57 protein-coding genes and 1 pseudogene are annotated in these 54,245 nt (G+C 58.7%); 27 read left to right on the top strand and 31 right to left on the bottom strand.

The window, feature by feature from the left end; all coding sequences use genetic code 11:
- Nucleotides 1-406: 406 nt before the first annotated feature.
- Both msrQ and msrP read right to left on the bottom strand, forming a co-directional pair.
- Nucleotides 407-1,003 carry a protein-methionine-sulfoxide reductase heme-binding subunit MsrQ gene (gene msrQ / locus AKU79_RS02720; RefSeq protein ID WP_050522047.1) on the bottom strand — a complete coding sequence of 199 codons (597 nt, stop codon included), beginning with the start codon at nucleotides 1,001-1,003 and terminating at the stop codon, nucleotides 407-409.
- 3 nt (nucleotides 1,004-1,006) lie between these two features.
- Nucleotides 1,007-1,927, bottom strand: a complete 921-nt coding sequence (gene msrP / locus AKU79_RS02715; RefSeq protein ID WP_050522046.1) for a protein-methionine-sulfoxide reductase catalytic subunit MsrP — start codon at nucleotides 1,925-1,927, stop codon at nucleotides 1,007-1,009.
- Between the two features lie 179 nt (nucleotides 1,928-2,106).
- Between msrP and AKU79_RS02710 the strand changes: the two genes are divergently transcribed.
- From AKU79_RS02710 to AKU79_RS02700, 3 genes are all read left to right on the top strand, one after another.
- A complete protein-coding gene (locus tag AKU79_RS02710; protein WP_050522045.1) occupies nucleotides 2,107-2,544 on the top strand; it encodes a DUF302 domain-containing protein in 438 nt (145 codons plus the stop codon).
- 177 nt (nucleotides 2,545-2,721) lie between these two features.
- On the top strand, nucleotides 2,722-3,201 hold the full coding sequence (locus AKU79_RS02705; protein WP_050522044.1) for a fasciclin domain-containing protein: 480 nt from the start codon (nucleotides 2,722-2,724) through the stop codon (nucleotides 3,199-3,201).
- A 112-nt stretch (nucleotides 3,202-3,313) separates the two neighbouring features.
- On the top strand, nucleotides 3,314-4,270 hold the full coding sequence (locus AKU79_RS02700; RefSeq protein WP_050522043.1) for a D-2-hydroxyacid dehydrogenase family protein: 957 nt from the start codon (nucleotides 3,314-3,316) through the stop codon (nucleotides 4,268-4,270).
- 25 nt (nucleotides 4,271-4,295) lie between these two features.
- Here the strand turns inward: AKU79_RS02700 and AKU79_RS02695 are convergent, their stop codons facing one another.
- Entirely contained in the window at nucleotides 4,296-5,564 is a 1,269-nt protein-coding gene (locus tag AKU79_RS02695) for a DNA polymerase IV (RefSeq protein ID WP_050522042.1), read from the bottom strand.
- A 250-nt stretch (nucleotides 5,565-5,814) separates the two neighbouring features.
- On the opposite strand from AKU79_RS02695, the gene AKU79_RS19165 reads away from it, so the two are divergent.
- From AKU79_RS19165 to AKU79_RS02680, 3 genes are read left to right on the top strand one after another with little or no spacing between them, the layout of a single operon-like run.
- Nucleotides 5,815-6,906, top strand: a complete 1,092-nt coding sequence (locus AKU79_RS19165; RefSeq protein ID WP_156209410.1) for a hypothetical protein — start codon at nucleotides 5,815-5,817, stop codon at nucleotides 6,904-6,906.
- A complete protein-coding gene (locus tag AKU79_RS02685; RefSeq protein WP_082223900.1) occupies nucleotides 6,903-7,241 on the top strand; it encodes an STAS-like domain-containing protein in 339 nt (112 codons plus the stop codon). The genes AKU79_RS19165 and AKU79_RS02685 overlap by 4 nt, the downstream gene beginning before the upstream one ends.
- 3 nt (nucleotides 7,242-7,244) lie before the next feature.
- Nucleotides 7,245-7,724, top strand: a complete 480-nt coding sequence (locus AKU79_RS02680) for a hypothetical protein (RefSeq protein ID WP_050522040.1) — start codon at nucleotides 7,245-7,247, stop codon at nucleotides 7,722-7,724.
- Between the two features lie 11 nt (nucleotides 7,725-7,735).
- On the opposite strand, the gene AKU79_RS02675 is transcribed toward AKU79_RS02680, so the two are convergent.
- A complete protein-coding gene (locus AKU79_RS02675) occupies nucleotides 7,736-8,554 on the bottom strand; it encodes a ParB/RepB/Spo0J family partition protein (protein ID WP_197087197.1) in 819 nt (272 codons plus the stop codon).
- A 71-nt stretch (nucleotides 8,555-8,625) separates the two neighbouring features.
- Between AKU79_RS02675 and AKU79_RS02670 the strand changes: the two genes are divergently transcribed.
- Nucleotides 8,626-9,507, top strand: a complete 882-nt coding sequence (locus tag AKU79_RS02670) for an SPFH domain-containing protein (protein WP_050522058.1) — start codon at nucleotides 8,626-8,628, stop codon at nucleotides 9,505-9,507.
- The gene (locus AKU79_RS02665) at nucleotides 9,504-9,779 is read left to right on the top strand and encodes an NfeD family protein (RefSeq protein WP_050522038.1); all 276 of its coding nucleotides are present in this window, start codon (nucleotides 9,504-9,506) and stop codon (nucleotides 9,777-9,779) included. The genes AKU79_RS02670 and AKU79_RS02665 overlap by 4 nt, the downstream gene beginning before the upstream one ends.
- Nucleotides 9,780-9,791: 12 nt before the next feature.
- Here the strand turns inward: AKU79_RS02665 and AKU79_RS02660 are convergent, their stop codons facing one another.
- The 4 genes from AKU79_RS02660 to trxA form a co-directional block, all read right to left on the bottom strand.
- Nucleotides 9,792-10,235, bottom strand: a complete 444-nt coding sequence (locus tag AKU79_RS02660; RefSeq protein WP_050522037.1) for a TspO/MBR family protein — start codon at nucleotides 10,233-10,235, stop codon at nucleotides 9,792-9,794.
- Nucleotides 10,236-10,309: 74 nt separating this feature from the next.
- Entirely contained in the window at nucleotides 10,310-10,501 is a 192-nt protein-coding gene (locus AKU79_RS02655; RefSeq protein ID WP_050522036.1) for a Trm112 family protein, read from the bottom strand.
- Nucleotides 10,498-11,151 carry an LON peptidase substrate-binding domain-containing protein gene (locus AKU79_RS02650; RefSeq protein WP_050522035.1) on the bottom strand — a complete coding sequence of 218 codons (654 nt, stop codon included), beginning with the start codon at nucleotides 11,149-11,151 and terminating at the stop codon, nucleotides 10,498-10,500. Before AKU79_RS02650 ends, AKU79_RS02655 begins: the two co-directional genes overlap by 4 nt.
- Nucleotides 11,152-11,177: 26 nt before the next feature.
- A complete protein-coding gene (gene trxA / locus AKU79_RS02645) occupies nucleotides 11,178-12,089 on the bottom strand; it encodes a thioredoxin (protein WP_082223899.1) in 912 nt (303 codons plus the stop codon).
- A 143-nt stretch (nucleotides 12,090-12,232) separates the two neighbouring features.
- Here trxA and AKU79_RS02640 point away from each other — a divergent pair, with 143 nt between their 5' ends.
- Nucleotides 12,233-12,868, top strand: a complete 636-nt coding sequence (locus tag AKU79_RS02640) for an SGNH/GDSL hydrolase family protein (protein WP_050522056.1) — start codon at nucleotides 12,233-12,235, stop codon at nucleotides 12,866-12,868.
- A 12-nt stretch (nucleotides 12,869-12,880) separates the two neighbouring features.
- Here the strand turns inward: AKU79_RS02640 and AKU79_RS02635 are convergent, their stop codons facing one another.
- From AKU79_RS02635 to AKU79_RS02625, 3 genes are all read right to left on the bottom strand, one after another.
- On the bottom strand, nucleotides 12,881-13,684 hold the full coding sequence (locus tag AKU79_RS02635; RefSeq protein ID WP_231580084.1) for a 3'(2'),5'-bisphosphate nucleotidase CysQ: 804 nt from the start codon (nucleotides 13,682-13,684) through the stop codon (nucleotides 12,881-12,883).
- Nucleotides 13,671-15,014, bottom strand: a complete 1,344-nt coding sequence (locus tag AKU79_RS02630) for a TldD/PmbA family protein (RefSeq protein ID WP_050522034.1) — start codon at nucleotides 15,012-15,014, stop codon at nucleotides 13,671-13,673. Before AKU79_RS02630 ends, AKU79_RS02635 begins: the two co-directional genes overlap by 14 nt.
- Nucleotides 15,015-15,184: 170 nt before the next feature.
- Entirely contained in the window at nucleotides 15,185-16,696 is a 1,512-nt protein-coding gene (locus AKU79_RS02625) for a DUF2125 domain-containing protein (RefSeq protein WP_050522033.1), read from the bottom strand.
- 180 nt (nucleotides 16,697-16,876) lie between these two features.
- Here AKU79_RS02625 and AKU79_RS02620 point away from each other — a divergent pair, with 180 nt between their 5' ends.
- The 3 genes from AKU79_RS02620 (at nucleotide 16,877) to AKU79_RS02610 (ending at nucleotide 18,536) form a co-directional block, all read left to right on the top strand.
- Nucleotides 16,877-17,623, top strand: a complete 747-nt coding sequence (locus tag AKU79_RS02620; protein ID WP_050522054.1) for an SDR family oxidoreductase — start codon at nucleotides 16,877-16,879, stop codon at nucleotides 17,621-17,623.
- Nucleotides 17,620-18,237 carry an enoyl-CoA hydratase/isomerase family protein gene (locus AKU79_RS02615; RefSeq protein ID WP_050522032.1) on the top strand — a complete coding sequence of 206 codons (618 nt, stop codon included), beginning with the start codon at nucleotides 17,620-17,622 and terminating at the stop codon, nucleotides 18,235-18,237. The genes AKU79_RS02620 and AKU79_RS02615 overlap by 4 nt, the downstream gene beginning before the upstream one ends.
- A gap of 119 nt (nucleotides 18,238-18,356) precedes the next feature.
- Nucleotides 18,357-18,536: a hypothetical protein gene (locus AKU79_RS02610; protein ID WP_050522031.1), complete on the top strand. Its 180-nt coding sequence runs from the start codon at nucleotides 18,357-18,359 to the stop codon at nucleotides 18,534-18,536.
- Between the two features lie 3 nt (nucleotides 18,537-18,539).
- On the opposite strand, the gene AKU79_RS02605 is transcribed toward AKU79_RS02610, so the two are convergent.
- A complete protein-coding gene (locus AKU79_RS02605) occupies nucleotides 18,540-19,766 on the bottom strand; it encodes a UbiH/UbiF/VisC/COQ6 family ubiquinone biosynthesis hydroxylase (protein WP_050522030.1) in 1,227 nt (408 codons plus the stop codon).
- Between the two features lie 133 nt (nucleotides 19,767-19,899).
- Here AKU79_RS02605 and AKU79_RS02600 point away from each other — a divergent pair, with 133 nt between their 5' ends.
- The 4 genes from AKU79_RS02600 to AKU79_RS02585 all read left to right on the top strand — a co-directional run bounded on the left by AKU79_RS02600 (nucleotide 19,900) and on the right by AKU79_RS02585 (nucleotide 26,661).
- Entirely contained in the window at nucleotides 19,900-21,210 is a 1,311-nt protein-coding gene (locus tag AKU79_RS02600; RefSeq protein ID WP_231580083.1) for an amidase, read from the top strand.
- 177 nt (nucleotides 21,211-21,387) lie between these two features.
- A complete protein-coding gene (locus tag AKU79_RS02595; protein ID WP_050522028.1) occupies nucleotides 21,388-22,575 on the top strand; it encodes an aminotransferase class I/II-fold pyridoxal phosphate-dependent enzyme in 1,188 nt (395 codons plus the stop codon).
- Nucleotides 22,576-22,578: 3 nt separating this feature from the next.
- The gene (locus AKU79_RS02590; protein WP_050522027.1) at nucleotides 22,579-25,848 is read left to right on the top strand and encodes a DNA translocase FtsK; all 3,270 of its coding nucleotides are present in this window, start codon (nucleotides 22,579-22,581) and stop codon (nucleotides 25,846-25,848) included.
- Between the two features lie 240 nt (nucleotides 25,849-26,088).
- Complete coding sequence (locus tag AKU79_RS02585; protein ID WP_231580086.1) at nucleotides 26,089-26,661, top strand: LolA family protein; 573 nt, start codon at nucleotides 26,089-26,091, stop codon at nucleotides 26,659-26,661.
- A 91-nt stretch (nucleotides 26,662-26,752) separates the two neighbouring features.
- Here the strand turns inward: AKU79_RS02585 and AKU79_RS02580 are convergent, their stop codons facing one another.
- Together AKU79_RS02580 and AKU79_RS02575 are read right to left on the bottom strand one after the other, a co-directional pair.
- On the bottom strand, nucleotides 26,753-27,334 hold the full coding sequence (locus AKU79_RS02580) for a transglycosylase SLT domain-containing protein (protein WP_050522025.1): 582 nt from the start codon (nucleotides 27,332-27,334) through the stop codon (nucleotides 26,753-26,755).
- Between the two features lie 76 nt (nucleotides 27,335-27,410).
- Nucleotides 27,411-28,292, bottom strand: coding sequence for an AEC family transporter (locus tag AKU79_RS02575; protein WP_050522024.1), 882 nt, complete (start codon nucleotides 28,290-28,292; stop codon nucleotides 27,411-27,413).
- An 83-nt stretch (nucleotides 28,293-28,375) separates the two neighbouring features.
- Between AKU79_RS02575 and hspQ the strand changes: the two genes are divergently transcribed.
- Nucleotides 28,376-28,702, top strand: coding sequence for a heat shock protein HspQ (gene hspQ / locus AKU79_RS02570; RefSeq protein ID WP_050522023.1), 327 nt, complete (start codon nucleotides 28,376-28,378; stop codon nucleotides 28,700-28,702).
- 6 nt (nucleotides 28,703-28,708) lie between these two features.
- On the opposite strand, the gene AKU79_RS02565 is transcribed toward hspQ, so the two are convergent.
- A complete protein-coding gene (locus tag AKU79_RS02565) occupies nucleotides 28,709-29,434 on the bottom strand; it encodes a helix-turn-helix transcriptional regulator (protein ID WP_050522022.1) in 726 nt (241 codons plus the stop codon).
- 70 nt (nucleotides 29,435-29,504) lie between these two features.
- On the opposite strand from AKU79_RS02565, the gene AKU79_RS02560 reads away from it, so the two are divergent.
- Nucleotides 29,505-30,098 (top strand): glutathione S-transferase family protein, encoded by a 594-nt coding sequence (locus AKU79_RS02560; RefSeq protein ID WP_050522021.1) that lies wholly within the window; start codon nucleotides 29,505-29,507, stop codon nucleotides 30,096-30,098.
- Here AKU79_RS02560 and AKU79_RS02555 read toward each other — a convergent pair.
- From AKU79_RS02555 to AKU79_RS02540, 4 genes are all read right to left on the bottom strand, one after another.
- Nucleotides 30,095-30,973, bottom strand: coding sequence for a DMT family transporter (locus AKU79_RS02555; protein ID WP_050522020.1), 879 nt, complete (start codon nucleotides 30,971-30,973; stop codon nucleotides 30,095-30,097). The two genes, AKU79_RS02560 and AKU79_RS02555, sit on opposite strands and share 4 nt — an antisense overlap.
- 6 nt (nucleotides 30,974-30,979) lie before the next feature.
- A complete protein-coding gene (locus tag AKU79_RS02550) occupies nucleotides 30,980-31,498 on the bottom strand; it encodes a DinB family protein (protein WP_050522053.1) in 519 nt (172 codons plus the stop codon).
- A 99-nt stretch (nucleotides 31,499-31,597) separates the two neighbouring features.
- Nucleotides 31,598-31,885, bottom strand: coding sequence for an HU family DNA-binding protein (locus AKU79_RS02545; protein ID WP_050522019.1), 288 nt, complete (start codon nucleotides 31,883-31,885; stop codon nucleotides 31,598-31,600).
- Nucleotides 31,886-32,052: 167 nt separating this feature from the next.
- On the bottom strand, nucleotides 32,053-33,534 hold the full coding sequence (locus tag AKU79_RS02540) for an AMP nucleosidase (RefSeq protein WP_050522018.1): 1,482 nt from the start codon (nucleotides 33,532-33,534) through the stop codon (nucleotides 32,053-32,055).
- Between the two features lie 151 nt (nucleotides 33,535-33,685).
- Between AKU79_RS02540 and AKU79_RS02535 the strand changes: the two genes are divergently transcribed.
- The gene (locus AKU79_RS02535; RefSeq protein ID WP_050522017.1) at nucleotides 33,686-34,528 is read left to right on the top strand and encodes an SDR family oxidoreductase; all 843 of its coding nucleotides are present in this window, start codon (nucleotides 33,686-33,688) and stop codon (nucleotides 34,526-34,528) included.
- A gap of 116 nt (nucleotides 34,529-34,644) precedes the next feature.
- Here the strand turns inward: AKU79_RS02535 and yaaA are convergent.
- The 3 genes and pseudogenes from yaaA to AKU79_RS02520 form a co-directional block, all read right to left on the bottom strand.
- Nucleotides 34,645-35,405: pseudogene (gene yaaA / locus AKU79_RS02530) on the bottom strand (peroxide stress protein YaaA).
- A 24-nt stretch (nucleotides 35,406-35,429) separates the two neighbouring features.
- Nucleotides 35,430-37,487: a DNA helicase RecQ gene (gene recQ / locus AKU79_RS02525; RefSeq protein ID WP_050522016.1), complete on the bottom strand. Its 2,058-nt coding sequence runs from the start codon at nucleotides 37,485-37,487 to the stop codon at nucleotides 35,430-35,432.
- 5 nt (nucleotides 37,488-37,492) lie between these two features.
- Nucleotides 37,493-37,780, bottom strand: coding sequence for a YggT family protein (locus tag AKU79_RS02520; protein WP_050522015.1), 288 nt, complete (start codon nucleotides 37,778-37,780; stop codon nucleotides 37,493-37,495).
- Between the two features lie 129 nt (nucleotides 37,781-37,909).
- On the opposite strand from AKU79_RS02520, the gene AKU79_RS02515 reads away from it, so the two are divergent.
- The 5 genes from AKU79_RS02515 (at nucleotide 37,910) to AKU79_RS02495 (ending at nucleotide 42,394) form a co-directional block, all read left to right on the top strand.
- Nucleotides 37,910-38,443 (top strand): acyl-CoA thioesterase, encoded by a 534-nt coding sequence (locus AKU79_RS02515; RefSeq protein WP_050522052.1) that lies wholly within the window; start codon nucleotides 37,910-37,912, stop codon nucleotides 38,441-38,443.
- A 118-nt stretch (nucleotides 38,444-38,561) separates the two neighbouring features.
- Entirely contained in the window at nucleotides 38,562-39,893 is a 1,332-nt protein-coding gene (locus AKU79_RS02510; RefSeq protein ID WP_050522051.1) for an MFS transporter, read from the top strand.
- A gap of 36 nt (nucleotides 39,894-39,929) precedes the next feature.
- Nucleotides 39,930-40,811: a penicillin-insensitive murein endopeptidase gene (mepA, locus tag AKU79_RS02505; RefSeq protein WP_050522050.1), complete on the top strand. Its 882-nt coding sequence runs from the start codon at nucleotides 39,930-39,932 to the stop codon at nucleotides 40,809-40,811.
- Nucleotides 40,784-41,683, top strand: coding sequence for an esterase-like activity of phytase family protein (locus tag AKU79_RS02500; RefSeq protein ID WP_050522014.1), 900 nt, complete (start codon nucleotides 40,784-40,786; stop codon nucleotides 41,681-41,683). The genes mepA and AKU79_RS02500 overlap by 28 nt, the downstream gene beginning before the upstream one ends.
- A gap of 87 nt (nucleotides 41,684-41,770) precedes the next feature.
- On the top strand, nucleotides 41,771-42,394 hold the full coding sequence (locus tag AKU79_RS02495; protein WP_050522049.1) for a queuosine precursor transporter: 624 nt from the start codon (nucleotides 41,771-41,773) through the stop codon (nucleotides 42,392-42,394).
- Nucleotides 42,395-42,652: 258 nt separating this feature from the next.
- Here the strand turns inward: AKU79_RS02495 and AKU79_RS02490 are convergent, their stop codons facing one another.
- The 4 genes from AKU79_RS02490 to AKU79_RS02475 form a co-directional block, all read right to left on the bottom strand.
- Nucleotides 42,653-43,693: a DUF475 domain-containing protein gene (locus AKU79_RS02490; protein WP_050522013.1), complete on the bottom strand. Its 1,041-nt coding sequence runs from the start codon at nucleotides 43,691-43,693 to the stop codon at nucleotides 42,653-42,655.
- Nucleotides 43,694-43,769: 76 nt separating this feature from the next.
- Entirely contained in the window at nucleotides 43,770-44,525 is a 756-nt protein-coding gene (locus AKU79_RS02485) for a metallophosphoesterase (RefSeq protein WP_050522048.1), read from the bottom strand.
- Nucleotides 44,526-44,649: 124 nt separating this feature from the next.
- Nucleotides 44,650-46,245, bottom strand: coding sequence for a phosphoglycerate dehydrogenase (serA, locus tag AKU79_RS02480; protein ID WP_050522012.1), 1,596 nt, complete (start codon nucleotides 46,243-46,245; stop codon nucleotides 44,650-44,652).
- A gap of 65 nt (nucleotides 46,246-46,310) precedes the next feature.
- On the bottom strand, nucleotides 46,311-47,453 hold the full coding sequence (locus AKU79_RS02475) for a phosphoserine transaminase (protein WP_050522011.1): 1,143 nt from the start codon (nucleotides 47,451-47,453) through the stop codon (nucleotides 46,311-46,313).
- A gap of 153 nt (nucleotides 47,454-47,606) precedes the next feature.
- On the opposite strand from AKU79_RS02475, the gene serB reads away from it, so the two are divergent.
- Nucleotides 47,607-48,485 (top strand): phosphoserine phosphatase SerB, encoded by an 879-nt coding sequence (gene serB, locus AKU79_RS02470; protein WP_050522010.1) that lies wholly within the window; start codon nucleotides 47,607-47,609, stop codon nucleotides 48,483-48,485.
- A 62-nt stretch (nucleotides 48,486-48,547) separates the two neighbouring features.
- On the opposite strand, the gene zapE is transcribed toward serB, so the two are convergent.
- The 5 genes from zapE to AKU79_RS02445 are packed head-to-tail and all read right to left on the bottom strand — an operon-like array spanning nucleotide 48,548 to nucleotide 52,368.
- Nucleotides 48,548-49,624 (bottom strand): cell division protein ZapE, encoded by a 1,077-nt coding sequence (zapE, locus tag AKU79_RS02465; protein ID WP_050522009.1) that lies wholly within the window; start codon nucleotides 49,622-49,624, stop codon nucleotides 48,548-48,550.
- Nucleotides 49,625-49,634: 10 nt separating this feature from the next.
- Nucleotides 49,635-49,910, bottom strand: a complete 276-nt coding sequence (locus tag AKU79_RS02460; RefSeq protein WP_050522008.1) for a hypothetical protein — start codon at nucleotides 49,908-49,910, stop codon at nucleotides 49,635-49,637.
- A complete protein-coding gene (gene fahA / locus AKU79_RS02455) occupies nucleotides 49,907-51,169 on the bottom strand; it encodes a fumarylacetoacetase (protein ID WP_050522007.1) in 1,263 nt (420 codons plus the stop codon). The genes AKU79_RS02460 and fahA overlap by 4 nt, the downstream gene beginning before the upstream one ends.
- A complete protein-coding gene (locus AKU79_RS02450) occupies nucleotides 51,166-52,008 on the bottom strand; it encodes an MBL fold metallo-hydrolase (RefSeq protein ID WP_050522006.1) in 843 nt (280 codons plus the stop codon). Before AKU79_RS02450 ends, fahA begins: the two co-directional genes overlap by 4 nt.
- Before the next feature lie 6 nt (nucleotides 52,009-52,014).
- Nucleotides 52,015-52,368 (bottom strand): DUF1428 domain-containing protein, encoded by a 354-nt coding sequence (locus AKU79_RS02445; RefSeq protein ID WP_050522005.1) that lies wholly within the window; start codon nucleotides 52,366-52,368, stop codon nucleotides 52,015-52,017.
- Between the two features lie 228 nt (nucleotides 52,369-52,596).
- On the opposite strand from AKU79_RS02445, the gene AKU79_RS19160 reads away from it, so the two are divergent.
- Together AKU79_RS19160 and AKU79_RS02440 are read left to right on the top strand one after the other, a co-directional pair.
- A complete protein-coding gene (locus AKU79_RS19160) occupies nucleotides 52,597-52,761 on the top strand; it encodes a hypothetical protein (protein ID WP_156209408.1) in 165 nt (54 codons plus the stop codon).
- 253 nt (nucleotides 52,762-53,014) lie between these two features.
- Complete coding sequence (locus tag AKU79_RS02440) at nucleotides 53,015-54,190, top strand: acetyl-CoA C-acyltransferase family protein (RefSeq protein WP_050522004.1); 1,176 nt, start codon at nucleotides 53,015-53,017, stop codon at nucleotides 54,188-54,190.
- The last annotated feature ends 55 nt before the right edge of the window (nucleotides 54,191-54,245 follow it).

The following is a 54,245-nucleotide window of genomic DNA, read 5'->3' as shown; positions in this document are numbered from 1 at the left end:
CTACTAGGCCGATATGCGTCGGTTAAACATCGAAACGTCCAAACCGCCCACATATCTCTTCAGATACTATCAATTTCAAAGAGCAGAAGACAAAAACAACTGACCGCGCTAAATCTTAGCGCAACCAACCGCCGTATCTCCAAGTATTTCCTGAACCCTTCCAGCCCATCGCCGCTACGTCCCGATCGTTTCCAACCGTCTTCGTTTCGGTAAGCCAGCTTTTAGGTACATCAATCAAAACCCGCAAGAGGAAAAAGACAGAAAGATGACACTTTCTTTTCCCTTACCAAATATTGCGAAACTTCATCGTACTTGCGCAATTTATGGTACGATTTTGGACGCATGCTTGGCAAAAGTAACCTTCGACTTTGATGGGCCTCCGAATCCTGGCCGGAATAACGGTGAATCACCGCGCCGAACGGGGAATCAATCGGGTCATGACAAGGAAAATCATCAAAATCAGGTAGATAATCGGCTCCGGCGGCCAGGCTTTGACCAACCAAAGGTAATGAACAGCCCCCGCAATCGCCGCAAAATAGGTTAGCCGATGTAGGTTTTGCCATGTTTTCGGGCCAAGTTTCCGGATTGAGGCGTTGTTCGATGTCACTGCCAAGGGGATCATCACGGCAAAACCCGCCATCCCCGCCATAATATAGGGACGCTTGATGAGATCGGCCCAAATCTCGGCCCATCGGAACTGCAAGTCGAGGGTAACCCATACAACCAGATGCAACACTATATAGAAGAAGGCCAACAGCCCGAGTGCACGGCGATAGCGGATCAGGTTGATCGCCGTTAACCGCCGCAACGGCGTTACCAGCATAACGGCAACCATCAGCTGCAACCCCCACTTGCCCAGCTGATGCTCCAAGGCCTTAACAGGGTCGGCCCCCAGCCCACCGTTCACTGCCAGCCAAACCAGCCATAATAAGGGCAACGCCCCCACTATATATATAGCAAGGGGCGGCACCCGACGCAGGGCATTGTTCAAGGTTTGCACCACGGCTTAATAATCCTTGGCCAAATCCTGGCCCGAATATAGCTGGGCCACCTGATCACCATAGCCGTTGAACATCTGGGTATCGACGCGGCTGTCAAACAAGCCACCACCTATCCGCCGCTCGGATGCCTGTGACCAGCGCGGGTGATCGACCTGCGGATTCACGTTGCTGTAAAATCCGTATTCGCGCGGGTTGATCATGTTCCAACTGGTCGCGGGCATCGTGTCGGTCAGCGTGATCCGTACAACCGACTTGATCGACTTGAAGCCGTATTTCCACGGTACGACCAATCGAATGGGCGCGCCGCTTTGGTTTGGCAGCGCCTCGCCATAAATCCCGGTCGCCAAAATCGTCAGCGGGTGCATTGCCTCATCCAGCCGCAAGCCTTCGCGGTATGGCCAGTCAATAATACTGCTTTGCTGCCCCGGCATCTGTTCGGGACGGACCACGGTTTCAAAAGCCACAAACTTGGCGCCCGATTGCACGCCCACGCGGTTCAGCAATGTCGCCAGCTCAAACCCGTTCCAAGGGATCACCATCGACCAAGCCTCGACACAACGGAACCGGTAAATCCGTTCTTCCAACGTCACCCCAGCCAGAATATCGGCAAGGTCATAGTCGCCGGGTTTATCGACCATCCCGTCGATCTTGATTGACCAAGGCTGTGGCTTAAATGCGGCCGAGTTGTTTGCCGGATCTTCCTTGCCTGTGCCAAATTCATAAAAGTTATTGTAAGTCGTAATCTCTTTTAGCGTGTTCGGCTTGGCATCAGTCGAGAATGCGCTTGGCACGGTCTCAATCGACGCCCGCGCCGCGCCAGCCACCATCACAGCGCCAGCACCCGCCAACAAACTGCGCCGGTTGATCCACTGCGCCTTTGGCGTCACATCCGACCATTTCAGATTGCCATAAAACCCATTCTTCATGTTGCGTGCCCTTGTTTCCTGATCTCGTGTCAAGATAGCCGAACTTTTTAAGAAATCACCTAAACTTGTCTCACATTCCCGACACAGGGTTGAAACATGGCCGCGCCACCCGCGCCCTTGCAATATACATATTCAATCGACAGAATGCGAAAGACTGCAAACCACACCGGAGGATGACAATGTATAGATATATAGCCCTCGCCTTTGCCCTTGTTGCTACCAACGCCACAGCGCAAGAGTTTACAAACCACACCACAGACGAACCATTCGAGGATGTGAGCTTTGCGATTGAAAGCGCGATCCTTGCCAAAGGGCTGGTGATCGACCACGTTTCCCATACCGGCGATATGCTGGAACGCACCCGCGCTGATGTTGGCAGCGATAAAGTGCTGTTCCTTGGCGCCGATGTTTACGAATTCTGCTCGGCCACTGTCAGCCGTCAGGTGATGGAGGCCGATCCCCTGAACTTTAACTACTGCCCCTATGCCATCCGCATCTATGAACAACCGGAAACCGCAGGCACCGTCACTGTCAGCCATCAAACCTATACTGGCACGATGGAACCCGTGAACGAATTGCTGGAAAGCATTGTAAGTGACGCTTTGGGCCTGAATTAATACTTTTTCTAGTCACATTGAGTTTACTGGAAATCCTAAGCCGCCCTTGCTTAGCGCAGGCGGCTTTGTCGTCGAGCCCGGCCCACGCGATTTTGACCCTGATCCAATCAGTGCGCCCAACCGTTTCCCCTATGCCAAGCCATTTTGGCATTGAACCAAATCTAAGGGAGACGACCAATGATCCGCAGAACTTTTATCGCCCTCACCGCTGCTGCCTCGCTGATGTCTACGGCTGCCTTTGCCGCCGACAAGGATATCGTTGATACCGCAGTAGGCGCGGGCAGCTTTACCACGCTTGTCGCAGCCGTGCAGGCCGCAGGCCTTGTTGACACGCTGAAAGGCCCAGGCCCCTTCACAGTGTTCGCACCAACGGATGAGGCATTTGCCGCCTTGCCCGCAGGCACAGTCGAGGACCTGCTCAAGCCCGAGAACAAGGACAAGCTTGTCTCGATTCTGACCTATCATGTTGTCTCTGGCAAAGTGATGTCGACAGATTTGACCGAAGGCATGATGGCCCCGACTGTCCAAGGCGGTGAAATCACCATCACGCTGGATGGCGGCGCAAAGGTAAACGGCGCGAACATCACCACCGCCGATATCGAGGCCTCGAATGGCGTGATCCATGTGATCGACAAGGTTCTGATGCCATCCATGTAAGTGCCGGCTTGGCACCAAATTCGGCCCGCCATTTGTTTGGCGGGCCGTTTGCATATGCTTGACAGACTGCCTTACCGCCCGCCACATACCCGCAACAATCGGGGGGCCGCTTATGAAAATCGCTATACTTGACGACTATACCAATTCTGCGGCGGCTTTGGCAGATTGGTCAGGGCTTGGCGAAATCACGGTATACAATGATACTCTTGCCGATCCCGCTGCCTTGATCGCGCGTTTGCAACCCTATGAGGCGATTTGCGTGATGCGTGAACGCACCCCCCTTCCCGCGGCGTTGTTGCACGCCTTGCCCAATTTGCGGCTGGTCGTCACCACCGGCCCCCGCAACGCAAGCATTGATCTTGCTGCCGCCAAAGCGTGCGGCATTACTGTTTGCGGCACCGAGTCCCGCAAAACCACCACGTCCGAGCTGGCCGTCCTAATGATGCTTGCCCTCAACCGCCGCTTGCTGCCCGAGGTAACAAGCCTGAATGCAGGTGGCTGGCAAACCGGCCTTGGTCGCGATCTGGCAGGTTTGCGGCTGGGGCTGGTAGGCCTTGGAAACATCGGCGCACAGATGGCCGCATTCGGCCGCGCCTTTGGAATGGAGGTCAGCGCCTGGTCCAGCAACCTGACCGATACGTGTTGTTCTGATTTGGGCGTCACCCGCGCGGCCAGTTTGCCCGAGTTGATGGCGGTTTCGGACGTGGTATCGGTTCACCTTGTGCTGTCGGACCGTACGCGCGGATTGATCGACGCCGCCGCCTTTGCCGCAATGAAGCCGGGGGCGGTTTTCCTGAACACTTCGCGCGCGCCAATCCATGATGCCGCAGCGCTGATCGCCGGCCTGCATCGTGGTCATCCCGCGAAGGCCGGCATAGATGTGTTTGACACCGAGCCTTTACCGGCGGAAGACCCCATTCACGATACGGCGCTAATCTCGTCCGGGCGTCTGCTGCTTACACCGCATCTTGGCTATACAACCGAGGCGACGTTCCGGCTGTTTTACCAGCAAACGGTTGAGGCCTTGCGCGCGTTTCAATCCGGCGCGCCCATCCGCGTGCTCGCGTGATATCGTCAAACGCATGCTATCCGCTTTAGCGTAGCGCGCGGCCTTTGATGATCGCGTCATGGCCAAACTTGGCGCGAATTTTATCCGTCGCCGCCTCGGCCGCGGCGCGTTTGCCTGCATCGGGGTCCAGCAAATCGCCGGTTGTATCGGCCGCAGACGCGGGCCCCAGATCGGCAATCCCAACCCCGATCAGCCGAAACGGCCCCTCGTCCTTATAGGCCGCCAGCAAGGCCTCGGCCTCGCGGTAAATCCGGTCGCAGGTTTGGGTGGGCGAAGACAGGCTGTGGCGGCGCGTGACCGAAGCAAACGCCGCCGATTTCAGTTTTAGCGTCACCGTCCGCCCCGCCATATCTCGTGCCTTGGCCCGATCTGAAACCTGCTCGGCCAGCCGCCAGAGATGGCCTTTCAGCAGCTCTCGGTCGGCGATGTCTTCGTTGAAGGTGGTCTCTTTGGAAATGGATTTCATCGGCTCGTCGCGGCTGACCCGCCGCGCATCCTGACCGCGTGAAAGGTGCCACAAACGGTCGCCCATGCTGCCAAAACGGGCCGAGAGATCCACCCTATCCCAGCGCTTCAGGTCGGCAATGGTCCGGATTCCTGCCTTTTCCAGCGCAGCACGTGAGGCGGCGCCGACGCCCCAGATAATCGACACCGATTTCGGCTCAAGGAACGCTTCGGTCTCGGCCTTTCCGATCACCGAAAAGCCGCGCGGTTTATCAAGGTCGGACGCGATTTTGGCGAGGAACTTGTTGTGTGACAGCCCGATTGATCCGGTGATGCCCAGTTTTTCCTCCATATCTTTGACCAGCCTGGCCAACAAAACGGCCGGCGGCGCGCCGTGGAGGCGGGCGGTGCCGGTCAGGTCCAGAAAAGCCTCATCCAAAGAGAGCGGCTCGATCGCAGGGGTCAGGGCCTCCATCATCGCGCGGATTTCGCGGGAAACGGCCACATAGACCGCCATTCTGGGCTTCACGACCACGGCCTCGGGGCAGAGTTTGAGGGCCTGAAACATCGGCATGGCCGAGCGGACCCCTTTGATGCGGGCAATATAGCAGCAGGTGGAAACGACCCCCCTCGTCCCGCCGCCTACGATGAGGGGGAGGTCGCGATATTCGGGGTGGTCGCGTTTTTCAACGCTGGCGTAAAAGGCATCACAATCCATGTGGGCGATGGAAAGGGCTGAAAGCTCGGGGTGGGAGAGGATGCGAGGTGAGCGGCAGGTCGGGCATCTTTTCGGGGCCGGGCCGGGGCCGGGTGTGAAAATACTAAGACAGGCGCGGCAGAGGCTGGGCATGGGGCGAGTATATCAGGGCGCGCGAGGGCCGAAAACGCCCCAGATGCCCGCGCGCGGACATTTTTATAAGATATTGATATGTATGGGTTTTGGTATTTTTGTTAACCGGATTTTAATGCGTACGCGGGGAGAGGGTGGATGCAGGGACACATATAATTTTAAATCTAGCACCAAAAGTTGAAATTGAACTCCCAAATCAGTGATGTTAGCGTCTTTACTTTACCATACAGAGCAAGAATAGGATTACCGGTTGAAATTCTTTCCACGGATTATTTTGCTCAAAGATTCACATCGCGCCCATAAAACGCATAAGAAAACTATCCGTCGGAGAAATCGCACTACAGCAGAAAAGCGCCTCAAATGGCACGAAAAGCGCATCGTGCCACCCAAGATATTTAGTTTCTCGGAAAATTATAGTGAAACCGTTTCCTGCTTAAAGGAACTAAAACGCTCTGCATTGCGACCCCAGAAAGACAAGATACGAACCTTTTTGGACTTTGAACCAATAAAACATATTTCAGTTGCTGGCGCGTTAGTGCTTGCGGCAGAAATTGATCGTTGGCGCCGCATAAAGCGGACGAACCTACGCTTGCGCAACACCGACAGATGGAATCCTAGCGTTAAGAGGATCCTTTGCGATCTGGGCTTTTTCGGTCTTCTTAATGTAAACGTTAGCTTCGAAGTACCAGAAGAAGGTCGGAATGATCATATTACCGTGATCCCCTTTATTTCATCAAGCTCAGTTCAAGGTGAACTTTTTGGCGAAATAAGGAACTACATGCACAAAATCGCCGAGGTGTTTAGCCAAGACCCGTCAATTTACGGAGCATTAACTGAAGCGGCCTACAATTCAGTTCTACACGCTTACCCAAAAGGCCATAAATTTGAATATCCCATTGCGGGCAAGCGTTGGTGGGCCACTTGCAGCTATAACCCAAAGGACGACGCCGTGAAGTTTCTTGTTTATGATCAAGGTGTTGGAATTCCAGAAACGCTGCCTCGCTGGAAGCATTGGGAAAAAGTAAGAGAAAAAATTCAGGCTGTTCCGCTGGTCGGGCCCGCCATCAGCCAAGCATTGAACGACCATTCTAGAATAATCGAAGCTGCTATCGACGTATCACGAACATCTATGAGTGGCGGGCACGGCAAAGGTCTAAAGGATGTGGTAACGCCTGTTGATCTCATTACGGGTGCGAAAGTCCGCCTATTGAGTGCAAACGGTTCAGTGCTATATTCTGATGGTAAGTGCATCGAAAGACGCGACGAGATGCTACATATCGGTGGCACGTTGATTGAATGGACGATCCCTGCGGGCAAGGCACTAGAAGAGGTAGAATCATGACTGATATTATCAATATCGCCATAGACTTTACGAAGTTTCCTGGTGGAAGATACCCTCAGGATGGTGAAGGCAACGGAACATCCTTCCGTGAGAAATTTCTTTTGCCCGTTTTGAAGGCAAATAAAACCGCAGAGGTGATCCTCGATGGTGCGTTAGGTTACCCGTCTTCCTTCCTTGAAGAAGCGTTCGGTGGGCTGGTTAGAACTGATGGATATAGCCCGGAAAAAGTTTTGGCAACGTTTACCTTTATCGCGAAACAGCCGGGCTTTCAGCGATTTGTTAAGCTAATTGAATCATATGTGCGAGGCGCGGTAGTGACGCCAAGTGTAGCATAATCTGTGGCTGACTATTCAGCCCTCTTGGCCGCTTTCATTGGAGCCAGTTCTGCAATTGGTGCAAATTTTTTGCACCATTTTTTTAATCGCATCGTTGCCAACGGTGAAAGAAAAGAAAGTCAGCGGGATTCTGATCTAAAACGCATTGAAAACGTTGTTGAAGAAACCCGCGCACTTGCAGTTGAATATTGGTCGCTTCCCGGTGAAGGCCTAGACCAAGAGAAGCGCGTCGCTGCTATCAATGGTCGAATGGGATTCTTGTTTGGAATTGTAGAGGCCCTTTTTGGGAACGATCCCATACAAAGCGATTATGTTGGGAACTATCTCACTAACTTCCATGAGGCTTGCACATCCGGAGACTACCAAGTTCGATCACGGCTTCCGGACACGCCTAGAATTTCCGAGATTGAAGTGAAAGCATTTCAATTTCTGCATTCCGCAGAAAAATGCCGCAGACAGCTTAAGCGCGCATGGTTGGGATGAAGTAATCTCCCTCACCCAAACACCCGCTCCACTTCGTCCATCACCAGCTCCATCAGCATCCCCGAAGCCTCGGGCCCAGTAAAGCGCAAGACCCAGCCGTCCCTCGTCATTTCCCTGCGCACCACCACGCCGCGGGTGGGGCGGAGGACGCGGCGGGGGTGGCCGGGGCGGTGTTGGGTGGGGTCGTTCAGGGAGTGCTCGGCCTCTGTCAGAACGGGGAGGAGGGTTTGCCATTGGCTCTCGGGTGTGTTGGCCGAGGAGTGTTCGAGCGTGGTGACGATCAGGTCGGTGAAATCGGCGCGCAGGGCGGCTGCGAGGCGGAGAAGTTGACGTTCGGACAGGTGCTCGGGCGCGGATAGCAGGCCGTCGAGTACCTCGACCACCGCAGCGATATGGCGCAGGCGATGGGATTTTTGGCGCGTGGCGTGGGGGTAGAGCGCGCGGGTCGCGGCGTCGAGCGTGTCAAAATCACCGGAATCGCGCAGGGCCACGATGATGCGGGCGCGCTCCCACGGGCTTGGGTTATGGCGGATGTCATTTTCCTCGACCATCGCGGCCAGAGCGGCGGTGAGGGTTTCGGGGGTGCGGATGAAGGCGGCGATTTCGGGCGTGGTGCCGCGCAGCTGTGCGAGGTTGGTAACGGCGGTCAGGCGGCGCAGGCCGGAGATGAGGGCGTAGCCGCTGGCGGTTGCAAAGACCTCGATAGGCATGCGCAGGCCGTTTTGGGCAATCGAGGCCTGAAGTTCGGCAAGCGCCTCGGGGTTCAGGCCGGTGCGGTCACGCGGTAGGGCGGTGGCGTCGATTGCGGAAACGGGCAGGGTTTGGAGCATCTCGGGCCTCTTGCGTGGGGGGCCGATAGCGGCCATGAATGGAGCAGGTGATTTTCAGAGGGTTTTTCACGATGGATATTGAGCAGTTGATTGGTGGGAATGCGGTTTACCTTGCGGTCGCTGTGTTCATCATCATTTGCATTTTTCTGGGCGTGCGGATTGTGCCGCAATCGGAAAAGCATGTGGTCGAGCGCTTTGGCCGTTTGCGGGCGGTGCTGGGGCCGGGGATCAACTTTGTGGTGCCGTTTCTGGATAAGGTGGCGCATAAGATTTCCATTCTAGAGCGGCAGTTGCCGACGGCGTTGCAGGACGCGATTACGACGGACAACGTGTTGGTAAAGGTAGAGACGAGCGTGTTTTACCGCATTATCGAGCCGGAAAAGACGGTGTACCGGATCCGTGATGTGGATGCGGCGATTGCGACGACGGTGGCCGGGATTGTGCGGTCCGAGATTGGCAAGATGGAGCTGGACCAGGTGCAGTCGAACCGGACGGGGCTGACAGCGCAAATCCGCGAGCAGGTGCGCGCGATGGTGGATGACTGGGGGATCGAGGTGACGCGGGCCGAGTTGCTGGATGTTAATCTGGACGAGGCTACGCGGGCGGCGATGTTGCAGCAGCTGAATGCCGAACGGGCGCGGCGGGCGCAAGTGACCGAGGCCGAGGGCAAGAAGCGCTCGGTCGAGTTGAACGCCGATGCCGAGTTGTACGCGGCCCAGCGCGAGGCCGAGCAGCGCCGTGTTTTGGCAGATGCCGAGGCCTATGCGACAGGTGTGATTGCCGAGGCGATCAAGCAGAACGGGCTGGAGGCAGCGCAGTATCAGGTGGCGTTGAAGCAGGTCGAGGCGTTGGCCGCTGTGGGCAAAGGGCCGGGCAAGCAGATGATTATCGTGCCGGCGCAGGCGTTGGATGCCTTTGGTGATGCGTTCAAGATGTTGAAGGGCAAAGCATGAGCTGGTTTGGGCTTTGGTGGGTTTGGATCGTACTGGGCTTTGCGCTGGGGGTGCTAGAGGTTCTGGCCCCCGGTTACATCTTTCTTGGCTTTGCGATGGGCGCGGTGGCGACAGGCGTGTTGGTGGGCATTGGCCTGCTGGGAACCACGCTGCCCGCGACTTTGCTGGTGTTTGCGCTGGCCTCGCTTGCTGCATGGTTTGCCACGCGCAAGCTGCTGGGCACGCAGGCCAGCAAGCCCAAGATCTGGGACCGCGACATCAATGACAATTAGGGGCCCGCGCCCCTAATTCAGCACCACGATGGCAGCGTTAAGCGCGGTGGCAAGGCTGACCCATGCCAGATAGGGCAGGAACAACAGGGCCGACAAACGGTCACTACGCCAGTCGCGCAGAATGAATGCCGCGATCAGCGCCCACATGATGATAATCACCAGCAGCCCCGCCAACGGCAGTTGCAGCCCGAAAAACACCGGCGACCAGATAAAGTTCAGCGCCATTTGCGCCCACCACAACCGCGTGGCCCCGCCATGCAGCCATTTGCGTGCGCCAACCCAGCCGATCAGCACATAAAGCGTGGTCCACATCGGGCCGAACACCCAGTTTGGCGGGGTGAACCAAGGCTTTGCCAGCCCCGCATACCATGCGCCCGGCAAGGTTATCACCCCGATGCCACCGCCAATCACCACAACGCCAATGACGAACGCCGCATAAACGAAAATATTGCGCATGAATGCCCCTTGCTTTGCCAAACTCTGCACAGCCTGTAACGCTGCGGGCTTTGCTGTCTGTGACGGGTCGTCCCTTAGTCCAGCGCGCGGGCCTCGGAGACCAGCAAAATCGGGATACCGTTGCGGATTGGAAAGGCCATTTTTGCGGCCTTGGAAATCAGCTCTTTTGCCTCGGCGTCATAGGACAGCGTTGTTTGCGTCATCGGGCAAACCAGCGCCTCTAGCATCCGGCGATCAATTTCAGAATGTGCAGGCGCGTCCGTCATTGTATTGTCTCCTCACTTGACCCGCCACGCAGGGCAAATTCGATCAGGGTTACCATGGTTTCGCGCCGCGTTATCAGCGTTGGCGCCTCTAGCAGCGCTTGCTTATCCTCGGGCGAGAACGGGCAGAGCATAGACAGCGAGTTTATCAGCAGTTCCTCGTCTGCCCCGGACAGGCTGTCCCAATCGGTTGACAGGTCAAGCGAGGCAAAAAACCGTTGCAACAGATCCAGAAACCCGGCGCGGTCAAAGCTGTTGTCATGCTCGGTGCCACCTTGATCGCGGTCAAAGCCGTGCCAATCGACCCGCGCGCGGCGATAGGGGGCAAAACCCGCCACCTCGCTGCGCAGACGAAAGCGCGATACACCCGAAAGCGTTAACATATAGCGCCCGTCTTCTGTTTCGGAAAAGCCCGTCAAACGGCCCGCGCAGCCGATGCTGTGCAGCTTGGGCGTGGCGCTTGCATGGCTTGCAGGCACCTCGCGCGGTTGGATCATCCCGATCAGCCGTTCGGGAGTTTTCATGCAATCCTCGACCATCTGCAGATAGCGCGGCTCAAAGATATGCAGGGGCAACCGCGCCCGGGGCAACAGCAGCGCACCGGGCAGCGGAAAGATCGGAATAGTCTCTGGCAGGTCTGTGATATGTTTCATAGTCAGCAGTTAGGCCGGATTTTCCATTAGACAAATATCATCGACGAGAGTTTGCGGCGGCCTTTCAGCGCAATCGGGTCTTTGGGCGGAAGCGCGTCGAAAATGGTGAACAACTGGGCCTTGGCGGCGGCATCGTTCCAATCACGGTCGCGGCGGAACAGATCGAGCAAGGCATCCACCGCTTCTTCTACCTGGCCTGCGGCGTGCAATGCCTTTGCCAGATCAAACAGCGCTTGCAGGTTGGTGGGGTCGGCGGCCACGGCGGCGCGCAATTCGGTCACAGGGCCTGCGTTTTCGGCTTGATGGATCAGCGCGATTTGGGCGCGCACGGCCTCTATTTCCTGGGCGCCGGTGATTTTGGCAGGCACAGTGGCAAGCGCTGCCTCGGCCCCGGCCACCTGACCCAAGGCCAGATAAGCGCGCAGCAGGCCACCAAAGGCCGCCGGGTTTTCCGGTTCTTCCTCGACAATCGCGGCAAAGGTTTCCAAGGCGTCGGCAAACGCGCCTTCGGTTAGCATGGTTTCGGCGGCTTCGATCGCCTCGGCCAAGCCGCCATCGCCTGCCAAAGCGGCAACCTTTTCGACAAAGGCCTTTAGTTCGGATGCAGGCAGCGCACCTTGAAACCCGTCAACCGGCTTGCCTTGGTAAAAGGCGTAGACGGTGGGAATCGACTGGATGCGCAATTGCCCCGCGATATTAGGGCTTTCATCGACGTTGATCTTGACCATGCGCACACGGCCTTTGGCGGCCGTCACGGCGGCCTCTAGCGCTGGCCCAAGCTGTTTGCACGGGCCGCACCACGGTGCCCAGAAATCAACAATTACCGGCACATCTTTGCTGGCCTCAATGACATCGGCCATGAATGTGGCCTCTGTCCCGTCCTTGATCAAATCCGCCGCTGCCTTTGGGGCATCACCTTGTTCACCAAACATCAACATCGCATACCTCTTTCGCCAAATCTGTTGCCCCTTATATGCGCATTGGCAGGCAAAAGGCCAAGGGGCAATGCGTTCAGGTTGCGGGGGCTATGCAAAGCAATGCCGCCATAATACTCTGCAGCAGTGCAAAGCAGGAGCCCGTTATGCCGATTTTGATGAGTTTTGGCGACAGCAACACACATGGCACGCCGCCGATTACCGAACGCGGGGTCTATGCGCGTTATGATGCCGCCACGCGCTGGCCTACACGGGCCGCGGCGCAGCTTGGGCCGGATTGGGCACTGGTCGAAGAAGGGCTGCCCGGCCGCACCACCTGCTTTGATGACCCGATGATGGGCAGCCATATGAACGCGGTGACCGGCTTGCGCATTGCGCTGAATTCACACGGGCCGCTGAACTATATGACCCTGATGCTGGGCACAAATGACGTGAAAACCCGCTTTGGCGCCGCGCCCGCGCAAATCGTGGCAGGCATCGCAGGTTTGGTTGATATGGCGCTGTCACCTGAAATGGCGCAGCGGCATCCGGGGTTAAAGCTCTTGCTGATCGCGCCGCCTCCGGTGCAAGAGCTGGGGCCTTTGACGGCGGAATTCATCGGTGCCACGGATAAAAGCCGCGCCTTTGCGCCGTTGCTGCAAGCCTATGCAACAGCCCGCGGCGTTGGCTTTCTGGATGCTGGGCCAGTCTTGCAAACCAGCCCTATCGACGGCATTCATTTCAGCGCCCAAGGCCACGCCGCCCTTGCCAATGCGGTGGCCAACAGCTTGACCACCCTCTAATTTCATCTTGGTCTAAATACCTGAATCCCGCCCTTGGCGGCGCGCGACCAACGTGGAATGCAGCGCAGGCGCAGCCACAATCACCCCGTCACTGCGTGGGTCGGGTCTGTTGAACCGCAAACCGGCCCCGGCGCCATCACTGGCCACCGCCCCTGCCCGCGCGGCGATCAGGCTTCCTGCCGCGATGTCCCATTCCCATGTCGGGCGAAAGGCCAGCATCGCATCAAACCGCCCTTCGGCGACAAGGCACAGCCGATAGGCCAATGAGGGCCGAAAGTGGCGCGACATATCGGGCACGCCACCGGGCCAGTGGTTCAGCGCCATATTGGGTTTTGAGGTCAGGACCGTCGCCCCTGCCACATCAAACCGCGCGCTGGCCCGCATTGCTGTGCCGTTCATCCGCGCCTCGGATGTCGCATGGGCGCAATACATCCGGTTTTTCGCGGGCAGAAACACTGCAGCCGCAATCACCACCCCATCTTCTGCAATCGCCAAGGAATGGGCAAAGCTGTCTTGGCCATCAATAAACGCACGGGTGCCGTCAATCGGGTCGATGATAAAGCAGCGCTTGGTGGCAAGGCGGTCGGCACTGTCGGGCGTTTCTTCGGACAGCCAGCCGTAATTCGGGCGCGCTTTACGTAAATGCGTGCCCAGCATGGTGTTGACGGCCAAATCGGCCTCGGTCACCGGGCCTGCGCCATCGCCTTTGTCCCATGTCTGCGGGTCGCGTTTGAAATAGCGCAGGGCAATCGCCCCTGCCTCATGCGCGGCATCGACCAGCAGGTCCAGATCGGCGTTCAGGTCATGCACCGGCAAGCGTCAGCCCTTCGACCAGCAAGGATGGCACGCGCGTTGACATATGCATCCGCGCATCATTGCCCGGCACCATGCGCAGCAGCATGTCACGCAGATTGCCGGCGATGGTGATTTCATTCACCGCATAGGCAATTTCACCGTTTTCGACCCAAAAGCCCGATGCCCCGCGTGAATAATCGCCTGTCGTGGGGTTGATGGACGACCCGATCATCGAGGTGACCAGCAGCCCCGTGCCCATATCGGCAATCAGTTCTGCCCGCGACTTGGTGCCTTGGGTCAGATCGATATTCGACGTGCCGGGTGATGGCGGCGAGGATGTGCCGCGCGCCGCATTGGCTGTGCTGGGCATTCCCAGCTTGCGGCCGGTGGCAAGGTCCAGCACCCAACCGGTCAGAATGCCATCCTCAACAATCGCGCGGCGGGCGGTGGGCAGGCCTTCGCCGTCAAACAAGCGGCTGCCCGCAATGCGCACGCGGTGCGGGTCTTCGATCACCGACAATCCGCTGGGCAGGATTTGCTGGCCCAGTGCATCGCGCAACCAGCCCGAACCGCGCGCGATGGTTGACCCGTTGATCGCCCCCAGCAGATGCCCGATCAGGCCAGACGAAATGCGTTCATCATAAAGTACGGGGTATGAGCCGGTTTTCGGTTTGCGCGCGCCAACACGGTCTAACGCGCGGGCGGCGGCAAGCGCCCCTATTTCCTCGGCGCTTGGCAGATCAGAGGCGTAAATGCGGCCTTCGGCGGCCCAATCCCGTTCCATCCCTGTACCTGTGCCGGTAAAAGCCACCGCGGAAACCGAACGTGACGACCGCGCATAGCCACCCGCAAAGCCGTTGCTGGCGGCCATGTAAATCTGGCGGCGCGACTGGCTGGCGCTTGCCTCAACCTGCGTGATGCCTGCCACGGCCATTGCAGCAGCCTCGGCGCGGCGGGCGTCTGATTCAAGCTCGGACGCGCTGACCTCGGGCGACGGGTCGCAGAGGTCGAGCGTTGTCACATCGCGCATCTGCGCCAGTTGCGACGGGTCGGCCAGACCTGCATAGGGATCGGCCGGTGCCTCACGCGCCATAGCAACCGCGCGTTCGGCCACAGCGCGGATGGTGGCATCGGATGTATCCGACACCGAAACACAGGCTTGCCGTTGCCCGATCAGCACCCGCAAGCCCAGTTCGACCCCTTCGGACCGTTCGGCCTGTTCCAGCTGACCGGCGCGAATATCAATTCCGGTGGCGATACCATCAACGGCCAGCGCATCGGCAGCATCGGCGCCTGCCTGTTTGGCGGCAGTCAGCAAGGCGGTGGTCAGCGCTTCGAGCGAACGGGTCATAATGGCCTCCGTTTGGGGTTGCATCCGGCAGGTAATCTGCCCCGCCCGCCAAGGCAAGGCATTGCCTGTTTAAACGCCTGCATAGGGCAGTCTTTCAAGGCCGGAAAAACAAAGAGCGGCCCCAAAGCGTTTCGCGCAAAACGCTGTGGGCCGCCCCGTTTTCAGATGGTTTAGAACGGCAGCTGGTTGCCGTTCGAGGTGATTTTGCCATCCTCTTTAAACTCGACCTCGGCCAAGAAACTATCTGGCGTCGGGCCGGGTTTGGCCAACATGCCGGCCATCATGCCAAAGGTCATGGTTACTTGCTGATCGATCAGCCCAAGCGCCTGCAGCTTGCCCAACAAGGTGTTGGCCCCTGTCAGCGACAGATTCAGCTTGCCGGTTGGCATCGGGGCCACACCGCCCAACATCGGCGGTTTGGAATTGTCAAAGGCCAGTGCGCCATTGCCGATAAATTCGGCACCACCAAGGGTCAGCTGTACGGTTTCGACATCGAGCGCGGACATTTCAAACGGTGGGGCCTCCATCGCGGACGTATCGGCGGTCAGCATATCAACCAGCGGCTTGGCCTTGCCTTTCAACGAGATGTCCAGTGTTGCAGGGTCGCGCGGCAGGCTGGCGCCGGGGTCAAACATGTTCCAGATCATATCGGACACGGTCAGCCCTTGCAGCTTGGTTTTCAGTGCGAAATCCTTTGGCTCGTCGCTTTTGGCGATTGGCACCAGCAGGTTAAATTCGGCCGCGTCATAGGCGGCTGTCACCTCGGGGAAGGGAATTGCGGTGCCGGTCAGTTTAAGCGCCACATTCTTGCCGCCGCCGCCATAGGAAATGCGCTGGCTATCCAGTGAGACGTTCAGATTGCCGCCCTTTGAGGTGCTGTCAATATTGGTCGTCGTGCCTTCGGGGTCGGTCGAGCCAAGGGTGAAGTTGCCGCTGTCATAGGTGAATGACGCATCGGTTGTGAAACCCTGCGCCAGCATTGCGCCAAGATCACCCGAGGTCATCGCCTTGGGCAAGGCGCCGGTTGATGCGCCGGCCAGGTTGTTCATCTGGCCTTTCACATCAAACTTGCCGCCATTTTCAGGGTCGTCGCCTGCGGCGTTGAAGGCCAGCGTCTGCGCCGAGAAGGTAGAGTTCACGGCTGTCAGATCGGCGGGCGCTACGGCATAGGTGGCGGTAAGTTTGGTCAGGTTGACGCCGATGGTCATGTCTTGCGCTTTGCCGTCAACCATGAAACCCGCCATTGTCGCGGAAACCTTGTCGCCAACGATATCATAGTTGATGGCAGCAGGGTCGCCGCTGGCGGTGATTTTCAGCCCGTTCTGATCGATGGTGATTGTGCTGGACAGGTCTTTGTCCAGCGCGTTTTTGTTTTGGGATTTCAGGGTATAGCTGTCGGACATGGTCACTTCGACGCGGCCATCGCCGGTTTCGCGGAAGGCAACCTGCGGGATCAGGGCCGAAACCTTGCCGTGCTCATTGGGCATTTCAAACGCCAGATCGGTCAGGGTCAGCGTATCGCCCGAACGGGACTCGGACCCGGCGGTATAGGTTTGGCCGTAGGATTTGCTGAGGTCTTTCCAGTTTTGCCAGACCTGATCGGCGGTGACATCGGCAAAGGCGGGTGCAGAAAAGGCCGTTAATGCAGCAAAAGACGTTGTGATTAAAATATGTTTGGACATGGTGCAGGTTCTCCGGATGAAATCTTGGCGATAGCATCGGCGCGGGGCATGGCTGGGTCAAGGGGGCATAGGGTTCGTTTGATCAACGATGCCGTGATTTGTGCGGGGATGCGCCGAGATGGCTGGCACGGGCGCGCGGGCTGCGTTAGCCTTGGCCGAAAATGGGAAAAGGATACAAAGATGCAGGGCAAGATTGTTGCAATTACAGGGGCAAGTCGCGGGATTGGTGCTGCTAGTGCGCGGGTGTTTGCAGATGCCGGTGCACGGGTGGTGTTGCTGGCGCGGTCAGGCGACGAGATTGCGGCCTTGGCAAATGAGATCGGGCGCGGCGCGTTGGCGATTGCCTGTGACATAGGCGATGCGGCCGCAGTCAAGGCGGCGATGGCGCAGATTGTGACTGAGTGCGGCGGGTTGGATGTGTTGATCGGCAATGCCGGTGTGATCGACCCGATTGCACGCATAAGCGATGCCAGCGTCGAGGATTGGGGCCGCGCGATCGATATTAACCTTAAAGGCGTGTTCTATGGCATGCAGGCGGCTATTCCCGTGATGCGGGCGCGGGGAGGCGGCACGATTATCACGGTTTCCTCGGGTGCGGCGCATAACCCGCTGGAAGGGTGGAGCGCCTATTGCGCCGGCAAAGCGGGGGCGGCGATGCTGACCCGCGCCGCGCATCTGGAGGAAAGCGGCAACGGGTTGAGGATTATGGGCATGTCACCCGGAACCGTGGCGACCGAGATGCAGGTCAAGATTAAAGCCAGCGGCATTAACCCTGTCAGCCAGCTTGACCCTGCGGTGCATATCCCGGCCGAATGGCCTGCGCGGCTGATGCTGTGGATGTGCGGCGCGGGCGGTGATGACTGGTTGGGGCAAGAGGTTTCCATGCGCGATGAGGGCATTCGCCGGGCCGTGGGGCTGATTGCATGATTGAACTGGCGCAGGATAACGGGGTTTGGCTGGCCACGATCAACCGCCCTGAAAAAGCCAACTCGTTAACCGGCGCCATGCTGGCCGATTTGGCCGGGATTGCAGAGCGTGCAGGGGCCGAGGGCGCGCGGGCCTTGGTTATTACTGGCAAAGGTCGGGTGTTTTCGGCCGGGGCCGATTTGCAAGAGGCGCATGCAGGGTTGGCCATCAGCCCGGTTTGGGAACGGCTGTCAGGCGCGATTGCGGCCCTGCCCTGCCTGACGATTGCGGCGCTGAACGGCACGTTGGCGGGGGGCGCAATGGGCATGGCGCTGGCCTGCGACCTGCGGATTGCCGTGGCGGGGGCCAAGTTTTTCTATCCGGTGATGAAGCTGGGATTCTTGCCGCAACCGTCTGATGTGCCGCGTCTGGTGCGGCTGGTCGGGCCTGCGCGGGCCTCGATGATCCTTATGGCGGGGCAAAAGATCGTGGCGGATGAGGCGCTGGCATGGGGGTTGATTGACCGTATCACCGATGAGGCAGATTTGCTGGACGTGGCACAGGGTTTTGCCTTGGACAGCGTTACCGCGACACCGGCACATGCGGCCGCGATAAAACGGATGATTTGGGCGTAACTGCGATTAATCGCCGAAAACCCTGAGTTTTGGACGAAATTCAGGGGTGTCTTTGCGGGCAGCATTGCGGCGCAAGGGGCTTTCGGGGTAAAGCGCGCCAGTCGCATTAGGAGTCGATCATGGATTACAACGCATCTGGTGCCGTCAAAAAAGGCAAAAACACGCCCCGCTATTCCGAACACAACGCCAAGGGCAGCGATAAAAACCCCTATGGCGGACAAGCGCAAAAGGCTGAATTGCTGGCACGCATGAAAGCCGCAGCCGAGGCCAAAAAGGCCGCGAAAAAAGACGCCGAATAAGCGTTAGATCTGCTTGCCCTGCAACAATAGCGGCAGGTCGCCCTCTAGCCCTGCCGCCGTCCGGATAAAGCGGCGGCGCAGGGCGGGCAGCGCATTCACGGCACCCATCCCGAGATCACGACCAAGGCGCAGCAATGGGTTATCGTTGGAAAACAAGCGGTTGACGCTATCCATGCCCAGCGCAAGGGTGGTCGTATCAAAGCGCCGCCATTGCTGATAGCGTTCCAGCACATCGACGGCGCCAATATCTTCGCCACGGCGCGCGGCCTCGATCAGCACTTGTGCCAGTGCACCCACATCGCGCAGCCCGAGGTTAAGCCCCTGCCCCGCAATCGGGTGCACACCATGCGCGGCATCGCCAACCAGTGCAAGGCGCGGGGCGACAAAGCTGTTGGCCAACGTCAGGTTCAGCGGATAGGTGAACCGTGTACCGGCAAGTGCGATTTCACCCAGAAAATCACCAAAACGCGGGCGCAGGGCATTCAGAAAATCGTCGTCCCCCAGCGCGGCAATCTGGGCGGCGCGGGCGTCGGTTTCGCTCCAGACGATTGAGCTGCGGTTGCCGGGCAGGGGCAAAATCGCCAGCGGCCCCTGCGGCATAAAGAACTGATGCGCGATGCCGTGGTGGGGCAATGCGTGTTCAACCGCCGTGACCAGCGCCGTTTGGCCATAGCCCCAGCCGCTGCGCGAAATGCCCGCACGCTGCGCGGTGCCGCTGGTGCGGCCATCACAGCCCACAATCAGCCGCGCGGTCAGGGTTTTGCCCGAGGCCAGCGTGACCGAAGCGCCTGCGGCATCAATACTTTGCGCGGTTACCGTTTCGCCCGACAGCAGCGTGATATTCGGCGCGGCCTGCATCATGGCCAGAAAGGCCGCGTAAAGATGGCGGTCCTCGGCCATAAAGCCCATCGGGCCTTCCTCGATCTCGGCATGGTCGAAATGCAGGAAAAACGGCGCGGCACCGCTGCCTGCGTGGCCGTCACTGGCCTTGATTTCCAAGATCGGCTGTACCTTGTCGGCAATCTGTGGCCAGACCCCGATCACCGACAGCAAGCGTTTTGACGCCAGCGCCAGCGAATAGGCGCGGCCGTCAAAGCCCAATTCGGCCCGCGCGGGTGCCGGACGGGCATCAACCACCGTGACGCGCAAACCGCCGCCTGCCAAAGCCAGTGCCAAAGCGGGCCCATTCAGCCCGCCGCCTACGATCAAAATATCAGCATCATGTTTCATGCCGCCAATATGGGGTTTTTGGTCGCTTTGTCCATGCGGCGCGCCGTCATAGTCTATTGTCGGTCGCGGGGCTTGGCGCTAGCCTGATGCCGCAACGGAAAACAGGTGGGTTATGGCAGGCAATTGGCTTTGGATGACAGCGGCAGATTTGGGTCGCGGGATTGAGGCGGGCAAGATTAACGCGGTAGAGCTGACCGAGGCTTTCCTTGACGCGATTGAGCGCCACCCCGAGGCCAAGCGCATCTATTCCCGCACCACGCCACGCCGCGCGCGGTCGATGTCGGTCGCTGCTGCCGATCGTGCCAAAGCGGGGCAACGGATTGGCCTGCTGGATGGTGTACCGATTTCGTGGAAAGACCTGTTCGATGCCTCGGGCGCGCCATGCGAGGCGGGCTCGGCGCTGCTGGCAGGGCGTGTGCCGGAAACCGATGCCGAAGTGCTGACTGCCGCCACTGCGCAGGGGCTGGTGTGTCTGGGCAAGACCCATATGTCTGAATTGGCCTTTTCGGGGATGGGGCTGAACCCCGTCACGGCGACGCCGCCGAATGTGAATGACCCCAAGGCGGTGCCCGGTGGGTCATCATCAGGCGCGGCGGCGTCGATTGCCTTTGGGCTGGCGCCAGCGGGGATTGGGTCGGATACTGGTGGATCGGTGCGGATTCCGGCGGCGTGGAATGACCTTGTGGGTTTGAAAACCACCTCGGGGCGGTTGTCGCTGCGCGGCGTTGTGCCGCTGTGCGAACGGTTTGATACTGTTGGCCCATTGGCCCGCAGTGTTGAGGATTGCGCCTTGCTGCTGGCCGCAATGGAGGGTGGAAAGCCCGCGGATCTGGCGGGGGCAAGCCTGAAGGGCGCGCGGCTTTTGGTGTTGGAGACCATGGCCTTGGACGATGTTCGCGCCGAACCTGCACGCGGGTTTGAAGGCGCGGTAGAGGGGTTGGCCCGTGCCGGCGCGCGGATTGAAACCGGCAAGATCCCCGAGGTCGAGGAAGCGATGGCGCTGTCGGGGCTGCTGTTCACCGCCGAGGCCTATGGCATCTGGGGCAAGCTGATTGAAACGGCCCCCGAAAAGATGTTCCCCCGCGTTTTGGAGCGTTTTCGGGCGGGGCTGGCGTTTTCCGGGCCGGAGTATGTGGCGGGCTGGCGCAGGATGAATGAGCTGCGCCAGATCTGGGATCGCAAAACCGCCGAATACGATGCGGTGATTTTGCCGACCTCGCCAATTTTGCCACCCGAGGTGCAACGCATGTTGGACGATAAGGACTATTTCAACCACGAAAACATGCTGGGCCTGCGTAACACGCGGATCGGCAATATGTTTGGCGTCAGCAGCCTTACGCTGCCCACGGGCCAGCCTTCGTGTGGAATCATGTTCTTTGCGGGGCCGATGCAGGAAGAGCGGCTGTTGCGGCTGGGTTCGGCGGCCGAGCGCGCCTTGGGCTAGGCCGGATTTGGCGCGGAAGCGGCAGAGGCCATACCTAAGGATTGTGGGGGAGGGACGAAAAAGACACAATCCCCGCCCCCAAGCGCACAATATCAAAGCGTTTTCTGGACCGACGCATAATCCCTCGCTATCATGTCATCAAACGGGGCGACATGACCCCGACGAGATGAGGCAACCATGGCATTTCCTGAGCGGTTTTCGAACCTGCCAGAATACGCGTTTCCGCGTTTGCGGTCACTTCTGGATTCTTACCCTGCCGGGGGTGAGACAATCGCCATGACCATTGGCGAACCGCGCCATGCCATGCCCGATTTTGTCGGGCCAATTCTGGCGGCAAACCTGAACGGCTTTGCGATCTATCCCCCGAATGATGGCACGCCCGAGCTGTTGGCGGCGATCGCGGGTTGGGTGCAGCGGCGTTATGACGTGGCACTGAACCCCAATCAAATCATGGCGTTGAACGGCACGCGCGAAGGGTTGTTTAACGCGGCGGTGGCGCTTTGCCCTGAAACCAAGGGCGGCAAGCGGCCTGTGGTTTTGATGCCGAACCCGTTTTATCAGGTCTATGCTGTGGCCGCTTTGGCGATGGGGGCCGAGCCGGTTTATGTGCCGGCCACTGCCGCCACCGGCTTTTTGCCTGATTACGCGGGCCTGCCGCGTGAGGTGCTGGACCGTACGGCGATTGCCTATCTTTGTTCGCCCGCCAACCCGCAGGGCGCCGTGGCCAGTGCCGATTATTGGGCTGACCTGCTGGCGCTGGCTGAAAAGCATGATTTCAGGATTTTCGCTGATGAATGCTATGCCGAGATTTACCGCGATACACCGCCTGCCGGTGTGTTGGCCGTAGCGCAAAAGACAGGCGCTGACCCCGAGCGCGCGCTGACCTTTCATTCGCTGTCGAAACGGTCAAACCTGCCGGGGCTGCGGTCTGGTTTTGTCGCAGGCGGTGCGCAATCGATTGCACGCGTGCGCCAGTTGCGGGCCTTTGCCGGTGCGCCATTGCCGCTGCCAGTGCAAAAGGTTTCCGAGGCGGCGTGGAATGATGAGGCGCATGTCGTTGCCTCACGCGCGCTGTATGTTGAGAAATTCGCCCTTGCTGACCGCATTTTTGCCGGAATTCAGGGGTATCAGGCACCGCAGGCCGGATTTTTCCTGTGGCTTCCGGTGCAGAACGGTGAAGACGCAGCGCTAAAGCTGTGGCGCGAAACAGGGGTTCGGGTTTTGCCCGGCGCCTATTTGTCGCGTGATGTGAACGGGGAAAACCCCGGCGCAGGCTACATCCGGGTGGCACTTGTCGCCCCAAAAGAAGAAACGCAGCGCGGGCTGACCCAGCTTCGCGACTGTCTCTACGGGCAAGGACGGTAAACGATGGCATCTTATCAAGTCAGACAGCGCGATCCCTTGGTGGATCAAAACACAGCAGCAATGCTGGAGCGGCGCGGACGCGAGCTTATGGGTGCCGGGCTGATCGCGCTAGCGTTGGTCTTTGCCGCGATGCTGGGCAGCTATTCGGTGAATGATCCGGGCTGGATGATGGCCACGGATGCCCCTGTGAACAATTGGATGGGGCAGCTTGGCGCGTCTATTTCATCGACGCTGTTCATCATTGGCGGGCTGGGCAGCTGGGGGATTCCGCTGATCCTTGGCGCTTGGGGTTTTCGCTTTATGTTTCACCGTGGCGAAGACCGCGCGATGGGTCGTGTGGTTTTTGCGGTGATCGCTGTGGCGCTGGCTTCGGTTTTTGCCTCGACCCATGTGCCGGGCGCAAACTGGCCGCATGCCGCGATTGGCCTTGGCGGGTTGTTTGGTGATACGGTTTCGGGCGCGATGCTGGCGATTTTGCCGATCGCCCCAGGCTTTGGCCTAAAGGTGTTGTCGGTGCTGTCGGGCGCGGGATTGCTGGCGATGGGCCTGTATGTCACCGGTTTTGACAAGCGCGAATTGCAGGTGATCCGGCGGTTCGTGGTTCTTGGCGTTGTCACAAGCTATGCGATGGTTTTGTCTTTGGCCGGTAAATCGGCTGTTGGCACCGCCCGCGTCGCGCAATCTGCCGCACAGGGATTGGCCGAAAAGAACCGTGCGCGCCGTGAAATGGCCGCCGCCCGGTCGCATGATCACAGCCGCTATGATGACGTAGTATATGACGAACCGGTTATTGGTTCGATGCAGCCCAAGCCGATGCGGGCCAAACCCTTGGGGGCCGATACATCTGTCGGGGTCGTTTCGGGCACCGGCTTTGGCCGCCCCGAGACCCTGCGCCCAAGCGGCAAGCGCGCGCCAGCGATGCACGCCGCGCCACATGTGGCACAAGCCTATGACGACGCAAACAGCTATGAATCGGCGCCACAAATGCCCGTGGAAAAGCCGGGTCTTTTGGCGCGGGTGCCGCAGATGATCCGCCGTGCCGCAACGGGCCAGCAGCCCGCAATGGCCCAAGACGTTCCGGCCGCTTTGCCAAGCGAAGACCGGATCAAAGCACGCATCAGCGATGTTATCCGGTCGCGCGTCGGCCAATTGCCTGCGGGTCAGCAGCCAACCGTCCAGACCGCTGTACAAGCGGCACTGGCACGCCGTGAGCCGCCTGTGATGGGGCGCCGTGGCCCTGTGCCGCTGATCGCAACGCCGCGCAACCGCGAAAAGCCCGGCTTTGTGCAAGAGCCGCCTGTCGTGGCAGCTGCGGCGCAAGTGGGGGGCAATATGGCCCGTCTGTCTGCTGCTGTGGCCAGCCGTGTGGCCATGCCCAAAGCGCCGCAAACGCCGGTAACCGAGGCTTGGCAGCATGAGGATACCAGTGTTGAACAGATGCACGACATCTATCAGGTCGATACAGGTGACCATTCCGAACTGTATGCGCAAGATGCGCACCTGACCGAGGCCGATTTTGACATCGAGGGCTTTGGCAACGTTGGGTATGACGACCAGTTTGCGCCAGAACCACAGGTGAAACCCGAGATTCCCCGCGTATCGGCCCGCGTGGCCGCAGCACCGGCAGGGCTTGCACCAGCCATGCGCGCGCCTGTCGCCGATCAGCGCCGCATCGTGCAGCCTGTTGCCAAGAAGCCCATCGTGCCATCGCGTCAGGCCATGGCCGAGGCACAGCCGCGCCTGAAGTTCGAAGAACAGGCACAGGCCTATGAGCTGCCGCCGCTTGGCCTGTTGGCCAGCGCCGACACGGTAAAGCGCCACACGTTGTCCGAGGAAGCGCTGGAAGAAAACGCGCGGATGCTGGAATCGGTGCTGGATGACTATGGTGTAAAGGGCGAGATTATCGCTGTGCGCCCCGGCCCTGTGGTTACGCAATACGAATTGGAGCCTGCGCCCGGCCTGAAGGCCAGCCGCGTCATTGGCCTTGCAGATGATATTGCGCGCTCTATGTCGGCGCTTTCGGCACGGGTATCGACTGTTCCGGGCCGGTCGGTGATCGGGATCGAACTGCCCAATTCATGGCGGGAAAAGGTTGTGCTGCGCGAAATTCTGGCTGCGCGTGATTTTGGCGACAGCGCGATGAACCTGCCCTTGGCACTGGGCAAGGATATTGGTGGCGAGCCGATCGTGGCCAACCTTGCCAAGATGCCCCACCTGCTGATCGCGGGGACCACGGGTTCGGGTAAGTCGGTGGCGATCAACACGATGATTCTGTCGCTGCTCTACAAGCTGTCGCCGGAAGAATGCCGCCTGATCATGATCGACCCCAAGATGCTGGAACTGTCTGTTTATGACGGCATTCCACACCTGTTGTCGCCGGTTGTGACCGACCCGAAAAAGGCCGTTATCGCCTTGAAATGGGTCGTCGGCGAAATGGAAGAACGCTATCGCAAGATGTCGCGCATGGGTGTGCGCAATATCGAAGGCTATAACGGTCGTGTCCGCGAGGCGCTGGCCAAAGGCGAGTTGTTCAAGCGCACGATCCAGACCGGATTTGACGAGGATACCGGCGAGCCGGTGTTTGAGACCGAAGAGGATACACCCGTATCCCTGCCCTATATCGTGGTGGTCGTCGACGAGATGGCCGACCTGATGATGGTGGCAGGCAAAGAGATAGAGGCCTGCATTCAGAGACTTGCCCAAATGGCTCGTGCCTCGGGTATTCACCTGATTATGGCTACACAGCGCCCGTCTGTGGACGTGATTACGGGCACGATCAAAGCCAACTTCCCGACGCGGATTTCGTTTCAGGTGACGTCGAAAATCGACAGCCGGACGATTCTGGGCGAGATGGGGGCCGAACAGTTGCTGGGCATGGGCGATATGCTGTACATGGCTGGCGGCGCGAAAATCACCCGTATTCACGGGCCTTTCGTGTCGGATGAAGAGGTTGAGGAAATCGTCAACCACCTGAAATCCTATGGCCCGCCGGCCTATATGTCGGGTGTGGTCGAAGGTGTGGATGAAGACAAGGAAGGCGATATCGACCTTGTTCTGGGCCTCGGGTCGGGCGATGCAAGTGAGAACGAGCTTTATGACCAAGCGGTTGCTGTGGTGGCCAAAGATCGCAAATGCTCGACCTCGTACATCCAGCGCAAGCTTGGCATTGGCTATAACAAAGCCGCCAAACTGGTTGAACAGATGGAAGAAAACAGTGTGGTGACCGCCGCCAACCATGTTGGCAAGCGCGAGATTTTGCTGCCCGAGCATTAGGGGTTTTGATTGAACGGTGCGCTGAAGCGCACCCTACGAGGGGGGATGTGCTTTGGCGTATCCCCCCTTTGCCATTCTTGCTGGTACGGGCAAAGTCCTGCTCACTTCCTTGTGTCATATCTTGCAAAGGGATGCGCCCGGCCCCCTGCCCCCCTATATTGGGCGCAAGATGCCAAAGGAGTGAGCCTGACTATGAACCGTAGATCGTTTTTCCGCACCCTCGCCTTGCCGTTTTCGGCAATGGCGATGCTGACACTGTTGGCAATTCCTGCAGCGGCCGAGAAAATCCCGCTGAAAGACATTTCAACCTATCTGAACGGTCTGACCACCGCCGAGGCCGAGTTTACGCAGATCAATTCCGATGGGTCGATTTCCACCGGTACCCTGTTCATCCAGCGCCCCGGCCGCGCACGGTTTGAATACAACCCGCCAGATAAGAACCTTGTGCTGGCAGGTGGCGGGCAGGTCGCGATTTTTGATGCCAAATCGAACCAACCGCCCGAGCAATACCCGCTGGCGCGTACACCTTTGTCGATCATTCTGGCCGAGAACGTTGATTTGGCGCGGGCCAAGATGGTTGTTGGCCACACGATTGATGGCAACACAACCCGCGTGCGTGCCCAAGACCCCGAGCATCCGGAATATGGTTCTATTGAAATGGTGTTCACCGCTGGCCCGACCGAGCTGCGCCAGTGGATTATCCGCGATGACAGCGGGGCCGAGACGACGGTGATTTTGGGCGAGATGAAGAAGGGTGGCAAATTGGCCGCATCACTGTTCAACATCAGCTATGCAACGCGGCAACGTAAATAAGGCCGCTTGTACCCCGTCGGGGCAATTTCATGCGTAGAATGAAAAACGGGGGCAAATTGCCCCCGTTTTGCATATGGTTGCCAAAGACCGGTTAGCGGCGGCAGCTTGCCAATTGGCCGCGGTACATCTCGGCGCGGTCTGCCACCTTTTGCGACACCGCCAACAGCCACGGCTTGTCGTTATAGCTTCCGCGTGCATAGCCGGTGCGGCCTTCGTGGTAAGCCAGATAATGCGCGCGGGCGTCCCATTTGGAAATACCGAGTTTCTTTTCGGTTTGGTCCATGTACCAGCCCATAAAATCGGTTGCATCCGAAATACGGTCACGGCGCGCGCCTCTGCGGCGTTGCTCGTCCTGATACTCTTCCCAAGTGCCATCGAGCGCCTGGCTATAACCATAGGCCGAGCTTTGGCGGCCAATCGGAATGACACCTAACAAATAATTGTGAGGGGTTTTCGCATCGCCGATAAATTTCGATTCTTGGTGGATTGTTGCCATCTGCACATGTACGGGCACACCCCATTTGCGCTCGGAGGCTTTCATCGCCCTGTAATATTCGGGGCGTTCGCGCACGATGCTACATGCGTTATCCAAATCACGTGGCGCCGAGAAATTGCCGCCGCCACAAGAGCTTAGCAACAACATAAGGATCGACGCGCGGAGAAACCTGCTCATTTTGCCCCTCGCATTTTCTTCTTTTTTTCTACCATAGGGCAAAATGCAGCAAAGGGGAATGGGGCGGTGCAAAACCTTAGATCAGAAAGCCGAGAGTGAGCGGCAATGTCACAACAGATAACAGGGTTGAAACGATCACCATCCCCGCCACGGCATCCGCATCGGCACCGTATTTGGCGGCCAGCATATAGGTTGTTACGGCCACCGGCGTGCTGACTTGCAAGACCAAAACTGCCAGCGCCACAGGCTCTAGCGCAAAGGCCTGCCCGACAGCCACGCCAACGCCAAGGCACACCACGACGCGCAGCATTGTTAGCCAGACCGCCTGACCCAGCCGCCCCGGCTCTAGCCGCGCCACGGCGACGCCAAGCGTGATCAGCATCAAGGGGATCGCCATTTGTCCGATCAAGTCCAAGGCGTTGGTCAGCCATTGCGGCGTGTGCCAGCCCTGCCACAAAAACAGCGCGCCCAGCAGGGTACCGGCCACCAAAGGCTCTTTCAGCACCCGCAAGGGCGAGCCGCCGTGGCTGACCAGCCATACCCCATAGGTAAAACCCCAAATCCCCGCCACAGCAAACACCACAACGGCATAGCCAAGCCCGGCCTGCCCAAAGGCGAACATTGCCAAAGGCAGCCCAAGATTGCCGGTGTTGCCAAAGATCATCGGCGACAGATAGGTGCGTTGGTCCAGCCCCAGCGCACGGGTCAGCCCCCAAAACACCAGCGTCAGTACGCCATAAGCCGTGATCGCCGCCAGCAACAGATCGGCCAGTGCCGAGCGGTCAATCTCGGTTTTCATCAGGGCGGTAAAGATCAGGCAAGGCGTGGCCAGCGTCATCGCAAGGCGGGTTACAAATTCCATCCGGTATTCAAACCCGGCTTTGACCCAGGCAAAACCAACGCCTGCCAATAGCCCGACCGGAGCCACGATCTGCAAGACTGTCAAGATAAGGTTCACAGACTGTTTCCCTATTGTGCCGCCTGCCCAGTGGACAAGACCCGATACAACGGAGTACTAATCAAATGTTAGGGATGCAACACATGCTGAAAACGCGCGCGAAATATCATTTGGGCCAGGTTCTACGCCATCGCAAGCATCCCTTTCGCGGGGTGGTTTTTGACGTGGACGCGATGTTTTCCAATACCGATGAATGGTATGAGAACATCCCCGAGGACAGCCGACCGAACAAGGATCAGCCTTTTTACCATCTGCTGGCCGAGAATGACCAAAGCTATTACGTGGCCTATGTGTCCGAGCAGAACCTGATGCCGGATGAAACCGGCGAACCGGTTGAGCATCCGGATTTGGCAGAAATGTTTGGTGCCTTTGAAGACGGGCGCTATCCGCTGCAGTTTCAGCTGAACTGACCTGCCTTACCGTTCGGGCGGTGCGCCCAAGGCGGTTTGGTATTGGCGCCGCTCTGTGCGCATCTGATCCAGAAAATCACGCAACATTGCCACCCGACGCGGGCGAAAGCTGTCGCCGGTTAACGTTGCCTCGGCAATCTGGTGCAGTTGAAACTTGCGAAAGCCCTGGCGCAGGCAGCACCATGCCAAAAGCATCAGCGTACGGTCCAGAAACACCACAGACAGCGGCCAGATCTGTCGCGTTGTCGTAGCGCCTGCATTGTCGGTATAGGTGATTTCAAGTGCGGCCTCATCCCAGCAGGCCTGCCGGACCAAGGCCAGCGACGCAGGGGCCGCTGGTCTGCGTTCAAAGCGGTAGGTTTGTTGTACCGCATGCACCGCCTGCCGTTGCACCCTTTCGGGCAGGGTCGCCGTAATCTTGGCCAGCGCCGATTCGGCTGCCTGCACCAGCGCGGGGTCGCCCGCCATGCGCACCTCGGCCAAGCCCAGCACCAGTGCTTCGACCTCTAGCTGCGTGAACATTTGCGGCGGCAGAGCCGGGTCTTCGGTCAGGGTATAGCCATAACCGGAGGCGCCATCGATCAAGGCGCCGCCTGCCCGCAAGGTTTCAATATCGCGGTAGAGCGTGCGGGGTGACACGCCGGTTTCGTCGGCCAAGCGCGCCGCTGTGACGGGGGGCGGCAAGCGGCGCAGGGCATCCATCAAGCGAAACAAACGATCTGATCGGGCCATAACATACTGACGGTTTTTGACAGGGTATTCGTGCTATACCACCTTCATCACAAAGCACAAAGGAGATCCCATGCTAACCGTCTATCACGCTGCCCCTTCGCGGTCCTCGCGCATCCTGACCCTGATTGATGAGTTGGGGATCAATGACAAAATCACGGTGAAACGCGTCAACATTCCGCGCCGCGATGGCACTGGCGCGCGCGACCCGATGAACCCGCATCCCGAAGGTAAAGTGCCGCTGCTGGACCATGACGGCACGCTGGTTTCGGAAACCGGCGCGATCATGCTGTACTTGTTGGAACTGTTTCCCAACACGATCTCGCCCAAGATCGGCGACCCCAAGCGTGGCGAATTCCTGACGTGGATGTACTGGTACGGCTCGGTGATGGAGCCGGTCATCGTTTTTGCGGCTTTGGGGTTGGATCACCCCGGCCTTGCCAACACGTTTCGCGATCATGCGGCGGCGGTTGCCCGCATTCAAACCGCGCTGAAAAAGGGGCCTTGGTTGCTGGGCGATACCTATTCGGCGGCGGACCTGTTGGTTCATTCGCCCTATGCGTGGTTTGCCGAGATGCTGCCCGATGATCCGCAAATCAAGGATTGGGTGGTACGCTGCACGGCGCGGCCTGCAAACCAGCGCACCAAAGCATTGGACGCGGCCTAACCTGCGCTGGCCCGTTGCACGCGGGCCAGTTGCACCGCCAGAATGCCGATGGTGATGACAACCACACCTGCCACATCCCAGAGTGTCAGGCTTTCCCCCAGCAAAAGCGAGGCCACAAGCACGCCGAAAAACGGGTTGAGGAAGTGAAACGCCGCCGCCCGTACTGCGCCAATGCGCGCGACCAGTGTGAACCACAGCCATGTCGCCAGCAAGCCCGGCACCAAAGTCGTGTAGGCAAAGGCAAGGCCCAGCCGCGGGGTCCAGTTGACATCCCAGCTTTCCAGCGCGAAGGCGGCGACCGCCAGCAGGGCTGCCCCCACCAGCATCTGCAAGCCCACAACCATCAGCAGGTTGCCGCCGCCGCCTGTGCCGCGCATGACCAAGGTTGCAAAGGCCAGCGCCAATGCGCCGATGCCACAAAGCAACAGGCCCGTCAGGTCTACGCCGTCAGATATCCGGTGGCCCATGATGATTGCCACGCCTATCACACCCGCAATCAACCCAGCATAGCCCAAAGGCCGCAGCTTTTCGCGGTAGATCAGCCAGCCGCCCAGCGCCACCAGCAAGGGCATGGTAGATGCCACGATGGCAGCCAGTGATGCCTCGACCCATTGCATCGCGACAAAATTAAGCCCGAGATACAGCGTGTTCTGGCAAATGCCAAAGATGATCGTTGCCCGCCACTGGCCACGGGTCAGCCGCGCGGTCTGGCCCAGTGCCGCCGCAATGGCGACCCCGATCAACCCCGAGACCAAGAACCGCAATGCCAGTGCCGTTAGCGGCGGCGCATCGGCCACGATCATCCGCGCCGAGGTAAAGGCCGAGGACCACATCAGCGCAAAGGCCAGCCCCATGAATATCGCGCGCAGGTCCATAGCCGGTTACATCGCCTCAAATCGGGTGGGCATGATGGCGATATCGGTATCGCCGGGCTTTGCCCCTGCCGCTGTCAGCATGGCGTGGATTTGCCCGCGATGGTGGGTCTGGTGGTTGAACAGCTGCAAAACCAACAGTTGCTTGGGCTTGGTTACATCCCGCCCCAAGCCGCCGGAAAACCACGTCAGATCGCCGTCAAACCACATCGGGTCCACGCTATGCGCCCAGTCCAGAATCTGCGCATCAAAGGCGGCCCGCGCTGTGCAGAACGCCTGCCAGCCGATGCCCATATCGGCCGATCCGGCAATGGTTGTAGCCGCAGGCAGGCCAGTGTTTGCGAAACGGTGCAGCCACATCTGGTCGCCCCACAGCACATGCGCAAAGGTATTCTCAATCGAGCCAAAGAACGCCCCACGGTCAAGGCGCCGCGCGGCATCATCCAAGCCACTGGCTGCCGCGATCAGGTTTTCATTCTGCCACAGGTTATAGCGGGCCATGGCGAGGGCATAATCTTTGTTCGGCATGTAAGTGATCCTATTTTCGCCACCAAACCCCACGGCAACAAAAAAGGCCACCCCAATACTGGGGCAGCCCGTAAACTTTGGCAAAGCCGAAAGTCTGGATCAGTCGTTGACCGAATCCTTCAATGCCTTGGCGATGGTGAATTTCACCTGCTTGTCGGCTGCTTTGGTCATGGTTTCGCCCGTTGCAGGGTTACGCACCTGACGCTCGGGGCGTGCGCGGCAAGCCATTTTGCCGAGGCCTGGCAGAGTGATCGCGCCACCGGCAGCCACTTCACGGGTAACCAGCGCCGCAACAGCTTCGAGAGCTGTGGTTGCGGTTTTCTTGTCTGCGCCCATTTCTTCGGCCAGCGCTGCAATCAACTGCGTCTTGGTCATTGGCTTGTTCATAAGTCCTGTCTCCATTGTCTTGCCCCTTCATTTATCAGGGCCGTAGTTGCCCGCGGGGGCGGATGCCCCGCTACACAGGTTTTTTGCGTCTAAATCAAGTGCAAATTCCAACAAACACACAGCTTTCGGCGGGTTTTCCCTATAGACGGCACCGAATACCGGCCCCGTCACAGGAATGCTGTTTCCTCAAAGCTGCGCAACTTGCGGCTGTGGATGCGTTCCAACGGCATGTCGCGCAACCTCTCCATCGCGCGGATACCGATTTTCAGGTGCCGTGCCACTTGGGTTTTGTAGAAATCCGAGGCCATGCCAGGCAGCTTCAACTCGCCATGCAAGGGCTTATCCGACACGCAGAGCAAGGTGCCATAGGGCACGCGGAACCGGAAACCATTGGCGGCAATCGTGGCGCTTTCCATATCCAGCGCAATCGCACGTGACTGCGACAGCCGTTTGACCGGGCCGGATTGATCGCGCAACTCCCAGTTGCGGTTGTCGATTGTGGCGACTGTGCCCGTGCGCATGATCCGCTTCAGCTCATACCCTTCCAGTTGGGTCACATCGGCAACCGCACTTTCCAGCGCAATCTGAATTTCGGCCAGCGCGGGGATTGGCACCCAGACGGGCAAGTCATCATCCAGCACGTGGTCTTCGCGCAAATAGGCATGGGCCAGCACGAAATCACCCAAGGACTGGCTGTTGCGCAGGCCCGCGCAATGGCCCACCATCATCCACGCATGCGGCCGCAACACGGCGATATGGTCGGTCGCGGTTTTGGCATTGCTGGGGCCAACGCCGATATTGACCAGCGTGATCCCCTGCCCGTCGGCGCGTTTCAAATGATAGGTCGGCATTTGCGGCAGCTTTAGCGGCACAGGAATCGCGCCGTCTGCTGTCGTCAACATAGCGTTCCCCGTGCCGACAAAGGCCGTATAGCCGCTGTCAGGATCTGCCAACATCTCGCGGGCAAAAGCCTCGAATTCCTCAACATAGAACTGATAGTTGGTGAACAAGACATGGTTTTGGAAATGCTCGGGGTCGGTTGCGGTATAATGCGACAAGCGGGCGAGGCTGTAATCCACGCGCTGCGCGGTAAACGGTGCCAAAGGGAAAGAGCCGTCGGCATGGGCAATTCGCGTGCCATTCACGATGTCATCATTCGTTGTCGCCAAATCCGGCACGTCAAACACATCGCGCAGGCTAAAGTTCAAAACCCCCTCTTGCGGGATAGAAACCTCGGGCTTGCCTGCGACGGCGAAATGCACCGGAATCGGCGTATCCGACGGCCCGATTTCTACCGTCACGCTGTGGTTTTTCATCAACAGGTCAATCTGCTGGATCAGGTATTTGCGAAACAGATCAGGCCGGGTGATCGTGGTCGAATAGGTGCCGGGTTGCGCCACATGGCCAAAGCTCAGACGGCTGTCGCTTTTGGTAAAGCTGGTCGTTGTCAGACGGATTTCGGGGTAATGCGCGCGCACGCGGCCTTCGGGCTTGCCCCCGCTTACGGCGGCGCTGAAATGCTGCGCCAGAAATTCGGTCGCCTCCGAATACAATTCCTCTAGCCGGTCAACGGCCAGTTCAGCCGAGGTAAAGCTGTCGCTGACAGGGTGCTGCGGGGTCAATATAGGCAGTTTCTTATCGTTGTTCATTTGCTTTTTCTTTTTCTTATCAAAAATGATCAGGCATTAAGAGCGTTCTTGCGCCATTTCGCAAGCCTGAATTATCGCGCCTTAAGGTCACGGCCGTGCGACAGGCAAAATTCAAGTTGCACCAAAGGCCCGCGCCGCCGATAACACGGGCATGAAAACGCTTCTGTCACTTGGTCACGGTTATTCTGCGCAGGCGCTCGGTAAATTGCTGGGGCCGCAAGGCTGGCACATTATTGGCACGACTCGCGATGCCGCCAGTGCCAAGGCGCTGCAGGACAGCGGGGTTGAGCCGCTGATCTGGCCCGGTACCCCGCTTGCGCCCGCACTTGCCCGCGCCACACATCTGCTTTGCTCTATCGCGCCTGATGCAAGCGGTGATCCGGTGTTGGCACAGCATAGCGATGAAATCGCGGCCGCGTCATTTGAGTGGGTCGGCTATCTTTCCACCACAGGCGTTTACGGCGACCACAACGGCGAGTGGGTTGATGAGAACACGCCCCTGACCCCCGGTACCAAGCGCGGCCAACACAGGGTTCTGGCCGAACAGGCATGGCAAGCGCTGGGCCTGCCGCTGCATATTTTCCGGCTGGCAGGTATTTATGGCCCCGGCCGTGGCCCTTTTGCCAAGGTGCGCGATGGCACCGCCCGCCGTATCCTGAAACCCAATCAGGTGTTTTCGCGCATTCATGTCGATGACATCGCGCAGACCCTTGCTGCCTCGATCGCGCGGCCCGATGCGGGCCAGATCTATAACGTTTGCGACGATGACCCCGCCCCGCCCGAGGATGTTATCGCCTATGCGGCTGAATTGTTGGGTCTGCCCATCCCGCCGGCAGAAAACTGGGATAGCGCCGACATGACGCCGATGGCCCGCAGCTTTTATGCCGAAAGCAAACGAGTGCGAAACGACCGCATCAAATCGGAATTGGGCGTACAGCTTATCCACCCCGACTACCGCGCGGGCCTTGAGGCGCTATTGGCCCAAGACCAATAACGCCGCCGCAAAACTATAGCGTTTCGACTTTAACTTGACCCAGCTCACATCGCATAACGCGTTGAAATCTTTGATTTCAGGCAGCGTTATGTGATTCAGGTTTAAGTCGAAACGCTTTAGGCCGAGCGGATAAACACCGGCGCAAGTGGCGCAGAGCGCGCCGCATCATAGGCATAGCCGCCCGCATCAAAGCCGCGCAGGCTGTCGGGGTCGGTCAAACGGTTTTCGGCAATAAATCGCGCCATCGCGCCGCGGGCTTTCTTGGCATAAAAGCTGACAATCTTGGCCTCGCCGTTTTTATCCTCAAGGAAGGTCGGCGTGATGACTGGAACGGTCAGCGCGGCGGTATCGACTGCGCCAAAATACTCGATCGAGGCGCAATTGACCAAGGCTTTCGCGCCCGTCTGCGCCGCCTGTTCGTTCAAAGCCGCCGCCACCTGCCCGCGCCAAAAGGCGTATAAATCTGCGCCGCGCGGGTTTTTCAGCTTGCTGCCCATTTCCAAACGGTAGGCCTTGATGCCATCCAAAGGCCGCAACACACCGATAGCCCCGACAGTATACGAAGATGCTCTTGCGCCCAGCGCAGTGCATCGGGATCAAGCGTTTTCGCCTCTAGCCCTGCATAGGTATCACCGGCGAAAAACAGCGCGGCAGGGCGGGTTTTGGCCTCGGCAAACCCTTTGAAACGCGCGACGTTCAGTTTGGCCAAAGGCTCGGAAATATCCATCAGTTTGCGCAGTTTGGGCGCCGTCAGCTTGCCCGCAACGCCTGCCAGAATGTCAGCCTCGGCCAAAAATGTGGGTCGGGTTGCGGTATGTCCGGCGGGCAAAACCGCGGTATCATCAAGCCGTTTGGCGGGGGAAATTACTGTCAGCATCTGGATTATTCTTACCTTACAGGGTCAGTCGGCGGCAATTGCTGCCAGAAACGCTGCGCCAAAACGCTCGGTTTTTTGCCCGCCCATGCCGGGGATGCGGTCAATTTCATCCAGCGATACGGGGCGTTTTTCGGCAATATGGCGCAGCGTGGTTTGGGTACAGGACAAAGGCTTATCTATGCCGTCCGGCCCGCGTTGCAACTGCAATTGCACCTCGGCCAGCCGATCAAAGATAGCGCCGGCATCACGGCCCGCCAGCCGCATGCGTTGGGGGTGCAGTGGCTCGGCCCCTGCCCCTGTGATTACGGCCAGAAACGCGGCACCATAGCTTTCCAGCTTTTTCGCGCCAATCCCGTTGATCCGTGCCATGTCATCCAGGGTGCTGGGCTTTTGTTCGACCATTTCGACCAAGGTCCGGTCGGGGAAAATCACATAGGCCGGCACGCGCGCCGCCTCGGCCAATGCGCGGCGTTTGGCCTTTAGCGCCGACATCAGGGGGGCGTCTTCTTCGGACACCAGCGTTTTTACCGCTGGGCGAGAGCTGGCCTGCTCGATCGTATCTTTGCGCAGGGTGATGTTTTCCTCGCCGCGCAAGATCGGGCGGGCGGCTTCGGTCATGCGCAGGGCGCCATAGCGTTCGGTATCGGGGCGCACCAAATCGCGGCCCATCATCTGCCGAAATACCGCGCCCCATGCGGGTTTGGACAGATCGCGCCCAACCGCAAAGGTGGGCAATTGGTCATGCCCGCGCTGCACCACTTTGGCGGTGGCATTGCCGGTCAGAATATCAATCAAATGGCCCGCGCCAAAGCTTTCACCCGTGCGCAGAATAGCCGAGAGCGCCTTGCGCACGGCATCGGTGGCATCGAACAGCAGCGCAGGCCGGTCGCAGATATCGCAATTGCCGCAGGGTTTTGACGTTTCGCCGAAATAGCGCAGCAGCACCTCACGCCGGCAACCTGTCGCCTCGGCCAGCCCCAGCAGCGCGTTCAGGCGGGCGTGGTCGGCATCTTTGCGGTCATTCGGGGCCATCCCCTCATCAATCTGGCTGCGGCGCAGGCGGATATCATCGGGGCCGTACAGCGTTAGGGTTTCGGCAGGGGCGCTATCACGGCCCGCACGACCGATTTCCTGATAATAGCCCTCAATCGATTTGGGCAGGTCGGCATGGGCGACCCAGCGGATATCGGGTTTGTCGATGCCCATACCAAAGGCCACTGTGGCCACCACGATCAGCCCGTCTTCGCGTTGAAAGCGGGCCTCGGTGGCGCGGCGGTCCTCGGCATCCATGCCGCCGTGATAGGCGGTGGCGGGGTGGCCCGCCTCGCGCAGCGCCTGCGACAGGGTTTCGGTTTTGGCGCGGGTGCCGCAATAGACGATGCCCGACTGGCCTTTGCGATCGGCGGCAAAGGCCAGGATTTGTTTGCGCGGGTTATCTTTGACGGCAAAGGCAAGGTGGATATTCGGGCGGTCAAATCCGCGCAAGAAGGTCGAGGGCGCTTCGCCATAAAACAGGCGGGTGATAATCTCGGCTCGGGTTTCTTCATCGGCGGTGGCGGTAAAGGCGGCGAGGGGCACGTTCAGGGCACGCCGCAGCTCGCCTATCCGCAGGTAATCGGGGCGGAAATCATGGCCCCATTGCGATACGCAATGCGCCTCATCCACAGCGATTGCCGATACACCCACGCGGCGCAGCATTTGCACGGCTGCGGATGAGCCAAGCCGTTCCGGCGCAAGGTACAGCAGTTTCAGGCGGCCTTCGTCCAGCGCGGTGAAAACCTCTTCGGTTTCCTCGTCCGTGTTGCCCGAAGTCAGCGCGCCAGCCTCGACCCCTGCGGCCTTTAGCGCGCGCACCTGATCGCGCATCAAGGCGATCAGCGGCGAGATGACAACCGTAACCCCGTCACGGCACAGCGCTGGCAGTTGGAAACACAAGGACTTACCGCCCCCCGTTGGCATAATCGCCAAAGTGTTCTGGCCTGCCAATACGGCATCAACGATTTCGGCCTGACCGGGGCGGAACTCGGAAAAACCAAAGACAGAGGCGAGAAGGTCGGCCGGAGTGGGGGCGGGGCTGGCCATTCAGATCAATAGAATACGGCGGCGTTGTTTACCAAGATGATACGCAGGCCATAGACCACCAACAGCACAACCAATGGGGCAAAATCGATGCCCATACCTTGTGGCAGGAATGACCGGACGCGGCTGTAAACAGGTTCGAGCGTGCGGTTCAACCCGTCCCAGATTTGCGCGACAAGCGGTTGGCGCAGGTTCAGCACCTGAAAGTTGATCAGCCAGCTCATGATGATATGGGCAAAGATGATAAATTGCGCGATTTGCAGGATCATCATCAGGATTTGAAACAAAGAGGTCATGCGGGCGGCTCCGGCCTATAGGGATTGGCAGATAGGTAATGCCCTAGGCACCAAAGCACAACCTTTTCCGCAGCGTCTTGCTTGACCAATGCGCCGCACTGCGGCATCGGGAAAGCGAAGGAGCCCATGATGTACCCCTATATTCGCATGTTCAAAGAGTTGTGGAAGTTTCGCAACGCCCCCGCTCTGTCCATTCTGGGCACGCATATCAGCCACCACCGCTGCTGGCCGCAAGATATTGACCCCTGGCGCGAGCTGAACAACGGCCGCACGCTGACGCTGTATGATCTGGGGCGTTTGCCTTTGGGGCAGCGCGCAGGCCTGGATAAGGTGTTGAAGCGCAACCGCTGGGGTTTGACCGTGGCGGGGGCCAGCACGCGCTATCGCCGCCGCGTGCGGTTGTTTGACCGGATAGAGATGCGCAGCCACTGCGTTGGTTGGGATGAAAAGTTCATCTATATCGAGCAGAGCATGTGGAAGGATGGCGATTGTACCAGCCATATGTTGCTGCGTTCGGCCATCACGTCAAAATCAGGGATCATTGCGCCGGTTGAGGTGTTGAAACAACTGGGGCAATCACCGCAAAGCCCTGCCTTGCCGGATTGGGTGGCGAAATGGGTGGATGCCGACGCCGAGCGCCCTTGGCCCCCTGAAAAGGGCTGAACCCCGCGTTATCTGGGAAAAACCCCGCCTTGGCCGGTGTTGGGATGGCACCGCACCGGTCAGGTCTTGCGCAATCGGGCGGTTTCGGGCTTGATCGACGCAAAATATGGGGTGCAAAATGACATCGGCAAAGAAGCGTATCTGGGGCTGGTTCTTTTTCGATTGGGCAAGCCAGCCCTATAGCACCCTGCTGCTTACCTTTATTTTCGGCCCTTATATCAGCAAGTTGCTGGGTGACGGCACTGCCGCGCAGGCGGCTTGGGGCTATGGCATCGGCTTTGCCGGGCTGTTTATCGCCGTGTTGGCACCGTTTTTGGGGGTGATCGCCGACAAGGCGGGCGGGCGGATGCGCTTCGTCTGGCTGTTTTCGGTGATGTATGTCGTGGGCGCATGGGGGCTGTGGTATGCGGCACCTGATAATTTCAACCTGACGCTGGTGATGCTGTCCTTTGCCATTGGCATGATCGGGATGGAGTTTGCGACGATTTTCACCAACTCGATGCTGCCTGATTTAGGGACCGAGGACGAGATTGGCCGGATTTCGGGTTCCGGCTGGGCCTTTGGCTATGTGGGCGGGTTGATTTCGCTGATTATCATGCTGCTGTTTCTGGCCGAAGGGTCGAATGGCAAAACCCTGATCGGGCTTTCACCGCTGTTTGGGCTGGATGCGGCAGCGCGTGAAGGCACGCGGTCGGTCGGGCCGCTGACGGCGCTTTGGTATGCGGTTTTCATGGTGCCGTTTTTTCTGAGGGTGCGCGAACCTGTACGCGCCAAAGGGATGGGCGTTTTGCAAGCGGCCAAATCGGCATGGCCTGCGTTACTGGTCAGTTTGCGTGCGCTGCCCCGCCAACGCAGCCTGTTCGCGCATTTGGGGTCATCGATGTTTTACCGCGATGCGCTGAACGGGATGTATGTGTTTGGCGGGATTTATGCGGCCGGGGTGCTGCAATGGTCAGTGGTGAATGTGGGGATCTTTGGCATCCTCGCCTCGGTCACCGGTGCGGTGTTTGCGTGGCTTGGTGGTAAAGCCGACAGCCGTTTCGGCCCCAAACCGGTGATTACGGTCTGCGTGCTGGTGCTGACATTGGTGGCGATTGGCGTGATCACAATCTCTGAAACCACGGTCTTTGGCCTTACGGTGGCTGCGGGGTCGCCGCTGCCGGATATCGCGTTTTACATTATGGGTGCCGTGATTGGCGCGGCAGGGGGTGCGCTGCAAGCAGCCAGCCGGACGATGACGGTATATCAGGCACACCCCGACAGGATCACCGAGGTTTTCGGGCTTTATGCGCTGTCGGGCAAGGCCACATCTTTTCTCGCGCCATTGTCGATTGGCCTTGTGACCGATGTATTCGGCAGCCAGCAAGCCGGCATAACCCCGCTTATCGGGCTTTTTATTATTGGTTTAATCCTGTTACTATGGGTAAAGCCCAAAGGTGATAGAACATAAGGTGCCCTATTGAATTTTAAGTTTCCGATTGCCGCCCTGTTGGTAACCGCCGCCTGTGCCGCCCCGATTGCAAGCTATGGCGAGCAATTGGCGAATAAGCTGTTTGGCGCGAAAACTGATGCGTCAGACCAGAACCCGATGCCGATTGGCACCTATGCCAAGGGCTGTTCTGCGGGGGCAGTGCAATTGCCGGAAACCGGGCCGACGTGGCAGGCGATGCGGCTGTCGCGCGGTCGCAACTGGGGCCAGCCAGAAATGATTGCCTATTTGCAGGACCTGAGCCGAGAGGCGGTAAAGGTTGGTTGGAAGGGTCTGTATATCGGAGATATTTCACAGCCACGTGGCGGCCCGATGACATCGGGCCACTCTAGCCATCAGATCGGGTTGGATGCCGATGTCTGGATGCTGCCCCCAAGCAGCCTAAAGTTAAGCCGCGCGCAACGCGAAAGCATTTCGTCTATTCCGGTGCGGTCCAGCGACCAGCGCTCGGTGACCAAGAACTGGACCCGCAGCCATGCGCTGCTGCTGAAAGCTGCGGCCTCGGATGCCCGCGTTGACCGGATCTTTGTTGCGGCGGCCGTCAAGATTGAGATGTGCAAAACGGCAAAGGCGTCGGATACGCCTTGGTTGCAGAAAATCCGGCCGATTTACGGGCATGATACGCATTTCCATGTGCGGCTGAAATGCCCAAGCGGCGCAAGCAATTGCCAGACCCAAAAACCGACCGTTGCAACATTGTCCAAAGGCGGGAATGGCTGTGATGAAACCCTGCAATGGTGGGTGACCGATTATCTGAACCCGCCCAAAGCCAAACCCTCGACCAAACCCAAAAAGCCGACACCGCGCAAGCGTGGGCCGCGCGACTACACAATGGCGGACTTGCCGAACCAATGCAAAAACGTACTCGCCTCGCGCTGATCGCGTATTTGGGGGTGATTGCGGCGCTGGATGGCTCTGCAGCACCGCTAAAGGCACCGAACTATATCAGCAGCTTTGTCTGGACCAGCCAAGACCCTGCACATGGCGGGTTTTCGGGGATTGAGCTGGCAGCGGATGGCCTGTCCTTTACCACGATAAGCGACCGGGGCGGTTGGACCCGCGGCACGATCACGCGCGACACGGATGGCAATATCAGCGCCGTATCTGCAGAGATCGTTGCCCCTTTGCTGGATGATGACAACAGGCTTTTGTACAAAGCACGCGCTGATAGCGAGGGGCTGGCCATTGCACCCGATGGCACGGCTTTCATCAGCTTTGAAGGCAAGGGCGCGGCGCGGGTGATGCAGTATTCATCCCTGTCTGCGCGTGGCAAGGATCTTGTCCGCGCGCCTGCGTTCAAGTCGATGTCTAGAAATGCCTCGCTTGAGGCCTTGGCCGTTGACGATGCTGGCGTGCTTTACACCTTGCCAGAGGTACCGCGCGATGCGGGCGCTTTCCCTGTCTTTCGTTATCGTCACGGCACATGGGACCAAACGCTTTCATTGCCGCGCACCGCCGAGTTTGACGCTGTGGGTGCCGATTTTGGCCCAGACGGGCGGTTTTACCTGCTAGAGCGCGGCTTTCATGGTCTAACCGGCTTTTCCAGCCGCGTGCGCAGCTTTGCCCTTGGCCCGACCGGATTTTGTGATGAACGGCTGGAATTTCAAACCCCGGCCGGTACGCATGACAATCTGGAAGGGCTGGGCGTTTGGCGTGATACAAAGGGGTCCATCCGGCTGACCATGATTTCGGACGACAATTTCTTATGGGTGCAGCGCACAGAGATTGTCGAATATCGCGTCGTTCCTTGACAAACCGGCACGCCAAGGCGTAAAGCCCGCCCGTTCCCGATGATCGGGGGCCAAGTATCCGCTACCTTGATAAAACGGAAATATCAAATGACCCGACCACTGATCCCCGGCATTCTTGCCATGGCTGCCATTGTTGTGGCCTCGAACATCCTTGTGCAGCATCTTTTTGGCCAATGGCTGACCTGGGGCGCCTTTACCTATCCCTTTGCCTTTTTGGTGACCGACCTGATGAACCGCTTTTACGGTGTGTCTGCGGCACGCCGCGTGGTTCTGGCGGGTTTTGTCGTCGGTTTGCTGTGCTCATTCATCGGCACGCAGATTATGGGCGAATTCGGGCCGCTGGTGACCTTGCGCATCGCGCTTGGCTCGGGCTTGGCGTTTTTGACGGCGCAATTGCTGGACGTAACGATTTTTGACAAGCTGCGGGCAGGCAGCTGGTGGCGGGCGCCGCTTGCGTCAACGCTGGTCGGTGCAACGGCTGACACGGTGATTTTCTTTACCGTGGCATTTTCGACGATGCTGATCTGGATCGAGCCGGGCAATGACATTTCATGGGCGAACGAAGCACTTCCGCTGTTGGGCGTTGGTCCTGCTGCGCCGCTGTGGGTATCGCTGGCGGTTGCCGATTTTGGCGTCAAGCTGGCGCTGGCAATTGTTGCATTGGTGCCATTTCGTTTAATTATACAAAAATTTCATCCAGCTGTGATCTAAAAACTTTTGACAAATGCGAAAAACCTGACAGGCTAACCCTATCGGCAACGTATTTGAAAGGAGGTGATCCAGTGTCTAGAGTGATGTTGGAGAGAGGTGTCCGGACAGTCAGACGAGGTGTTTGCGTGGGGTAACGCCCTGTAAAACATACGACTGATTGGGCTTGTGACCCTAACTGGCCCATCTCCTTGGAACTCGGAAAGGGTTACCCGCATGGGTAACCCTTTCTCTATTTTGCGGGCGCCTGTAAAAAAGCTGTCAGGGTAAAGCCGCGATGCGCCTGTGTTTAAGCGAAGACCACAGTGACAGCCCAATCACAGCCGCCCCCAACAGGCCGGTAATTGCCTCGGGGATGTGAAACAGGGTTTGCGCGAACATAATAACGGACAGGATCAGAATAGACCAAAACGCGCCATGCTCTAAATACCGAAACTCGGCCAAGGTTTTGCGTTCGACCAGCATGATGGTCATCGACCGCACATACATCGCACCGATGCCCAGCCCGATGGCGATCAGAAACAGGTTTTGCGTCAGGGCAAAGGCACCGATCACGCCGTCAAAGCTGAAAGACGCATCCAGCACTTCCAGATACAAAAACGCGCCAAGCCCGCCTTTGGCAGCCAAATCCGTGGCCTCATCACTGGCATCCAGCAAATGGCCAACGACCTCAACCGCGAGAAAGGTCAGCAAGCCCGAAAGACCCGCCAGCAAAAACACGCCCAGCTTGGCCTCGGGTAGCACTTGTGAAAACCCAAGCATGACGGCAAGCACCAGCGCGATTTCCATGCCGCGCACACTGGCAAAACGGGCCATCTGGCGTTCCAATACGGCGATCCAATGCACGTCTTTGGCCTCGTCAAAGAAATAGTTTAACGCGACCATCATCAGAAAAGAGCCGCCAAATGACGCGATGCCGATATGCGCCTCGGCGACAATGCGGGCATATTCATCGGGGCGGGTGGCTGCCAGATGCAGCGCCTCCCACGGGCCAAGCTTGGCGGCGACCACAACGATCAGCAAAGGAAACACAATCCGCATGCCAAACACTGCGATGATGATACCCCATGTCAAAAAGCGCTTTTGCCAGACCTCGGTCATGTTTTGCAGCTTGTTTGCATTCACAATCGCATTGTCGAACGACAGCGAGATTTCCAGCACCGCCAGCACCGACCCGATCAGCAGAAATTCAAACCCGCCGCCGATTGTGCCGAAATAGGACCAACCAAGCCCAAAGGCCAAAAGCAAACCGGCAGCGGTAAAGCCGAAGGCCCAGCGGAAATAGACAAAGGTCGCGGCCATGGTCTGCTCCTGTACAAATGGTAGCGCTGAAATACCGTGCTTTGGCAGACAAGCCCAGTGGCAAACGCGCAACCGGTTAGCGGATCGGCGCTTTTGGGGTTGGAAGCAAGGGAACACGCCCGCCATCGGTCAGCACGAACACGTCATGGCCTTCGATAACAACGGCGGTCAACGGCCCGCCATAGGCGGCAGAGCTGTCTATGTTGACCCGGTTTCCATAATTCACAGGGGCTGCAAGCGCTGTGTGGCCATGCACCAAAAGCCAGGGAAACTGGCCGCGATAATCGAGAAACCCGTTGCGGATCCACAGCAGGTCATCCTCGGTCTGGTTTTCAATGTCGATACCGGGGCGCACACCGGCATGAACGAACATGACATCGCCACGCTCATAGAAATTGGGGCGGCTTTCCAGAAACGCCCGATGCGCTGCGGGAACAAGGGCCACCGCCTCATCATGCACCGGCGCCAAAGGGCGGTCGCTGGCGTTTGGCACACCGTAAGAGGCCAAGGTGGTGCCGCCACCGATGCGCGGATGCAGATAAGAATATTCGATCTTGAGTTCGGGGTCCTGGTGGTGACGGTCGGTCAGAAAATCGGTGAACATCCGGTCATGGTTGCTTTTCAGCACAACCCAGTTTTCACCGGCGGCGATGCCTGTGGACAAATACTCGACCACCGTTTTGCTATCAGGGCCACGGTCAACCAGATCACCAACATGCACGATAGGGGCGTCTTGATCACCGCAGGCCTGTTTATCGGCTGCGATACGGTCATGCGCGGCGCGCAGCAGGTCCATATGTCCGTGAATGTCGCCAATCGCATAGGTACGCATCTGATCGCCTTTTGAAACGCGAAGGGGGGGCGATGCCCCCCATGCTGGCTGGTCCTTGAACCAGTGGCGAACCAACCAGCGCCCCGCAGGGTTATCCCATAGAAATGAAAGCCGAAAAGGCAGTTTAGGCAACATCGAATTCCAGAGGTTTTACCTGTTCGAACATGCCTGTTCCTTCCAAAAGTTCAACCACCTTCGGATCAATCGCTTGATCCAGATACAAAATCGCGATGGCCTCTTTGCCCGCACCCGAACGACCCAAAGTAAAGTTGGCGATGTTGACGCCGTTCTTACCCATGGTCATCCCCAACAGACCGATGATACCCGGAACGTCGGCGTTGGTGGTATAAAGCATGTGCTGGCCGATCTCGGCGTCGATATTGATGCCTTTGATCTGGATAAAGCGCGGCTTGCCATCGCTAAAGCAGGTGCCCGCGATGGAGCGTTCGCGCTTGTCAGTCACCACGGTCAGCTTGATAAACGCATCAAACGCGCCCGATTTTTCCTGACGTGTGGTGGCGATCTGGATGCCACGCTCTTTGGCGACGACAGGCGCAGACACCATGTTCACATCGGGGTTGGTGGCCTTCATGATACCTGCAATCGTCGCGCAGTTCAGCGCGGCAAGGTTCATATCAGCGACATGGCCGTCATAGAGCACGTTGATTGCTTTGATCGGCTCATCCGTCATTTGGCCGACGAAAGCGCCAAGATGTTCGGCCAGTTTGACCCATGGGCCCATAACGGCAGCCTCTTCGGCGGTAACCGATGGCATGTTCAGCGCGTTTTGCACGGCACCTGTCAGCAGGTAATCCGACATTTGTTCGGCCACTTGCAGCGCCACGTTTTCCTGTGCTTCCGAGGTGGACGCGCCAAGGTGCGGCGTGCAAACCACGTTGGGCAGGTTGAACAGCGGGCTTTCGGTTGCGGGCTCTACTGCAAACACGTCAAACGCCGCACCGGCCACGTGGCCGGATTTCAGCGCGGCAGCCAGCGCCTCTTCATCGACCAGACCACCACGGGCACAGTTGATGATGCGCACGCCGGGCTTGGTTTTGGCAAGGTTGGTCGCGTCCAGAATGTTGCGGGTTTTGTCGGTCAGCGGCACGTGCAGCGTGATGAAATCGGCGCGGGCCAGCAGTTCATCCAGCTCGACCTTGGTCACACCCATCGACTTGGCACGCTCTTCCGACAGGAAGGGGTCATAGGCGACCACTTTCATATGCAGGCCCAGCGCGCGATCGCAAACGATGCCACCGATATTGCCGGCGCCGATCACACCAAGGGTTTTGTTATAAAGCTCGACACCCATAAAGCGCGACTTTTCCCATTTGCCGGCATGGGTCGAGGCGTTGGCCTCGGGCAATTGACGCGCCGTTGCGAACATCATCGCAATCGCATGTTCAGCTGTGGTGATCGAGTTGCCGAAAGGTGTGTTCATCACGATCACGCCTTTTTTCGACGCGGCCGGAATATCGACGTTATCGACGCCGATACCTGCGCGGGCGATCACTTTCAAACGGTCGGTGTTTTCCAACAGCTTGGCGGTCACTTTGGTGGCCGAGCGGATGGCAAGGCCATCATAGTTGCCGATAAGTTCGGCCAGTTTTTCTTTGTCTTTGCCCAGCTTGGGCATGAAATCCACATCAATCCCGCGGTCGCGGAAAATCTGCACTGCGGTTTCGGAAAGCTCATCGGATACGAGGACTTTGGGGGCCATGTCAGGCGCTCCTATGTATAAGAATGGGGGGCGTAGGGTGGGGGTGTTCCCCCACCGCTTGCGAATTAAAGGGCGTTGATTTCGGCGTTGAACGCCCAATCAAGCCAAGGCATCAGGGCCGCAACATCGGCGGTTTCCACCGTAGAACCACACCAGATCCGCAGACCGGCAGGCGCATCGCGGTAGGCACCGATATCCAGCGCCACGCCTTCTTTTTCCAGGCGTTTCGCAACAGCTTTGGCAAAGGCAGCGCCATCGGTGATGCGCGCATCAACGAATTTCAGGCATACGGATGTTGTCGAGGCCGTCGCCGGATCAACCGCAAGGTTTTCGATCCAGTCATGCGCGGCCACGAAATCGGCCACGGCGGATGCGTTGGCATCGGCCCGCGCGATCAGCGCTTTCAGCCCGCCAATCGACTTGGCCCATTTTAGCGACACAAGGTAATCTTCAACCGCCAGCATCGACGGCGTGTTGATCGTTTCACCTTTAAAGATGCCTTCGATCAGCTTGCCCTTGGACGTCATGCGGAAAATTTTCGGCAGCGGCCATGCGGGGGTATAGGTTTCCAACCGCTCAACCGCGCGGGGCGACAGAACGATGACGCCATGCGCGCCTTCGCCACCCAGCACTTTTTGCCAAGAGAAGGTTACAACATCCAGTTTGTCCCACGGCAGGTCCATAGCAAAAGCGGCCGAGGTTGCATCGCAAATCGTCAGACCGTCACGGTTCGCAGGAATCGCATCGCCATTCGGCAAACGCACGCCCGATGTCGTGCCGTTCCATGTGAACACAACGTCTTTATCAAAATCAACGTCCGCAAAATCAACGATCTCGCCATAGGGGGCTTTGCGCACCACGGCGTCCAGCTTCAGCTGCTTGACCACATCGGTCACCCAGCCTTCGCCAAAGCTTTCCCAAGCCAGCATTTCAACAGGCCGCGCGCCCAGCAGTGACCACATCGCCATTTCAACAGCGCCCGTATCGGAACCGGGGACAATACCCACGCGGTAGCCTGTCGGAAGGCCAAGAATCTCGGCCGTCAGGTCAATCGCCTCGGCCAGTTTGGATTTCCCAACGGCTGCACGGTGCGAACGGCCCAAAGGCGCGTCAGCCAGCATGTCGAGGGAATAATTAGGGATTTTGGCGCAGGGGCCCGAAGAGAATCGTGGATTCGCAGGCCGCTTGGCAGGGGTCGTACCAGTCATGTGGTATCCTCACAGATAAATGCCCTTCGTTGGGGAAGGGTGTCCCACTGCCGCATCTACGCCTTCGGGATGGCTGGCACAAGCGGGAAAATTGTCGTAAAGCGCCACATCAGACAGTTTTAACGACAACCCCGTTCACTATCGGAAACATCCATGTTCACAGCCACGCTTTTGACGAACCCCAACACCCCCGTTCTTGACCGCACGAGCGTGGAAAGCCTGCGCAACGCATGGGGTGGGGGCGATGCAACATGGCTGAACCCCGCGATTGCTGCCGAATTTGCGCTGCCCGCAATGCCCGCAAATCGTTGGGAGGCGTGGGAAGGGATGCAAGCCCTCGGCATTGATCTGGTGATCCAGCCCACGGCAAACCGCCGCAAACGCCTGCTGCTGGCCGATATGGACAGCACGATGATCCAGCAGGAGTGCATTGACGAGCTAGCCGCCGAGGCTGGCGTGGGCGCGCATGTCGCAGGCATCACCGCCCGCGCGATGAATGGCGAGCTGGATTTCAACGATGCCCTGCGCGAACGCGTGGCGCTGCTTAAGGGCCTGCCCGAAGAAGTCATCGAACAGGTTTTCACCAACCGCATCACCCTGATGCCCGGCGGCCCTGCCCTGCTGGCGACGATGAAGGCCAACGGCGCCCGCGCCGCCCTTGTTTCTGGCGGCTTTACAGAATTTACACGCCGCATCGCTGCCACCCTTGGCTTTGATGAAAACCGCGCCAACACGCTGCATATCGAAAACGGCCACCTGACAGGCACTGTCGCCGACCCGATTTTGGGGCGCGAGGCCAAGGTGCAGGCGCTGAACGAGATCAGCGCAGAAATGGGCATCACTGCCGCCGATGTCATCGCAGTGGGTGACGGCGCGAATGATCTGGGGATGCTCGGCCTTGCCGGTGCAGGCGTGGCCCTACATGCCAAACCCAGCGTCGCCGCCCAATGCGATATCCGCATCAACCACGGTGACCTGACCGCGCTGCTGTATATCCAAGGCTACGCACTCACCGATTTCATCTTGGCCTAAATACCTATCGCGCTTTGCGACGCAAAGCTGCGGTGCCGCAGGCTCTGCCACATCAGCAGGCGCTATTGACCCCAATCATGCGCCTGCATTTCCCGCAGCCGGCTTGCCGTGCGCTCGAATTCAAAACTGCCAGAGCCTTCAATATACAAACCCTCGGGCGCATCCGCCGCTGACGCAACAAGCCGCACCCGCGCCTCATAGAGCGCGTCGATCAGCGTCACAAAACGTTTCGCCTCATTGTAATTGCTGGCAGAAAGCTGCGGAATATCCTCCAGCACCAACACCCGCACTGCCTGCGCAATTGCCAGATAGTCGGCAGGGCCAAGCGGCTTGGCACATAGGTCCCAAAACGTTGCCCGCCCTACCCCATTGGCAAAGCGCGGCAATTCCACCTCGCGCCCGTTTACCGGCAGGCGTAGTGGCACTGCACCCCCGCCCGACAAATCGGCCCAAAGCGCATCGATTTTATCCCGCGCCTTGCCCGCAGGGTGAAAATAGACCTGCGCGCCCTCTAACCGGTGCTGACGGTAATCATTCGGGCTTTCCAGTGCCACCACCTGCATCTGCGCGCGCAGCAGGTCGATAAACGGCAAAAACAGCGCACGGTTCAGCCCGTCTTTGTACAAATCCTCTGGCACGCGGTTGGATGTGGTCACCACCACCACGCCCGCCGCGAACAGCTTTTCAAACAAGCGCCCAACGATCATCGCATCGGTAATATCGGTGATCTGCATCTCGTCAAAGGCCAGCAACCGCACCTCGCGGATAATCGCATCGGCAACGGGTTCCAGCGCGTCATCAACACCGCGTTTGCGGGCCTCGTGCATACCTTTATGGATTTCCTGCATAAAGGCATGAAAATGCACACGGCGCTTGGCGGGTGTGTCGGTATGGGCGATGAACAGGTCCATCACCATCGACTTGCCACGCCCCACGCCCCCCCACAGGTACAGCCCTTTGGGTGCGGGTGCCTCTTTGCGAAACAGGCCAGCAAGCAGGCCTGTCTTGCGCTCGCCCTGCGCCTCGGCCCAGACGCGCAAAGCCTCTAACACCGGCAAAACCGCGTGTTGTGCCGGGTCTGCCCGCAGGCTGCCCTCGGTCACTTTGCTATCATAAATCTCGGTCAATGTTTGGCGCATATCGCGGCTTTTAACGCGGGATTTGGCCCGATACCAGTGCCACAGCGCCAATCAATGCAAACAAGATCACTGTCAAACCAATCAAGATCAATCGGTCACGCCGATAGGCAGGGGCCACTGCAAACCGGCCAAAGCTGCGCAGCGCTACCCGAGGCCTGGGCCACAGGATTCCTGTCTCGGCCACCACTTGCGCCCGCAGCTTGAACAGGCAGCGAAACGCATGGATCGCCCACAACACAAAGACCACACCCTGCGCGCCCAATAGCGCGATAAACAGGCCGCTCATGCCCAACCCGGCATGTGTAGCGCGGGCAGAATACGTCCCGAACATGGCCCAAAACCCACGCGATACCCATCACCCTGCGCATGGCCGCGCAAGGTTAACGTGTCGCCATCCTCGACAAAGCTCCGCGTCTCGCCTGTGTCCAGCGTCATGGGCTCTTCACCCGCCCAGCTCAGTTCCATCAGCGAGCCGAACGCATCCCGCGCGGGCCCTGATATCGTGCCCGAGCCCAGCAAATCGCCGGGGTTCATTTCACAGCCACAAACCGCGTGATGTGTCAGTTGTTGCGCGGCCGAGAAATAGACTTGGTTGTAGTTTGTGCGCGCAATCGTGCTGGCGCGGGGGGCGTCGGCGGGTTGTATCTGCACCTCAAGCGCGACATTGTAAAACCCCTGGGTTTTCTCATGCAGATAGGGCAGCAGCGGCACCTCGCGCACGGGTTCGGCACAACGAAACGGCTCTAACGCCGCCTTTGGCACAATCCACGGGCTGATCGTCGTGCCAAAGGCCTTGCCTTGAAACGGGCCAAGGGGTTGGTATTCCCACGCCTGAATGTCACGCGCCGACCAATCATTCAGCAGTACAAAGCCAAAGATCATCTTATCCGCCTGCGCCGTCGTGATCGGCTGGCCAAGCACTGACCCCGTGCCGACAATCGCGCCCACCTCCAGCTCGAAATCAAGTCGTTCTGTCGGGCCAAAGCGCGGCGCATCGGCACCTGCAACACGGGTTTGCCCCAAGGGCCGGTGAATATCGGTTCCCGACACCACAACCGAGGACGCCCGCCCGTTATATCCGATCGGAATATGCAACCAGTTCGCCGGCAAATCCGGCGAGCCGCGCAAAATTGAACCCATGTTTTTGGCGTGCTGCATACCGGCGTAAAAATCGGTATATTCGGCCACCAGCAACGGCATGTGCATTCGCACCCGCGCCTGCGGAATCATATATTTCGCGACCTGCTCCTGGCTTTCGGCGCCCTCGCCCAGAAAGCCGAGCAACAACACCCGCAGCCGCTTCCACGCCTCGGGGCCCAGTTCCATCACCTCATTCCAGAACGGCACATCCAGCACGAAATCATCTGTGATGCGCAGCAGGCCTGCGGCCTCCATCGCGGCCACGTCCAGCACCATATCGCCAATGGCAATGCCGCAGCGAGGTTCATCGCCATCAACCGAAAAAACACCGTAGGGCAGGTTGTTCAAAGGAAATTCGGTTTCCGGATCATTTGCGCTTTGCATCCAAGACCGCATCAGTTTCATAGCAAAATCTCCATCCCATCGGTTCCAACATCGGCCTTGCCATCCCATTCCAAGGCCACCTGCGAAAGCCAGTCTTGCGGGCCTATGGTCGGGTCATCCGCCGGCACAAGGTGGTTCAGCACCAATCGCCGCACACCCGCCGCCTGCGCAATGCGCCCGACATCCTCGGCCTTGGTATGCGAGGCATAAAGGTGGTTTCGCAGTTTATCACCAAGGCCGGTGCGGGCAATAACCGTCTCTACGCCCGCAGGTAACAAAGCCTCATGCACCAGCAGGTCCGAGCCTTGTGCAAACACCGCAAGCGGTGGGAAGTAGGTGGTATCGCCACTGAAGGTCACCGATTTTGTGCCGTCAAACCGCAGTGCAAAGGCGTCCTTGATCGGCGGATGTGGCACGCGCAAGGCCTGCACCCGCAGCGGTGCGCCCATCACCTCGCCCTCATCATAGACCTGCACGGTGACCAATTCGTCCAGTGGCACGCGCCCTTCATCATAGACCCTTATCCGGTTGTCATAGGCGACCGAACCCATGAACCCCGCCCAATAATCCCTAATCCCCGGTGGGCCGTAAACGGTGACTGGGCTGTTCAGCCCCGTTGTCCAAGCCGTGTGGATTAGAGGCCCCAACTCCAGTAAATGGTCAGAATGCAGATGGGTGATAAAAATAAGGTCAAGGGTTTTCAGGTCCATTCCAGCCTGTACCAAGCCCTTTGTCACACCCAAACCGCAATCGACGACCACACGCCTGCCGTCCAGTTCAAGCAAACTAGAGGTCGGCATAGCACCGCCCGCCCGAATGGCCGGGCCGCCTTTGGTACCCAACAGCACAACACGGTTCATAGGGTTTTACGACTCAATTTCAGCAGTGAACCCACCAAAGATCATGCGTTTGCCATCCATCGGTGCTTGCATCATCATCTCGCCCATCAACGGGTCGGCCATCGCCTTTTCCATCACTTCGTCACGATGCGCACGGTCGCGAAAGGTTAAAAACCCAAAAACCGGCACTTCGCCCGCGCCACATTGCACCGCCTGCGGGAAAGAGGTCAGCTTGCCCACAGGCGCGTTTTCGGGCCGCGTTTCAACAACAGACAGCGCGCCATGCGCCTTCCACATCGGGGCCATTTTGGCAGCCAGCGCGAAATAGTCGTCCAGCTTATCCCGCGGCACGGGGGCGACAAAGCTTTCAAAATAGGTCATTAGACATCTCCCTTTTTTCATATCCTAGCGCGCAGACTGCCCCACGTCGAACACCATTTGCCCGCCACCTGCTTCTGACCAAATTTGCGCGAAATCCTTGCCAGTCTCGATGAAAATCTTAGGCATTTGCCCGCGCCATCTTACCGCTGCCCCGCCGAAAGGTAAGCTTTCGTTAAGATGTCCGAGGCAATTCTAAACCAGTGGGGGCGCGTCATTTGAGGTGCCAAGATGTCTGTAGAAATAATTGACGGTGTACGCATTCTGAAGCTCAGCGACCGGTCGCATCGCCGGGTGACGGCGGATGATACTTTGACGATGGTTCATATTTGGCGCCTGCTAACAGGTGCCCAATCCCTGCGCGATACCAGCGTTGGGCCACGCCGCTTTTTGTAAAACCTTGCGCCGCCCGGACTTGCTGGGCGGCGGTTATGCCTTTGACAAATCGCGCAACGTCACATGCCAAACGGCTTGTGATATTTGTGCCTTCGATGCAGTCTGACCTTTGCAAAGGGGGCTGATATGATCACGGTTTTTGCTTACTGGCACGCGCCTGCCAATGCCATGATCTGCTTTGACCAGATCATGTGCCAACACACCAGCGCCCGTATTCCGCCCTCCTGACAGCCATAAACCGAAAGGTCACCCCATGTCCGATATCGTCATTCTGTCCGGCGCCCGCACAGCCATTGGCACCTTTGGCGGCGCGCTTTCCGGCATCGCCCCGATCGATCTTGCCGCCCATGTCAGCCGCGCTGCAATCGCCCGCGCGGGCCTTACGCCGGAGCACATCGGCCAAGTCGTCTTTGGCCATGTGATCAACACCGAACCACGCGATATGTATCTGTCGCGCGTGGCCGCAATAGGCGCAGGCATCCCCGAAACCACCCCGGCAATGAACGTGAACCGCCTCTGCGGCTCTGGCGCGCAGGCCATCGTTTCCGCGACCCAAGCCCTGATGCTGGGCGACGCCGATTTCGCACTGGCCGGTGGCGCCGAATGCATGAGCCGCAGCCCCCATATCCTGCCTGCCGCCCGCTGGGGCCAGAAAATGGGCGATGCATCGGCGCTGGATATGATGACAGGCGCACTCACCTGCCCCTTTGGCACGGGCCATATGGGGGTAACGGCCGAAAATGTCGCCGCAGAATCGCATATTTCGCGCGCCGACCAAGACGCCTTTGCCGTTACCAGCCAACTCCGCGCGGCACATGCCATCGCAGCGGGCTATTTCACCGATCAAATCGCCCCGTATGAGGTAAAGACCCGCAAAGGCACGCAGCTGTTTGATACCGACGAACACCCCAAACCCTCAACTCTGGAAACCCTTGCCGCCCTGCGCCCTGTGTTCAAGAAAGACGGCACCGTCACAGCAGGCAACGCCTCGGGCATCAATGATGGTGCCGCCGCCCTCATCCTTGCCCGCGCCGATGCAGCCGAAAAGGCGGGCCTCAATCCCCACGCCCGCATTCTTGGCTATGCCACCGCAGGCGTGCGCCCCGATGTCATGGGCTACGGCCCCATCCCCGCAGTCAAACTCCTGATGCAAAAAACCGGCCTGAAACCCGATGATTTCGACGTGATTGAATCGAATGAGGCTTTCGCTGCCCAAGCTCTCGCCGTCACCAACGCGCTCGGTCTGAATCCTGCGCGCGTCAACCCCAACGGCGGCGCCATCGCGCTGGGCCACCCTGTCGGTGCAACCGGGGCCATCCTCACCGTCAAGGCGCTTTACGAACTCGACCGCACAGGCGGCAAAACCGCCCTTATCACCATGTGCATCGGCGGCGGCCAAGGCATCGCCATCGCGATTGAACGCCTCTAACCCCAATCATCTATCTAAAAATATCCTCGGGGTGGGGGTCTGGGGGAGGGGCAGA

The organism is Pseudorhodobacter wandonensis (genome assembly GCF_001202035.1).
Taxonomy (GTDB): domain Bacteria; phylum Pseudomonadota; class Alphaproteobacteria; order Rhodobacterales; family Rhodobacteraceae; genus Pseudorhodobacter; species Pseudorhodobacter wandonensis.
The sequence above is the reverse complement of the archived record's forward strand: the minus strand, read 5'-3'. Positions and strand labels throughout refer to the sequence as shown.

What these genes read in the sequence shown, in the direction of transcription:
- msrP (WP_050522046.1), bottom strand. Translation starts at nt 1,927, where the DNA reads ATGAAGAATGGGTTTTATGGCAATCTGAAATGGTCGGATGTGACGCCA.
- AKU79_RS02490 (WP_050522013.1), bottom strand. Translation starts at nt 43,693, where the DNA reads ATGGCCGCGACCTTTGTCTATTTCCGCTGGGCCTTCGGCTTTACCGCT.
- AKU79_RS02655 (WP_050522036.1), bottom strand. Translation starts at nt 10,501, where the DNA reads ATGACGGACGCGCCTGCACATTCTGAAATTGATCGCCGGATGCTAGAG.
- AKU79_RS02660 (WP_050522037.1), bottom strand. Translation starts at nt 10,235, where the DNA reads ATGCGCAATATTTTCGTTTATGCGGCGTTCGTCATTGGCGTTGTGGTG.
- recQ (WP_050522016.1), bottom strand. Translation starts at nt 37,487, where the DNA reads ATGGCCAGCCCCGCCCCCACTCCGGCCGACCTTCTCGCCTCTGTCTTT.
- AKU79_RS02565 (WP_050522022.1), bottom strand. Translation starts at nt 29,434, where the DNA reads ATGGCCCGATCAGATCGTTTGTTTCGCTTGATGGATGCCCTGCGCCGC.
- AKU79_RS02545 (WP_050522019.1), bottom strand. Translation starts at nt 31,885, where the DNA reads ATGAACAAGCCAATGACCAAGACGCAGTTGATTGCAGCGCTGGCCGAA.
- AKU79_RS02515 (WP_050522052.1), top strand. Translation starts at nt 37,910, where the DNA reads ATGTACCCCTATATTCGCATGTTCAAAGAGTTGTGGAAGTTTCGCAAC.
- AKU79_RS02440 (WP_050522004.1), top strand. Translation starts at nt 53,015, where the DNA reads ATGTCCGATATCGTCATTCTGTCCGGCGCCCGCACAGCCATTGGCACC.
- trxA (WP_082223899.1), bottom strand. Translation starts at nt 12,089, where the DNA reads ATGTTGATGTTTGGTGAACAAGGTGATGCCCCAAAGGCAGCGGCGGAT.
- AKU79_RS02445 (WP_050522005.1), bottom strand. Translation starts at nt 52,368, where the DNA reads ATGACCTATTTTGAAAGCTTTGTCGCCCCCGTGCCGCGGGATAAGCTG.
- AKU79_RS02560 (WP_050522021.1), top strand. Translation starts at nt 29,505, where the DNA reads ATGCTAACCGTCTATCACGCTGCCCCTTCGCGGTCCTCGCGCATCCTG.
- AKU79_RS02535 (WP_050522017.1), top strand. Translation starts at nt 33,686, where the DNA reads ATGAAAACGCTTCTGTCACTTGGTCACGGTTATTCTGCGCAGGCGCTC.
- AKU79_RS02450 (WP_050522006.1), bottom strand. Translation starts at nt 52,008, where the DNA reads ATGAACCGTGTTGTGCTGTTGGGTACCAAAGGCGGCCCGGCCATTCGG.
- AKU79_RS02550 (WP_050522053.1), bottom strand. Translation starts at nt 31,498, where the DNA reads ATGCCGAACAAAGATTATGCCCTCGCCATGGCCCGCTATAACCTGTGG.
- AKU79_RS02670 (WP_050522058.1), top strand. Translation starts at nt 8,626, where the DNA reads ATGGATATTGAGCAGTTGATTGGTGGGAATGCGGTTTACCTTGCGGTC.
- AKU79_RS02615 (WP_050522032.1), top strand. Translation starts at nt 17,620, where the DNA reads ATGATTGAACTGGCGCAGGATAACGGGGTTTGGCTGGCCACGATCAAC.
- AKU79_RS02640 (WP_050522056.1), top strand. Translation starts at nt 12,233, where the DNA reads ATGCCGATTTTGATGAGTTTTGGCGACAGCAACACACATGGCACGCCG.
- AKU79_RS02675 (WP_197087197.1), bottom strand. Translation starts at nt 8,554, where the DNA reads ATGCTCCAAACCCTGCCCGTTTCCGCAATCGACGCCACCGCCCTACCG.
- AKU79_RS19160 (WP_156209408.1), top strand. Translation starts at nt 52,597, where the DNA reads ATGTCTGTAGAAATAATTGACGGTGTACGCATTCTGAAGCTCAGCGAC.
- AKU79_RS02695 (WP_050522042.1), bottom strand. Translation starts at nt 5,564, where the DNA reads ATGCCCAGCCTCTGCCGCGCCTGTCTTAGTATTTTCACACCCGGCCCC.
- AKU79_RS02510 (WP_050522051.1), top strand. Translation starts at nt 38,562, where the DNA reads ATGACATCGGCAAAGAAGCGTATCTGGGGCTGGTTCTTTTTCGATTGG.
- AKU79_RS02625 (WP_050522033.1), bottom strand. Translation starts at nt 16,696, where the DNA reads ATGTCCAAACATATTTTAATCACAACGTCTTTTGCTGCATTAACGGCC.
- AKU79_RS02605 (WP_050522030.1), bottom strand. Translation starts at nt 19,766, where the DNA reads ATGAAACATGATGCTGATATTTTGATCGTAGGCGGCGGGCTGAATGGG.
- zapE (WP_050522009.1), bottom strand. Translation starts at nt 49,624, where the DNA reads ATGCGCCAAACATTGACCGAGATTTATGATAGCAAAGTGACCGAGGGC.
- AKU79_RS02460 (WP_050522008.1), bottom strand. Translation starts at nt 49,910, where the DNA reads ATGAGCGGCCTGTTTATCGCGCTATTGGGCGCGCAGGGTGTGGTCTTT.
- AKU79_RS02650 (WP_050522035.1), bottom strand. Translation starts at nt 11,151, where the DNA reads ATGAAACATATCACAGACCTGCCAGAGACTATTCCGATCTTTCCGCTG.
- AKU79_RS02595 (WP_050522028.1), top strand. Translation starts at nt 21,388, where the DNA reads ATGGCATTTCCTGAGCGGTTTTCGAACCTGCCAGAATACGCGTTTCCG.
- AKU79_RS02485 (WP_050522048.1), bottom strand. Translation starts at nt 44,525, where the DNA reads ATGCGTACCTATGCGATTGGCGACATTCACGGACATATGGACCTGCTG.
- AKU79_RS02710 (WP_050522045.1), top strand. Translation starts at nt 2,107, where the DNA reads ATGTATAGATATATAGCCCTCGCCTTTGCCCTTGTTGCTACCAACGCC.
- AKU79_RS02600 (WP_231580083.1), top strand. Translation starts at nt 19,900, where the DNA reads ATGACAGCGGCAGATTTGGGTCGCGGGATTGAGGCGGGCAAGATTAAC.
- AKU79_RS02580 (WP_050522025.1), bottom strand. Translation starts at nt 27,334, where the DNA reads ATGAGCAGGTTTCTCCGCGCGTCGATCCTTATGTTGTTGCTAAGCTCT.
- AKU79_RS02705 (WP_050522044.1), top strand. Translation starts at nt 2,722, where the DNA reads ATGATCCGCAGAACTTTTATCGCCCTCACCGCTGCTGCCTCGCTGATG.
- hspQ (WP_050522023.1), top strand. Translation starts at nt 28,376, where the DNA reads ATGCTGAAAACGCGCGCGAAATATCATTTGGGCCAGGTTCTACGCCAT.
- AKU79_RS02665 (WP_050522038.1), top strand. Translation starts at nt 9,504, where the DNA reads ATGAGCTGGTTTGGGCTTTGGTGGGTTTGGATCGTACTGGGCTTTGCG.
- AKU79_RS02630 (WP_050522034.1), bottom strand. Translation starts at nt 15,014, where the DNA reads ATGACCCGTTCGCTCGAAGCGCTGACCACCGCCTTGCTGACTGCCGCC.
- AKU79_RS02475 (WP_050522011.1), bottom strand. Translation starts at nt 47,453, where the DNA reads ATGACTGGTACGACCCCTGCCAAGCGGCCTGCGAATCCACGATTCTCT.
- AKU79_RS02555 (WP_050522020.1), bottom strand. Translation starts at nt 30,973, where the DNA reads ATGGACCTGCGCGCGATATTCATGGGGCTGGCCTTTGCGCTGATGTGG.
- AKU79_RS02620 (WP_050522054.1), top strand. Translation starts at nt 16,877, where the DNA reads ATGCAGGGCAAGATTGTTGCAATTACAGGGGCAAGTCGCGGGATTGGT.
- AKU79_RS02610 (WP_050522031.1), top strand. Translation starts at nt 18,357, where the DNA reads ATGGATTACAACGCATCTGGTGCCGTCAAAAAAGGCAAAAACACGCCC.
- AKU79_RS02520 (WP_050522015.1), bottom strand. Translation starts at nt 37,780, where the DNA reads ATGACCTCTTTGTTTCAAATCCTGATGATGATCCTGCAAATCGCGCAA.
- AKU79_RS02500 (WP_050522014.1), top strand. Translation starts at nt 40,784, where the DNA reads ATGCAAAAACGTACTCGCCTCGCGCTGATCGCGTATTTGGGGGTGATT.
- fahA (WP_050522007.1), bottom strand. Translation starts at nt 51,169, where the DNA reads ATGAAACTGATGCGGTCTTGGATGCAAAGCGCAAATGATCCGGAAACC.
- AKU79_RS02700 (WP_050522043.1), top strand. Translation starts at nt 3,314, where the DNA reads ATGAAAATCGCTATACTTGACGACTATACCAATTCTGCGGCGGCTTTG.
- AKU79_RS02585 (WP_231580086.1), top strand. Translation starts at nt 26,089, where the DNA reads ATGGCGATGCTGACACTGTTGGCAATTCCTGCAGCGGCCGAGAAAATC.
- AKU79_RS02685 (WP_082223900.1), top strand. Translation starts at nt 6,903, where the DNA reads ATGACTGATATTATCAATATCGCCATAGACTTTACGAAGTTTCCTGGT.
- AKU79_RS02540 (WP_050522018.1), bottom strand. Translation starts at nt 33,534, where the DNA reads ATGAACAACGATAAGAAACTGCCTATATTGACCCCGCAGCACCCTGTC.
- AKU79_RS02590 (WP_050522027.1), top strand. Translation starts at nt 22,579, where the DNA reads ATGGCATCTTATCAAGTCAGACAGCGCGATCCCTTGGTGGATCAAAAC.
- serB (WP_050522010.1), top strand. Translation starts at nt 47,607, where the DNA reads ATGTTCACAGCCACGCTTTTGACGAACCCCAACACCCCCGTTCTTGAC.
- AKU79_RS02495 (WP_050522049.1), top strand. Translation starts at nt 41,771, where the DNA reads ATGACCCGACCACTGATCCCCGGCATTCTTGCCATGGCTGCCATTGTT.
- serA (WP_050522012.1), bottom strand. Translation starts at nt 46,245, where the DNA reads ATGGCCCCCAAAGTCCTCGTATCCGATGAGCTTTCCGAAACCGCAGTG.